The organism is Halomonas rhizosphaerae (assembly GCF_030010555.1).
GTDB lineage: Bacteria > Pseudomonadota > Gammaproteobacteria > Pseudomonadales > Halomonadaceae > Halomonas > Halomonas rhizosphaerae.
Window position 1 is genome coordinate 1 of record NZ_JASCQP010000027.1, and the last position, 53,796, is coordinate 53,796.

Annotated in this window: 59 protein-coding genes and 1 pseudogene (1 of these 60 only partly in view); 37 read left to right on the forward strand and 23 right to left on the reverse strand. The window is 67.3% G+C overall.

What is annotated here, in order from left to right; all coding sequences use genetic code 11:
• Positions 1-60 precede the first annotated feature (60 nt).
• Positions 61-1,223 (forward strand): IS3 family transposase gene (locus tag QLQ83_RS10750; RefSeq protein ID WP_282734270.1). Its coding sequence is split into 2 segments (ribosomal slippage): positions 61-319 and positions 319-1,223, totalling 1,164 coding nucleotides; the frame shifts between segments, so codons are not numbered across the junction.
• A 225-nt stretch (positions 1,224-1,448) separates the two neighbouring features.
• Here the strand turns inward: QLQ83_RS10750 and QLQ83_RS10755 are convergent.
• Positions 1,449-1,862 carry a S24 family peptidase gene (locus tag QLQ83_RS10755; protein ID WP_282735526.1) on the reverse strand — a complete coding sequence of 138 codons (414 nt, stop codon included), beginning with the start codon at positions 1,860-1,862 and terminating at the stop codon, positions 1,449-1,451.
• 114 nt (positions 1,863-1,976) lie between these two features.
• A pseudogene (locus QLQ83_RS19535) lies at positions 1,977-2,162 on the reverse strand (helix-turn-helix domain-containing protein); the annotation flags it as partial.
• A gap of 39 nt (positions 2,163-2,201) precedes the next feature.
• On the opposite strand from QLQ83_RS19535, the gene QLQ83_RS10760 reads away from it, so the two are divergent.
• The 14 genes from QLQ83_RS10760 to QLQ83_RS10825 are packed head-to-tail and all read left to right on the forward strand — an operon-like array spanning position 2,202 to position 8,904.
• Positions 2,202-2,417: a hypothetical protein gene (locus tag QLQ83_RS10760; protein WP_089851546.1), complete on the forward strand. Its 216-nt coding sequence runs from the start codon at positions 2,202-2,204 to the stop codon at positions 2,415-2,417.
• Positions 2,418-2,457: 40 nt separating this feature from the next.
• Positions 2,458-2,664 carry a hypothetical protein gene (locus tag QLQ83_RS10765; protein ID WP_089851545.1) on the forward strand — a complete coding sequence of 69 codons (207 nt, stop codon included), beginning with the start codon at positions 2,458-2,460 and terminating at the stop codon, positions 2,662-2,664.
• A 36-nt stretch (positions 2,665-2,700) separates the two neighbouring features.
• Entirely contained in the window at positions 2,701-2,889 is a 189-nt protein-coding gene (locus QLQ83_RS10770; protein WP_089851542.1) for a hypothetical protein, read from the forward strand.
• Positions 2,886-3,125 carry an ogr/Delta-like zinc finger family protein gene (locus QLQ83_RS10775; protein ID WP_282735527.1) on the forward strand — a complete coding sequence of 80 codons (240 nt, stop codon included), beginning with the start codon at positions 2,886-2,888 and terminating at the stop codon, positions 3,123-3,125. Before QLQ83_RS10770 ends, QLQ83_RS10775 begins: the two co-directional genes overlap by 4 nt.
• Positions 3,126-3,139: 14 nt before the next feature.
• On the forward strand, positions 3,140-3,523 hold the full coding sequence (locus QLQ83_RS10780) for a hypothetical protein (protein WP_282735528.1): 384 nt from the start codon (positions 3,140-3,142) through the stop codon (positions 3,521-3,523).
• A gap of 37 nt (positions 3,524-3,560) precedes the next feature.
• Positions 3,561-6,251 carry a toprim domain-containing protein gene (locus tag QLQ83_RS10785; protein WP_282735529.1) on the forward strand — a complete coding sequence of 897 codons (2,691 nt, stop codon included), beginning with the start codon at positions 3,561-3,563 and terminating at the stop codon, positions 6,249-6,251.
• Positions 6,252-6,266: 15 nt separating this feature from the next.
• Complete coding sequence (locus QLQ83_RS10790; RefSeq protein WP_282735530.1) at positions 6,267-6,596, forward strand: hypothetical protein; 330 nt, start codon at positions 6,267-6,269, stop codon at positions 6,594-6,596.
• Positions 6,593-6,988 (forward strand): hypothetical protein, encoded by a 396-nt coding sequence (locus QLQ83_RS10795; protein ID WP_282735531.1) that lies wholly within the window; start codon positions 6,593-6,595, stop codon positions 6,986-6,988. Before QLQ83_RS10790 ends, QLQ83_RS10795 begins: the two co-directional genes overlap by 4 nt.
• Positions 6,981-7,196 carry a TraR/DksA C4-type zinc finger protein gene (locus QLQ83_RS10800; RefSeq protein ID WP_282735532.1) on the forward strand — a complete coding sequence of 72 codons (216 nt, stop codon included), beginning with the start codon at positions 6,981-6,983 and terminating at the stop codon, positions 7,194-7,196. Before QLQ83_RS10795 ends, QLQ83_RS10800 begins: the two co-directional genes overlap by 8 nt.
• 22 nt (positions 7,197-7,218) lie before the next feature.
• Positions 7,219-7,455, forward strand: coding sequence for a hypothetical protein (locus QLQ83_RS10805; RefSeq protein ID WP_089851528.1), 237 nt, complete (start codon positions 7,219-7,221; stop codon positions 7,453-7,455).
• Positions 7,452-7,733, forward strand: coding sequence for a hypothetical protein (locus QLQ83_RS10810; protein WP_282735533.1), 282 nt, complete (start codon positions 7,452-7,454; stop codon positions 7,731-7,733). The genes QLQ83_RS10805 and QLQ83_RS10810 overlap by 4 nt, the downstream gene beginning before the upstream one ends.
• Entirely contained in the window at positions 7,730-8,023 is a 294-nt protein-coding gene (locus tag QLQ83_RS10815; RefSeq protein ID WP_282735534.1) for a hypothetical protein, read from the forward strand. Before QLQ83_RS10810 ends, QLQ83_RS10815 begins: the two co-directional genes overlap by 4 nt.
• Positions 8,020-8,277, forward strand: coding sequence for a pyocin activator PrtN family protein (locus QLQ83_RS10820; protein ID WP_282735535.1), 258 nt, complete (start codon positions 8,020-8,022; stop codon positions 8,275-8,277). The genes QLQ83_RS10815 and QLQ83_RS10820 overlap by 4 nt, the downstream gene beginning before the upstream one ends.
• Before the next feature lie 42 nt (positions 8,278-8,319).
• Entirely contained in the window at positions 8,320-8,904 is a 585-nt protein-coding gene (locus QLQ83_RS10825) for a hypothetical protein (protein ID WP_282735536.1), read from the forward strand.
• Positions 8,905-8,917: 13 nt separating this feature from the next.
• On the opposite strand, the gene QLQ83_RS10830 is transcribed toward QLQ83_RS10825, so the two are convergent.
• Entirely contained in the window at positions 8,918-9,853 is a 936-nt protein-coding gene (locus QLQ83_RS10830; RefSeq protein WP_282735537.1) for a tyrosine-type recombinase/integrase, read from the reverse strand.
• Positions 9,854-10,073: 220 nt separating this feature from the next.
• Between QLQ83_RS10830 and dusA the strand changes: the two genes are divergently transcribed.
• Positions 10,074-11,117 (forward strand): tRNA dihydrouridine(20/20a) synthase DusA, encoded by a 1,044-nt coding sequence (gene dusA / locus QLQ83_RS10835; protein ID WP_282735538.1) that lies wholly within the window; start codon positions 10,074-10,076, stop codon positions 11,115-11,117.
• Positions 11,118-11,182: 65 nt separating this feature from the next.
• On the opposite strand, the gene QLQ83_RS10840 is transcribed toward dusA, so the two are convergent.
• Positions 11,183-12,214 (reverse strand): succinylglutamate desuccinylase/aspartoacylase family protein, encoded by a 1,032-nt coding sequence (locus tag QLQ83_RS10840; protein ID WP_282735539.1) that lies wholly within the window; start codon positions 12,212-12,214, stop codon positions 11,183-11,185.
• A 179-nt stretch (positions 12,215-12,393) separates the two neighbouring features.
• On the opposite strand from QLQ83_RS10840, the gene QLQ83_RS10845 reads away from it, so the two are divergent.
• Positions 12,394-13,017, forward strand: coding sequence for a TetR family transcriptional regulator (locus QLQ83_RS10845; protein ID WP_282735540.1), 624 nt, complete (start codon positions 12,394-12,396; stop codon positions 13,015-13,017).
• Here the strand turns inward: QLQ83_RS10845 and QLQ83_RS10850 are convergent.
• From QLQ83_RS10850 to QLQ83_RS10865, 4 genes are all read right to left on the reverse strand, one after another.
• Positions 13,009-13,701: a hypothetical protein gene (locus QLQ83_RS10850; RefSeq protein ID WP_282735541.1), complete on the reverse strand. Its 693-nt coding sequence runs from the start codon at positions 13,699-13,701 to the stop codon at positions 13,009-13,011. The genes QLQ83_RS10845 and QLQ83_RS10850 overlap by 9 nt on opposite strands.
• Before the next feature lie 221 nt (positions 13,702-13,922).
• The gene (locus QLQ83_RS10855) at positions 13,923-17,108 is read right to left on the reverse strand and encodes an efflux RND transporter permease subunit (protein ID WP_282735542.1); all 3,186 of its coding nucleotides are present in this window, start codon (positions 17,106-17,108) and stop codon (positions 13,923-13,925) included.
• Positions 17,105-18,385, reverse strand: a complete 1,281-nt coding sequence (locus tag QLQ83_RS10860; RefSeq protein ID WP_282735543.1) for an efflux RND transporter periplasmic adaptor subunit — start codon at positions 18,383-18,385, stop codon at positions 17,105-17,107. The genes QLQ83_RS10855 and QLQ83_RS10860 overlap by 4 nt, the downstream gene beginning before the upstream one ends.
• A gap of 87 nt (positions 18,386-18,472) precedes the next feature.
• Entirely contained in the window at positions 18,473-19,909 is a 1,437-nt protein-coding gene (locus QLQ83_RS10865) for a TolC family outer membrane protein (protein ID WP_282735544.1), read from the reverse strand.
• Positions 19,910-20,068: 159 nt separating this feature from the next.
• Between QLQ83_RS10865 and QLQ83_RS10870 the strand changes: the two genes are divergently transcribed.
• The 5 genes from QLQ83_RS10870 to QLQ83_RS10890 all read left to right on the forward strand — a co-directional run bounded on the left by QLQ83_RS10870 (position 20,069) and on the right by QLQ83_RS10890 (position 24,567).
• Positions 20,069-20,992 (forward strand): alpha/beta fold hydrolase, encoded by a 924-nt coding sequence (locus tag QLQ83_RS10870; protein ID WP_282735545.1) that lies wholly within the window; start codon positions 20,069-20,071, stop codon positions 20,990-20,992.
• Positions 20,993-21,057: 65 nt separating this feature from the next.
• Positions 21,058-22,182 (forward strand): ABC transporter permease, encoded by a 1,125-nt coding sequence (locus tag QLQ83_RS10875; RefSeq protein WP_282735546.1) that lies wholly within the window; start codon positions 21,058-21,060, stop codon positions 22,180-22,182.
• Positions 22,179-22,985: an ABC transporter ATP-binding protein gene (locus QLQ83_RS10880; RefSeq protein WP_411971129.1), complete on the forward strand. Its 807-nt coding sequence runs from the start codon at positions 22,179-22,181 to the stop codon at positions 22,983-22,985. The genes QLQ83_RS10875 and QLQ83_RS10880 overlap by 4 nt, the downstream gene beginning before the upstream one ends.
• 2 nt (positions 22,986-22,987) lie before the next feature.
• Positions 22,988-23,926 (forward strand): MlaD family protein, encoded by a 939-nt coding sequence (locus QLQ83_RS10885; protein WP_282735547.1) that lies wholly within the window; start codon positions 22,988-22,990, stop codon positions 23,924-23,926.
• Positions 23,923-24,567, forward strand: a complete 645-nt coding sequence (locus QLQ83_RS10890) for an ABC-type transport auxiliary lipoprotein family protein (protein WP_282735548.1) — start codon at positions 23,923-23,925, stop codon at positions 24,565-24,567. The genes QLQ83_RS10885 and QLQ83_RS10890 overlap by 4 nt, the downstream gene beginning before the upstream one ends.
• A gap of 13 nt (positions 24,568-24,580) precedes the next feature.
• Here QLQ83_RS10890 and QLQ83_RS10895 read toward each other — a convergent pair whose 3' ends face one another.
• The gene (locus QLQ83_RS10895; protein ID WP_282735549.1) at positions 24,581-26,506 is read right to left on the reverse strand and encodes a sigma 54-interacting transcriptional regulator; all 1,926 of its coding nucleotides are present in this window, start codon (positions 26,504-26,506) and stop codon (positions 24,581-24,583) included.
• A gap of 286 nt (positions 26,507-26,792) precedes the next feature.
• On the opposite strand from QLQ83_RS10895, the gene QLQ83_RS10900 reads away from it, so the two are divergent.
• Genes QLQ83_RS10900 through cynS form a run of 4 tightly spaced genes read left to right on the forward strand, consistent with a single transcriptional unit; the run spans position 26,793 to position 30,494 of the window.
• Positions 26,793-28,232, forward strand: a complete 1,440-nt coding sequence (locus tag QLQ83_RS10900; RefSeq protein ID WP_282735550.1) for a CmpA/NrtA family ABC transporter substrate-binding protein — start codon at positions 26,793-26,795, stop codon at positions 28,230-28,232.
• 1 nt (position 28,233) lies between these two features.
• Entirely contained in the window at positions 28,234-29,094 is an 861-nt protein-coding gene (ntrB, locus tag QLQ83_RS10905; protein WP_282735551.1) for a nitrate ABC transporter permease, read from the forward strand.
• A 4-nt stretch (positions 29,095-29,098) separates the two neighbouring features.
• On the forward strand, positions 29,099-30,061 hold the full coding sequence (locus QLQ83_RS10910) for an ABC transporter ATP-binding protein (protein WP_282735552.1): 963 nt from the start codon (positions 29,099-29,101) through the stop codon (positions 30,059-30,061).
• Positions 30,054-30,494: a cyanase gene (gene cynS, locus QLQ83_RS10915; RefSeq protein ID WP_282735553.1), complete on the forward strand. Its 441-nt coding sequence runs from the start codon at positions 30,054-30,056 to the stop codon at positions 30,492-30,494. Before QLQ83_RS10910 ends, cynS begins: the two co-directional genes overlap by 8 nt.
• On the opposite strand, the gene QLQ83_RS10920 is transcribed toward cynS, so the two are convergent.
• Together QLQ83_RS10920 and QLQ83_RS10925 are read right to left on the reverse strand one after the other, a co-directional pair.
• Positions 30,479-31,327, reverse strand: coding sequence for a fructosamine kinase family protein (locus QLQ83_RS10920; protein WP_282735787.1), 849 nt, complete (start codon positions 31,325-31,327; stop codon positions 30,479-30,481). The genes cynS and QLQ83_RS10920 overlap by 16 nt on opposite strands.
• A 152-nt stretch (positions 31,328-31,479) precedes the next feature.
• Complete coding sequence (locus QLQ83_RS10925) at positions 31,480-31,986, reverse strand: fasciclin domain-containing protein (RefSeq protein WP_282735554.1); 507 nt, start codon at positions 31,984-31,986, stop codon at positions 31,480-31,482.
• A 258-nt stretch (positions 31,987-32,244) separates the two neighbouring features.
• On the opposite strand from QLQ83_RS10925, the gene QLQ83_RS10930 reads away from it, so the two are divergent.
• Positions 32,245-32,556: a YqfO family protein gene (locus tag QLQ83_RS10930; protein ID WP_282735555.1), complete on the forward strand. Its 312-nt coding sequence runs from the start codon at positions 32,245-32,247 to the stop codon at positions 32,554-32,556.
• 53 nt (positions 32,557-32,609) lie between these two features.
• Here the strand turns inward: QLQ83_RS10930 and QLQ83_RS10935 are convergent, their stop codons facing one another.
• From QLQ83_RS10935 to dctP, 3 genes are all read right to left on the reverse strand, one after another.
• Complete coding sequence (locus QLQ83_RS10935; RefSeq protein ID WP_282735556.1) at positions 32,610-33,905, reverse strand: TRAP transporter large permease; 1,296 nt, start codon at positions 33,903-33,905, stop codon at positions 32,610-32,612.
• Positions 33,905-34,432 (reverse strand): TRAP transporter small permease, encoded by a 528-nt coding sequence (locus QLQ83_RS10940; protein WP_282735557.1) that lies wholly within the window; start codon positions 34,430-34,432, stop codon positions 33,905-33,907. Before QLQ83_RS10940 ends, QLQ83_RS10935 begins: the two co-directional genes overlap by 1 nt.
• A gap of 67 nt (positions 34,433-34,499) precedes the next feature.
• Entirely contained in the window at positions 34,500-35,516 is a 1,017-nt protein-coding gene (dctP, locus tag QLQ83_RS10945) for a TRAP transporter substrate-binding protein DctP (RefSeq protein ID WP_282735558.1), read from the reverse strand.
• A gap of 474 nt (positions 35,517-35,990) precedes the next feature.
• On the opposite strand from dctP, the gene QLQ83_RS10950 reads away from it, so the two are divergent.
• Positions 35,991-36,746: an SDR family NAD(P)-dependent oxidoreductase gene (locus tag QLQ83_RS10950; RefSeq protein WP_282735559.1), complete on the forward strand. Its 756-nt coding sequence runs from the start codon at positions 35,991-35,993 to the stop codon at positions 36,744-36,746.
• A 21-nt stretch (positions 36,747-36,767) separates the two neighbouring features.
• Here QLQ83_RS10950 and QLQ83_RS10955 read toward each other — a convergent pair whose 3' ends face one another.
• Positions 36,768-37,325 (reverse strand): NUDIX hydrolase, encoded by a 558-nt coding sequence (locus QLQ83_RS10955; RefSeq protein ID WP_282735560.1) that lies wholly within the window; start codon positions 37,323-37,325, stop codon positions 36,768-36,770.
• Positions 37,326-37,428: 103 nt separating this feature from the next.
• Between QLQ83_RS10955 and QLQ83_RS10960 the strand changes: the two genes are divergently transcribed.
• From QLQ83_RS10960 to QLQ83_RS10980, 5 genes are all read left to right on the forward strand, one after another.
• A complete protein-coding gene (locus QLQ83_RS10960) occupies positions 37,429-38,049 on the forward strand; it encodes a CoA pyrophosphatase (protein ID WP_282735561.1) in 621 nt (206 codons plus the stop codon).
• Positions 38,046-38,714: a 2OG-Fe(II) oxygenase gene (locus QLQ83_RS10965; RefSeq protein WP_282735562.1), complete on the forward strand. Its 669-nt coding sequence runs from the start codon at positions 38,046-38,048 to the stop codon at positions 38,712-38,714. Before QLQ83_RS10960 ends, QLQ83_RS10965 begins: the two co-directional genes overlap by 4 nt.
• Positions 38,714-40,282: a PAS domain-containing sensor histidine kinase gene (locus QLQ83_RS10970; protein WP_282735563.1), complete on the forward strand. Its 1,569-nt coding sequence runs from the start codon at positions 38,714-38,716 to the stop codon at positions 40,280-40,282. Before QLQ83_RS10965 ends, QLQ83_RS10970 begins: the two co-directional genes overlap by 1 nt.
• Before the next feature lie 258 nt (positions 40,283-40,540).
• Positions 40,541-41,581 carry a fatty acid desaturase gene (locus QLQ83_RS10975; protein WP_282735564.1) on the forward strand — a complete coding sequence of 347 codons (1,041 nt, stop codon included), beginning with the start codon at positions 40,541-40,543 and terminating at the stop codon, positions 41,579-41,581.
• A gap of 189 nt (positions 41,582-41,770) precedes the next feature.
• Entirely contained in the window at positions 41,771-42,109 is a 339-nt protein-coding gene (locus QLQ83_RS10980) for a hypothetical protein (protein ID WP_282735565.1), read from the forward strand.
• A gap of 97 nt (positions 42,110-42,206) precedes the next feature.
• Here the strand turns inward: QLQ83_RS10980 and QLQ83_RS10985 are convergent, their stop codons facing one another.
• The 5 genes from QLQ83_RS10985 to QLQ83_RS11005 are packed head-to-tail and all read right to left on the reverse strand — an operon-like array spanning position 42,207 to position 48,265.
• Positions 42,207-42,599 carry a hypothetical protein gene (locus QLQ83_RS10985; protein ID WP_282735566.1) on the reverse strand — a complete coding sequence of 131 codons (393 nt, stop codon included), beginning with the start codon at positions 42,597-42,599 and terminating at the stop codon, positions 42,207-42,209.
• 26 nt (positions 42,600-42,625) lie between these two features.
• The gene (locus tag QLQ83_RS10990; RefSeq protein ID WP_282735567.1) at positions 42,626-44,179 is read right to left on the reverse strand and encodes a c-type cytochrome; all 1,554 of its coding nucleotides are present in this window, start codon (positions 44,177-44,179) and stop codon (positions 42,626-42,628) included.
• A gap of 7 nt (positions 44,180-44,186) precedes the next feature.
• Positions 44,187-45,542, reverse strand: coding sequence for an NADH:flavin oxidoreductase (locus QLQ83_RS10995; RefSeq protein WP_282735568.1), 1,356 nt, complete (start codon positions 45,540-45,542; stop codon positions 44,187-44,189).
• Positions 45,539-46,447: a PIN domain-containing protein gene (locus tag QLQ83_RS11000; protein WP_282735569.1), complete on the reverse strand. Its 909-nt coding sequence runs from the start codon at positions 46,445-46,447 to the stop codon at positions 45,539-45,541. The genes QLQ83_RS10995 and QLQ83_RS11000 overlap by 4 nt, the downstream gene beginning before the upstream one ends.
• Positions 46,448-46,456: 9 nt before the next feature.
• Positions 46,457-48,265 (reverse strand): peroxidase family protein, encoded by a 1,809-nt coding sequence (locus QLQ83_RS11005; protein WP_282735570.1) that lies wholly within the window; start codon positions 48,263-48,265, stop codon positions 46,457-46,459.
• 235 nt (positions 48,266-48,500) lie between these two features.
• Here QLQ83_RS11005 and QLQ83_RS11010 point away from each other — a divergent pair, with 235 nt between their 5' ends.
• From QLQ83_RS11010 to QLQ83_RS11025, 4 genes are all read left to right on the forward strand, one after another.
• A complete protein-coding gene (locus QLQ83_RS11010; protein WP_282735571.1) occupies positions 48,501-48,836 on the forward strand; it encodes a hypothetical protein in 336 nt (111 codons plus the stop codon).
• A gap of 34 nt (positions 48,837-48,870) precedes the next feature.
• Positions 48,871-50,334: a c-type cytochrome gene (locus QLQ83_RS11015; RefSeq protein ID WP_282735572.1), complete on the forward strand. Its 1,464-nt coding sequence runs from the start codon at positions 48,871-48,873 to the stop codon at positions 50,332-50,334.
• 131 nt (positions 50,335-50,465) lie between these two features.
• Positions 50,466-51,110, forward strand: a complete 645-nt coding sequence (locus QLQ83_RS11020) for a response regulator transcription factor (protein ID WP_282735573.1) — start codon at positions 50,466-50,468, stop codon at positions 51,108-51,110.
• Between the two features lie 112 nt (positions 51,111-51,222).
• A complete protein-coding gene (locus QLQ83_RS11025; protein WP_282735574.1) occupies positions 51,223-52,038 on the forward strand; it encodes a M15 family metallopeptidase in 816 nt (271 codons plus the stop codon).
• A gap of 12 nt (positions 52,039-52,050) precedes the next feature.
• Here the strand turns inward: QLQ83_RS11025 and QLQ83_RS11030 are convergent, their stop codons facing one another.
• The 3 genes from QLQ83_RS11030 to QLQ83_RS11040 form a co-directional block, all read right to left on the reverse strand.
• Positions 52,051-53,025, reverse strand: coding sequence for an alpha/beta hydrolase (locus QLQ83_RS11030; protein ID WP_282735575.1), 975 nt, complete (start codon positions 53,023-53,025; stop codon positions 52,051-52,053).
• A gap of 119 nt (positions 53,026-53,144) precedes the next feature.
• Positions 53,145-53,495: a DUF488 domain-containing protein gene (locus QLQ83_RS11035; protein ID WP_282735576.1), complete on the reverse strand. Its 351-nt coding sequence runs from the start codon at positions 53,493-53,495 to the stop codon at positions 53,145-53,147.
• Positions 53,496-53,544: 49 nt separating this feature from the next.
• Positions 53,545-53,796, reverse strand: the 3' portion of a protein-coding gene (locus QLQ83_RS11040; RefSeq protein WP_282735577.1) for a YtoQ family protein. Its footprint extends 189 nt past the window's final position; 252 of the gene's 441 nt are visible here — the last part of the coding sequence; its start codon lies off the right edge, out of view; its stop codon occupies positions 53,545-53,547.

Genomic DNA, 53,796 nt, shown 5'->3' on the forward strand with positions numbered 1-53,796 from the left:
TGATCTTGCCCAGCAACAGTGGACACCCCGTTAAGGCAGTACACTGAACGAGGTGACCCCATGGCAAGGCAAGCAGCGGCGATGAAGAAGACCCGTACCCGTTACTCCCAGGCCTACAAGGACGAGGCCCTGGCACTCGCTGATCGTGTTGGCACCAGTGCCGCCGCTCGCGAGCTGGGGCTTCAGTCCAGCCAGCTCTATCAATGGCGAGCCAAGGCCCAGCAGCAGCAAACCGTCTCGGCTCGCGAGCAGGCCTTGGCTGACGAGAATGCGCGGCTCAAGCGTCAGCTGGCTGAGAAGTCGGAAGAGCTTGAAATCGCAAAAAAAGCCGCGGTGTACTTCGCGAAGAGCCTGAAGTGAAGTACGCCTTCATCGAGCAGCACCGTCAGGCCTTCAGCGTTCATCGGATGTGCGCGTTTCTCGGTGTCGCCCGCAGCGGCTACTACGCCTGGCGACAGCGTGGTGGTGAACCGTCTTCCCGCCGCCGCCGACAAACGATCACGGATCAGCGCGTGGCTCAGGCCTTCGAACAGGGCAAGGGGCGCTCAGGCGCCCCCAGGCTGACCCGCGACCTGAACGATGCTGGCGTACCCATCTGCCGTAATACTGTGGCCGCCAGCCTCCGTCGGCAAAACCTGCGGGCGAAAGCCGCTCGCAAGTTCAAGGCCACCACGAATTCACGGCATGGCCTGCCAGTCGCACCGAACCTGATGGAGCAGGACTTCACCGCTACGGCACCGAATCAGAAATGGGTCGGCGACATCACCTACCTGGCAACGGGTGAAGGCTGGCTCTATCTGGCGGTGCTGATTGATCTGTACTCACGCAAGGTGATCGGCTGGGCGATGAGCGAACGCATGACGGCTGACCTGGTCAGCGATGCCCTGAAAATGGCCCTGTGGAGCCGGAAGATGCCCAAAGGCGTAATTGTCCATTCAGACCGCGGGAGCCAGTACTGCTCGACGCTGTACCAGTCGCTGCTGATGCGTCACGGTCTCAAGTGCAGCATGAGCGCCAAGGGCAACTGTTACGACAATGCCTGCGCTGAGAGCTTCTTTCACAGCCTCAAGGTCGAAGCCATCCACGGCGAGCGGTTCGTGACCCGTGAGGCGATGCGTCGGCAGGTATTCGAATACATTGAGTTGGACTACAACCGGCAACGCCGACACAGTGCAATCGGGATGATCAGTCCAGAGGCCTTTGAGGCCCAAATGATCGCTTAGACCGGTGTCCACCAATGCTGGGTAAGATCAAACCCTTTGAAAACCCTCTACAGGATCATCAAATCTATTCGACACAAAACAGCAGCGCGCAAGAATATCAGAGGGTATAGTGCAAGTATAAAACTTGTGATTCCCTTGGGTGACAGTACTAACAGAAAAACGATGCTCTTCCATATCATCCCCTTGCATATACTAAAATTCCGAAAATAATTACACTATAGTAAATCACGAAACCCGCCCAATCCGAATCTCACACCGCCCCAGGATCTCCACGTCCCGCATCTCCTCGGGCTTGATCATCTCGGGCTGATAATGCTCGTTGTCGCTGATCAGCAGCCAGGCGCCCCCTGCCACCCGCTGCACGCGCTTGATGCGCCGCTCGCCGTGTACCAACAGCAGAAACACCCCCTCCGGTTTCGGCTCGCGCCGGCTGCGGTCCACCAGCACCCAATCGCCATCGGCGAGAGTGCCGTCCATGGAATCGCCGCGCACCTTGATACCCACCACCTGGGCCGGGTCCAGCCCCTGGGCGGCCAGCTGCTCGGTGGGGAAGTAGAGCGTGGATTCGACCTCTTCCTGTTCCAGGGAGCGACCATCACCGGCAGCGGCCTCTATGTCGTACATCTTCACTTCGGACATATCGGCACCCGAAGCGCTGAGGGGTGTCAACGTTTGTGAACCATGGTCATGGCTTGAGCGTCGACCTGTGAGGACGTACTGCACATCAACTCCCGCCCCATCCAACGCAGATAGGTAAGAGGCATCAGGACTCCGAGCATCTTTTTCGTAGTTAATCTGAGTCGTTTTGCCGACCCCACCGACCTGGGCTAACGCCGTCTGGCTCAAGCCCAAACGCTCACGCTCCGCCTTGAGTCGCTCACCTGTGGTTCTCAAATTTGCACCATCCCGCTTGACAGGTCCACATACGTGAACCATCATCGAATCGCAGTCTTAGACAACATTAAGGAAGCCTAACCCATGGACACCGCCGAGACCATGCAAGCCGCCGTTGCGGCCCGCGCCCCGCGCGGCTGTAACCGCCCGGTGATGACCCAGGTCACCGATACCGAGCGCACCAAGCTCGAGGGCATCGCCCAGCTGGAGATGCGCTCGCTCTCCGCCACCACCCGAATGCTCATCCTGCTCGGCATCGAGCACTACGAAGCCGAAACCGAAAGAGCCGGCCGGGCTTGATCGGCCGTCTGTCCTGACCTGCTGCATAAGGAACCTCGCCATGTACCAGGACCCGAAACGCATCCGCTCCAATAAGGCCACCGTCTACCTCGATCAGTACGAGTCGGACGTGATCACCGCGCTGGCCAATTACCTGGGCGTGCCCAAGGCCGAAGTGATGCGCCAGATGCTGATGAAGGAAGCCCGCGACGTGCTCGGCATCGATCCCGCATCCCTTACCGACACTCTCGCGGCTCACACCGGCTGAGCACACCACCACATCCACCGTGCATTAGAGGTCCCTATGCCGGAACAACCCGTGGAACTCGACCAGCAAGCCCGGGCAGTGCTCGATGCCGTTCGCCATCAGCAGGGGCTGGAGTCCCGCGAGCAGGCCGCCGAATGGCTGTTGCGTCGCCGCATCCGGCGCGGCGCCCAGGGCCTCACCGGCCGCGGCCGCGCGCTCTACGAAGTGAAAGGAGATCCCCGGTGAGAATTCTTTGCCTGCATTGCGCGCAACGTGCCATCACCCGAACCAGCAAGCGCCCCTCGCCGGTGTTCTACGAGGTCTACGCCCAGTGCACCAGCCCGGCCTGCGGCTGGAGCGGCAAGCTGCTGGTCGAGTTCGCCACCACCACCTCACCCAGCCGAGCCCCCGCCACCGACGTGCGCATTCCCGTCGACCGGGCCTCGCGCCAGGTGCTGCTCGAGCAGCTCAACGAATGCTGAAGGAGACCGAGACCATGACCAACGTGACCCCGCTTCGCTCGCCGCACCTGGATGCCCACAACATCGCCAGCGCCCAGCTCTTCCGCACCCGCTGGGAGAACCGGGAGAACGCCCTGCGCGATTGTATCGAGCACCTGGCGCACCACCACGACATGACCGAAGAGGCCGCCGAGCTGGCCGCGCTCCAGGCCTATGCCGAGATCGAGAGCACCAACCAGCAGGCGCGCATCGATGTCGATGCCAGCACCTCACACATGGTGCTCCTGCGCACGGAAGACGGCCGGCCGGTGGTCTTCACGGTGAACGATCTGCTGAACGTGCTGCAGCAGGCGCGCCGAGAGCAACGCGCCATCGTCGTGGATCGCGACCGCCGCCGCCCGGTCGTCATCGAGCAGTAACCCCCTCCCCCTTCACCTCGGATAAAGGAGGCACAGCGTGAATCCATCGCTGCGCCAGGACATCCTCGCGCGTTTGCAACGCGACTACCGCGCCGAAGAGCGGGGCCCGTACCTGCAAAAGGTGCAGTGCCCCGACTGCGGCAAGCGCGAGGCGTACATCGCCACCGAGGCGCCGTGGATGCTGAAGTGCGGCCGCGAGAACAACTGCGGCAGTCAGATCCACATGAAGGAGTTGTTCCCGGAGTTCTTCGCCAGCTGGTCGGAGCGCTACGCCCCGCGCGCTGATCAAGCCCCGCACGAGAAGCCGACCAGCACCACCCCGGTGGCCGATGGCTACCTGCGCGACGGCCGAGGCTTCTCGCTCGAGCGCATCCAGGGCTGGTACACCCAGGAGAGCTACTGGCGGCAGAACGTGGGCGGCACAGCCACCGTGCGCTTCCCGCTGCCCGGCGGCGCCTACTGGGAGCGCCTGCTCGACAACCCCGAGCGCTTCGGCAAGCAGAAAGCCAATTTCGTGGGGCGCTACAAGGGTCAGTGGTGGTGTCCGCCGGTGTTCACCCCGGTAGATCTCGCCAACGAGGACGAAGTGTGGATCGTGGAGGGCATCTTCGATGCCATCGCGCTCTACCACCATGGCATCGCCGCGGCCTCGGCGATGAGCTGCAGCAACTACCCCGCCGAGGCGCTCCAGGCCCTGGCAGACGCCGCCCACCAGGCCGGTACCTGCCGCCCCACCCTGGTGTGGGCGCTGGACAGCAACACCGCCGGCCAGAAGGCCACCCGCAAGTGGGTGGAACGCGCCCGCGCCGAAGGCTGGGAGTGCCAGGCCGCGCAGATCCCTGGCGGTGGCAGGTTCGACTGGAACGATGCCCACCAGCGCGGCGAGCTCACGGATAACCACCTGGAGCGCTACCGCTACCACGGCGATCTACTGCTGGCCCCCAGCGCCATGGCCAAGGCGCTGATCATCTTCAAGCGCACCGAGCGCCGCGAGTTCTGGTTCGAGTACAAGCGCCAGGTGTGGTGGTGGAAGCTCGACATGGACGCCTTCGACCGCGCCGTGCGAGCCGAGGGCGAGGATGGCGGCGACCAGCAGAGCCTCAACCCGGCCATCCGCGATGCGGCCCTGGAGCAGGCCGGCAGCGTGAAGCGCATCTGCACCTGCTTCCCAACGGCGCTCTACTACCAGGCCAACCTGGTCACCGACGAGAGCTGGTATTACTACCGGGTCGAGTTCCCCGATGGCCGCGCGCCGGTAAAGAACACCTTCAGCGGCGGCCAGCTGGCCAGTGCCAGCGAGTACAAGAAGCGCTTGCTCGGCGTGGCCCCGGGCGCGGTGTGGACGGGCACCAGCCAGCAGCTGGATACCCTGCTGCAGGACCAGATCGGCAACATCAAGACGGTCGAGACCATCGACTTCATCGGCTACAGCAAGGAGCACGGCGCCTATGTGTTCGGCGAACTGGCCGTGGCCGGCGGCAAGCTGGTGCGCATCAATGCCGAGGACTACTTCGAGCTCGGCCCGCGCAAGCACCTCAAGACCCTGAGCCAGTCGGTCACCCTGCACCTCAATCCGGACCGCAAGGCCTATCAAACCGGATGGACGACCCAGCTGCTGGGCGCCTTCGGCACCAAGGGCCTAGTGGCCCTGGCGTTCTGGCTGGGCAGCCTGCTCGCCGAGCAGCTCCGCGCCGAGATGGGCAGCTTCCCCTTCCTGGAGATCGTCGGTGAGGCCGGTGCCGGCAAGTCCACGCTCATCGAGTTCCTGTGGAAGCTGGTGGGCCGCCGCGACTACGAGGGCTTCGACCCATCCAAGGCCACCATGCCGGCGCGCTCGCGCAACTTCGCCCAGGTGAGCAACCTGCCGGTGGTGTTGATCGAGTCCGACCGCGAGCAGGAAGGCGGCGCCAAGCAGAAGCAGTTCGACTGGGACGAGCTCAAGACCGCCTTCAACGGCCGCTCGATCCGCGCCCGGGGCGTGAAGAACAGCGGCAACGACACCTACGAGCCGCCCTTCCGCGGCAGCATCGTCATCAGCCAGAACGCGCCGGTGCAGGCCGGCGAGGCCATCCAGACCCGCATCTGCCACCTGCACTTCACCCGCGAGGGGCAAACCCACCAGACCAAGGAACTGGCCGAAGCGCTGGAGAAGACAGAGCTCGAGAACGTCAGCCAGTTTGCCCTGGAGGTCGCCCAACGCGAGGCACCGCTGCTCGAGCTGATCAAGGCGCGCGCCAAGCCCTACGCCAACCGCCTGGCGGAAGACCCAGACATCAAGGTGCTACGCATCGCCAAGTGCCACGGCCAGTTGATGGCCCTGGTGAATTGCCTGGGCCCCGAAGGGCTGGGCCTGTTCAACGCCCAGACCATCGATATGGCCTGCGGCCACGTGTGGCAGATGGCCAAGGACCGCCAGCAGGCGATCAACGCCGATCACACCCTCGTGCAGGAGTTCTGGGAGGCCTTCGAGTACCTGGAGGGCCTCCGCGACGAGCCGGTGCTCAATCACTACGGCTACGGCAGCAACGAGGTGGCCATCAACCTCAAGGACTTCGAGCGCGCCTGTGCCGAGCACAAGCTGCGCGTGCCCGAGATCCGCGAGCTCAAGCGCTACCTCAAGGCCAGCAAGTCCCGGAAGTTCCTCGAAGCCAACCGCACCGTGCGCTCTCGCATCCGCCTGAACGGCGCGAGCGTGAAGTGCTGGGTGTTCCAGCAGTCGAGCCAGTAGAGACAGGAGGCCGCCATGCATCACCCCACCTACACCCTCGACCAAGCCGCGCCGCTGCTCAACCTGGGCCGCAACACCCTGGCGCGCCGCCTACGCGACGCCGGCGTGCTCGGGCCGGACAACCTGCCCGCCGGCCCATACCGCGGCCGGGTGAGCCTGATGATCGTGGCCACCGGCACCTACTGGCACCCCATCTGCGGCTGGACCCACTACGGCCGCACCGAATTCACCGACGCCGGACTCGACCACATCGCCCGAAAGCTCGGCATCGACCTCGCCCGCCTGCCGCACCCCAGCAGCCGGCGTGTCCAGCAAGCACCGCAACCCGCAAGGAGCCTGTCATGACCATCCAGAACCAGGAACTCTACGACGCTCTGCAGAACGTCAGCAGCAAACTCTCGATGCTCGAGATCCATCGCGAATCGCTGGAGCGTGCCGAACGAGAGCTCGCCGTAGCGAAGACCGCGGCGCGCCATGTCCTCGAGGCGCTCCCCCGCGAACAGGTCGAGGAGCTGATGGCCTTACCGATCCAGCACGGCGACGTCCTCATGCGCATTCGGTTCGATAACGACGATGGATTGCTCGACATCGACGCCCGCCAGGTGCCCGAAAGTCTCAGTCTGCATGACCTGTTGGGCGACGAGGAGCGCGAGGCGGTACGCCAGCGCGTCCATGCCGCCAACCGCGTGCGCTTGGAAAAACAACAGGCCAACCAGGAGGGCGCCACCCATGGCTGACAACGCCGATATCGCCACCGAGCTGATGGAGCGGCGCCTCGAGGGCGCCCTCGCCAGCCGCCTGCAGGCCACCGCACCGGTGCACGCCACCGAGTGCGAGGAGTGTGGCGACGAGATCCCCGCAGCCCGGCGCGATGCCGCGCCCTGGGCCACTACCTGCATCGAGTGCCAGGGCATGCGCGAACAGCACGCCCGGCATCGCCGCTGACCACCACCAGAAGGAGCGAGCCATGCACCCCGTCACCCGCCACCGGATCACCAGCCTGATCCACACCAGCGCCGACGATGCCCGCATCAGCATGGAGCTGATGCACACCGAGCACGGCGCCGACTACACACTCGAGGTGGCCAGCGGCGCGATCCTGCGCCTGGAAGTGCTGCAGGCCGAGAAGCTCAGCCACCGCAAGGTGTTCGCCACCGCCGCCCGCAAGGCGCTCAAGGTACTGGAGAAGGGGCCACTGAAATGACCGCTGCCAACGCCATCGACCCACGCGACTACGCCATCATCAGGGCCCTCGGGGCCCTGTGCCTGGCAACACCCAACGTGGAGCTGGCCCGGGCCTTCCTTCGTGACGCCGGTGCAGGCGAGCGCATCCACCATGCGGCCCAGGTGCAGCGCTGCCAGCAGGCGCTCGCTCAGGGCAAGGCCCGCCGCGTCAGCGATCAGACCATCGAGATCGCCTTCCCCAGCTGCCGGCTGGCCAGTGTGTTCGAAGAGCTGCTGCAGGAGGATGCCCACCGATGACTCAGCCACCACCGAAAGGCGGCCGGCTGGCCCGGCAGGCCGCCATGCTCTGTCAGGATCCGGCCTTCCGGCTCTACCTGGACCGCCGGCGGCGCCACAAGCAGGGCCTCACCGAGGCCCAACTGCCGGACGGCACGCACAACGCGCAGGACGCCCGCGACTGGCTCTGCGCTGCCTGTCAGATCCAGAGCCGCGCGGAGCTCGACCACAACCCCACCGCCGCGGCCATGCTTCGCACCATCAAGCAGCGCTTCACCCACTGGAAGACCCGACAAGGAGTCCCGGCATGAACACCTACTTCGGACTGCTCGCTGAGTTCGACGGCCGCGCCGAGCTGCCGCTCGAGGAAGTCGCCCCGCGCTACTTCGGCATCAGCCCGCGCACCGCCAGCGTGCGCGCCGGCGCCCAGGCCCTGCCGGTACCGGCCTACCGCGCCGGCGACTCGCAGAAAGCGCCCTGGCTGGTCAGCGCCGTGGACCTCGCCAAGTACCTGGACGAGCGGCGGGCCGAGGCACATGAGATGTGGACCCTGGTTAATCAGTGAAAAATTATGTACCCTCGCGAATTTTCCTCGCGAGGGTACATAATGTTCGATGCTTGGTTCAGTGATGTTAAGGAAGAAAATAAAAAGGCTCTCATGAGTGTTGGAGGAGGCCTTGCTTTTGGAGCTTCTGTTGCCACTATAGGAATGATTATAAACAGGACACCAAAGAACGTCATTCCATGCTCATCTATAGAAGCGCTATTCTCCCCTGATTTAATATTGTTTACCACCACCGGCGCATGCATAATTCAACTGCTTTTTATATTCACTTCTGGCAACAACAAAGCGGCACGTTTTTTTCACTTAAAGGCGTCCGAATTAACCTCCTCATTCCTAGGGGGGATAATAGCACTTTCATTTTTCTTATACATGGACGAGTTTGGGCTCACATATCATCCTCTTTTAAAAACTGCACCTCTAATCATCTCGACATTGATTATTCTATTCGGCATCCTAACCTACTTCCCCATGCTCTCCAGCCTTTTCTTCGATATAAACAAAAGAAATTACAAGGACGGCATTAATTTTTACATAGTGACTTGGTTGGCAGTATTCTCTCTAGTCGGCCTATCGGCTATCATCTTTTCAAATGAGCCAATTGCAACGCTGGAAATATGTGCCAAATAAGGTAACCAGACATTCACTTCAGCCTCAAATTTTCTGGCCTCAGATGTGTATAGCGTTTCAGCACATCCCAACTCTCATGAAGCGTGAACTGCTGCACCTCCACGATCTCGTATCCCGCCTCGAAGAGGCGGGATGTCGCTTCATGTCGCAGGTCGTGGAAGCGTAGATCTTCGATCCCGCAGGCGGCACAAGCGGCCCGCCAGCGGGTACCAATCGACTTGCCATGGTAGGGAAAGATCCGCTCTTCACCCTGGGCACGCGGCTGCCGGCGGATGATGGCCATGGCTTCGTGGCTGAGCTTGAATCGCTTGTGGTTGCCCCACTTCTGCCGGGGGTGCTTTGCGTCACGCACCCAGCAGGTCATCGCCTTCTCGTCCAGGTCCGACCACAGCAGCCGGGTGATCTCCTCCTGGCGCCTCGAGGAGGCGATGGCGAAGTCCATGATGTCTTCCATGGGAATGATCGCGCTCGGCCGGATCCGCTGCGAACGCTGGAAATACGCACGGATCTGCTCGATCTCGTGATCGGAGGGTCGCCGGCTTCGTGATCCCGGCCTCGAGAGCAGCCCCTTGCTGCGCATCAGCAGCTTGGCCGATTCGAACTCGCCCAGGTCCACCGGCATCTTCCAGGCGGCCACCGCGGTCTTGAGGATGATACCGAGCCAAGTGATGTCCTGGTTGATGGTCGAGGGCTTGATCCCGCTGTTCCGGCGCATTACCGCGTGTTCGATGACCTGCTCGCTGGTCAGCTCTGTGACCTTCACCCTGGCGATCGGGAAGCGCTGCAGCTGCTCGATCGTCGCCCGCTTGGAACGGCCTGCATCCTGGGCGAACTCATGTAGGTAGCGCTCGATGGCATCGTCCAAGGTCACGTCGCGCCACTTCGCCGAGAGAATGCCCCCGGGGCTGCTGAGCTCGAGCTCGCGGCGCTTGGCCCACTCCTCTGCCATCGCCTTCCTGGGGAACGTCCGCGACTCTGAGTGGTCTGGTTGCCCACGGCGGGCGATGCGGATCTGGGCCAGGTATGAGAAACTGCCGTCCTTTCGCCGACGCTTCCTGATCGTCGCCACGTGAACCTCCCGATGTACCAAATTGCCACGGCCCCGTGTGCCAAAAATGTACCAACGCATGGCGAAAAACAGGGCTCAACCACTGTAAATATGTACAGTTATGACAGATAAGGCAACAGCCACAACCCGCATGGATACTGGCACCGCGCGACCCGCGCTGGACAGGACTTTCTCCGTCGCGCCTATGATGGACTGGACGACCCGCGACTACCGCGCGTTCGCCCGGACCCTGACCCGCCGCGCCCTGCTCTATACCGAGATGGTGACCACCGGCGCCATTCTGCACGGCAGCCCGCGCAGCCGATTCCTGGGCCATGACGACGTCGAACATCCACTCGCCCTGCAGCTGGGCGGCAGCGACGCCGGTGAACTCGCCGAGTGCGCGGCCATCGCCGAGGCATGGGGCTATGACGAGGTCAACCTCAACGTCGGCTGCCCGAGCGACCGGGTGCAGAACAACCTGATCGGCGCCTGCCTGATGGGCCACCCCGAGAAGGTGGCCGGCGCCGTGCGCGCCATGCGCGAGGCGGTCTCGATCCCGGTCACGGTCAAGTGTCGCATCGGCATCGACGACCAGGACGAGGATGCCGACCTCGAGCGCTTCATCGCCACCGTGGCCGAGGCCGGCTGCGACACCTTCATCGTGCATGCGCGCAAGGCGTGGCTCGAGGGGCTCTCCCCCAAGGAAAACCGCGATATCCCGCCGCTCAACTACGGTCGCGTCCATCGGCTCAAGGCGAGCCATCCCGAGCTGCATATCGGCATCAACGGCGGCCTGAAGAGTCTCGACGCCTGCCGGGAACAGCTCGAGCGCCTGGACAGCGTGATGGTCGGCCGCGAGGCCTACCAGAACCCCTGGCTGCTGGCCGGCGTCGACGAGGCGCTATACGGCGTGTCGGGCCCGGCAGAGAGCCGCCATGCGGCCGCGCGCGCGCTGCGCCCCTATATCGCCCGCCGCCTGGCGGAGGGCGCAAAGCTCAACCACGTCACCCGCCACCTGCTGGGGCTCTTCCAGGGCCAGCCGGGCGGGCGCAAGTTCCGCCGGCACCTCTCCGAGCACGCCCACCGCGAGGGCGCGGGCCTGCAGGTCCTCGACGACGCCCTGGGCCTGGTCCCCGAGCGCGAGGCCGCCGCCGTGGCCTGAGGCCGGCGCCTCCCGAAGCGCGGACGGCGTCGAGACATCGGCGCCGTCCGCGTCTGGGGCGCGGCTCAGTAGAGCGCGTCGGGCGGCGGCTCCAGGCTGGAGTGGAAGTCCTCGATGGCGCTCTCGGCCTCCTCGATGGCGTCGAAGCGGGCGATATGGAACAGCGCCTCGCCCTCGTTGGCCAGCGGCAGTCGGCTCATGCCGATCACGATGCCGTCGGCCACCGAGCGCACCTCGCCCTCGGCGTTGCCGAAGGGATCCGCCACCCGCCCCAGCAGTTCGCCCTTCGCCACCCGGGCCCCGAGCCGCACCTGGGGGCGCAGGATGCCATCGATGGGCGCCCGCGCCCAGCTCGAGCCGTTGGCCACCTCCGCGGCCGGCACCGGGCGACGGCGATGCTCGCCGGTCAACATCCCCAGCCGACGCATCACCCGCAGCACGCCCCGCACCCCCGGGGTGATCGCCCACTGGTCGAAGCGCAGCGCCTCGCCGGCCTCGTAGGTGAGCACCGGGATGCCGCGGTTCTGGGCGTAGTGGCGCAGGCTGCCCTCGCGCAGCTCGGCGTTGAGGATCACCGGCGCCCCGAAGGCATTGGCCATGCGCTCGGTCTCGCCCCCGGACGTCAGCTGGGCGCGGATCTGCGGCAGGTTGGTGCGGTGGATGGCGCCGGTATGCAGATCGATGATGTGGGTGGCGTGGTCGACGATCTGCTCGCGGAACAGCGCCGCCACTCGCCCACCCAGCGAGCCCGACTCGCTGCCCGGGAAGCAGCGGTTGAGGTCGCGGCGGTCCGGCAGGTAGCGGCTGTGCTGCACGAAGCCGAAGACGTTGACGATCGGCACGGCAATCAGGGTGCCGCGCAGGCTCTGGAGCTGCTTCGAGCGCAGCAGGCGGCGCACGATCTCCACGCCATTGATCTCGTCGCCGTGGATCCCGCCGCAGACCAGCAGCACCGGCCCGGACTGACGGCCGTGCACCACCTCGACGGGAATGTAGAGCGGGGCATGGGTGTAGAGGCGCGCCACCGGCACGTCGATCTGGGTCCTCGAGCCTGCCACCACGCGGGTACCGGCGAGTTCGAAGGGGGCACGAGCCATGGGCGCTCCTTGCGTCACAGAACGGTGTTTTTCGTGGCTTCCTTATACGCCACTGACGCATCGAAGACGAGCCCGGGTGGCGTGACCGGCGGGTCATTATCCATACAATGGTGTATGTAAATGGCGAGGCGACTCGGGTAGAATACGACCATCACCAGAACGCTGGAGAGCCCGCTTCCATGGCAAGACGCACCAAGGCCGAGGCCGCCGCTACCCGGGAGGCCCTGCTGGACGCCGCCGAGGAGGTCTTTCTCGAGAAGGGCGTGGCCCGCACCTCCCTGGAACAGATCGCCCGTCACGCCGACATGACGCGCGGCGCCATCTACTGGCACTTCCGCAACAAGGCCGACCTCTTCCAGGCCATGCTGCAGCGCGTGCGCATGCCCTTCCAGGAACTGGTGGAAGAGATCGGCGACCCGAGCCTCGCCGAGCGTCCCCTCGAGGCGATCCGCCTGGCCTGCCTGAAGGGCTTCGAGCGCCTCGAGCAGCCACGCTACCGGCGCGTGCATGCCATTCTCATCCATCACTGCGAGGTCTTCGGTGACATCGACCCGCTGGCCATGCAGAACGAGATGGCCGAGGAGGCGTGCGGGGCGCTGATCGACTATTGCGGCTGTGCGGCTCACCTGGGCCACTTGCGCCCGGGGCTCGACCCCGGGGTGGCCGGCGAACTGCTGCAGGCGATGCTCGGCGGGCTCTTCCACGACTGGCTGCGCAACCACGAACGCTTCTCGATCCTCGAACGCGGCACGGTGCTGCTGGACGCCCAACTGGAACTGATGCGCGCCCCGGCTTCAGGATGAGGCCGCGGCGCCGCTCCCCCCCTGGCCGCCGCGTCCCTGGCGCAGGCGCAACCGACTGAGATGGGCTCGCGCCTCGCGGTACTCGGCCACCGGCACGCTCCGATAGGCGTCCTCCCCGGCCACGTACTTGACCAGCACGCGGCGTTCACCGAGATGCGGCAGGTTGCCGGGCTTGCCGTGCAGGCGCACCTGCCATTCCGGATCGTCGACCAGCGCCGCCGTGGCCCAGCCATCGGCATCGGCTTCTGCCTTCACCTCGACCTTCTCGCCGAGCAGGCAGCGCCGCTGCTGCGGGGCATGGCGATGGAACCAACGATGCAGGGCATGGCATAGCCCCCCCGCCAGCGGCGAGGCGAGCGCGAAGGCCCCCCACAGCACCGCCACCCCGACCGGGATGCGGAACAGCCCCAGCGGCAGCCAGCGCAGCACGGCGAGTTCCACCCCCAGGGTGATGGCCCCCGCCAGCACCAGCAGCACCGTCAGCGCGAAGGAAGCCGGCACCCCGGCGAAGCCCAGCGCCACCAGGGTACTGGCCAGGTGGTCGCCCTTGAGGCTGTCGTGCTCGAAGCACTCCACCGGCGCCAGGCGCAGCGCCACCAGCAGCCAGTAGAGGGCGACGAGGGCAAGCAGCACGCTGAACACCACCACCGGGAAGCTCAGGGCAATCTGGCGTACGGTTTCCATGGGGCACCTCCCGGCAATACTTAGCCAACGAATGAGTCTCTTGCCTCAGCGTAGACCATCCGGGCAACGGAGAGGGCAGCCTATCCCTGATGTGGGTCATGGACGGGCCCGCAAGCATCCCCGGCCGGCCCTTGACAGGAAAAGGGGCGCCCCCGATCGGAGCGCCCCTTTTCCTGCGTAGGGGTGATCGGGTGCCAGCGCCTGGCGCTGGCACCCGGGCCTCAGGGCTGGTCGGTGCCGGCCGCACGGCGATGCTCGGTGCCACCACCGAGTACCCTGCGCCGCAGCCAGTCGGAGACCGCCGCGATCATGGCGTAGAAGCTCGGCACGAAGAAGCTGCCCAGCACCGCCACCGTGGCCATGCCCACCGCCACCGTGGTGCCGATGTGGTGGCTGCTGGTATCGCTCGCCCCGGTGGCCAGCGCCAGAGGCAGGGTACCGAAGATGAACGCCAGCGAGGTCATCACGATGGGCCGGAAACGCAGCCGTGCCGCGGTGATGGCCGCTTCGCGGATCGACTGGCCCTGCTCCTTGCGCTGCAGCTCGGCGAACTCGACGATCAGGATGGCGTTCTTGGCCGCCAGCCCCACCACCACCAGCATGCCGATCTCCACGTAGACGCTGGTGTCGAGCCCGCGCAGCACGATGCCGCCGATGCCGCCGAGGAAGGCGAACGGGGTCGCGGTGAGCACCGCCAGCGGCAGCGACCAGCTCTCGTACTGAGCCGCCAGGATCAGGAACACCATCAGCAGGCCGAAGACGATGGCCAGGGTGGCGGTGCTGCCCATCTGGGTCTCCTGGTAGGCGGTGCCGGTCCAGCCCATGCCCCAGTCGTCGCCCAGGGTCTCCTGGACGATCTCCTCCATGGCGGCGACCGCCTCGCCGGAGCTGTAGCCCGGTGCCGGGCCGCCCTGGAACTGGGCACCCAGGTAGACCCCGAAGCGCGACACCACCGCCGGCTTGGCCTGGCGCTCAAGGGTCACGAACTCCGAGAGCGGGATCCGCTCGCCGTTGCCGCCGCGCACGTAGACGTTGTTGATGTCGTCCGGGGTCCTGCGGAACTCGTCCTCGTTCTGCAGGTAGACCTGGAAGTTGCGGTTCTGGTAGCTGAAGTAGTTGACGAAGCCGTTGCCGAAGGTGTTCGACAGGGTGGCATTGAGGTCCTGAAGCGCCACGCCGTAGCTGAGCGCCTTCTGCTGGTCGATCTCGGCCCGGTAGCCCGGCACGTTGACGTTGAAGGTGGTGAACACCCGCTGCAGTGCCGGGTGTTCCCCCGCCGCCTGCATCACCTGTACCGAGGCCTGGAAGAGCTCCTGGGGGTTCGCGCCCTCGAAGGACTGCAGGTAGCCGGTGAAGCCGCCGGTGGTGGAGAGCCCCATGATCGGCGGCATGTTGAAGGCCATGGCCGAGCCGCCCGGCACCTGGGCCCCCAGCTGCATCACCTGCCCCACCAGCCCCTCGGCGGTGAGCTCGCGCTCCGCCCAGGGTTCCATGTTGATGAACATCACGCCCCGCGCGGTGTTCACGGCACTGGAGAGGATGTCGTAGCCGGCGACCGCCGCCACGTAGCTGACCCCGGAAATCTCCTCGATGCGCGAGCTCAGCTCGCCCATGTAGTCCTGGGTGCGCGCCAGGGAGGCGGAGTCCGGCAGCTGCACGCTGGCCAGCACGATCCCCTGGTCGGTCTCCGGTACCAGGGTCGAGGGGGTGTTCTGGTAGAGCCACCAGGAACCGCCGATCACCAGCGCGGTGAGCAGCAGCGCCAGGCCCCAGAAGCGCACCAGCACCTTGACCACCCACATGTAGACGGCGGTGATGGCGGCGAAGAGGCGATCGAAGAGGCGCAGGGGCGTATTGATGGCTCGCCGAAACGTCGTTTCGTTGCCGTTTACCGGCTTGTGCTTGATGAAGATCGCCGACAGCGCCGGAGTGAAGGTCAGCGCCATCAGCGCCGAGAAGGCCACCGAGATCGCCACGGTCAGCGCGAACTGCTGGTAGATCTGGCCGGTGAAGCCACCCAGGAAGGCCACCGGCACGAACACCGCGGCCATGATCAGCGAGGTGGCGATGACCGGGCCGCCCACCTCCTTCATGGCGCGGATAGTCGCCTGGGTGACGGTGATCTCCTCGTCCTCGCTGAGCACCCGTTCGACGTTTTCCACCACCAGGATGGCGTCGTCGACCACGATGCCGATGGAGAGCACCAGGGCGAACAGCGTCAGCAGGTTGATGGAGAAGCCGAAGGCGAAGAAGCCGGCGAAGGTCGCCAGCACCGAGACCGGCACCACCGACATGGCGATCACCGTGAAGCGCCAGTTCTGCAGGAAGATGAACAGGATCACGCCGACGATCAGGAAGGCCTCGATGAACACCTTGGTCACGGTGCTGACGGAGGCATCGATGAACAGGGTGGTGTCATAGGGCACTACCTGTTCGAGCCCGGGCGGGAAACGCCCCTCCAGCTCGGCCATGGTCGCCTTGACCGCCTCGGCCGTCTCCAGGGCGTTGGCCCCGGGCTGCTGGTTGATGATGATCGGCGACATGGCGGCGCCGTTCAGGCGGGCATCCACGCCGTAGAAGGAGGCACCGAGCTCGATGCGCGCCACGTCCTGCAGGCGCAGCGACGAGCCATCCGGATTGGTGCGCAGGAAGATCTCGCGGAAGTCATCGACGTCGCTGAGCCGTCCGCCCGCGGTGATGGTGTAGCTGAAGGCCCGCGGCTCGCTCTGGGGCGTGGCCGCCAGGCTGCCCGCCGGCACCTCGGTGTTCTGCGCACGGATGGCGGCGGCCACCTCGGTGGGGGTCAGGTCGTACTGGGCCAGCTTGTCCGGGTCCATCCAGATGCGCATGGCGAACTCGCCACCACCCAGCACCTCGGCATTGCCGACACCGGGCACCTGGCGCAGCTCGTCGAGGATGTTGAGGGTGGCATAGTTCTGCATGAAGGTGCGATCGTAGTCGCCCTCCGGCGAGATCAGCGCCACCAGCATCAGGATCGAGCTGGAACGCAGCTCCACCTGCACGCCCTGGGCCTGGACCGCCTCGGGCAGCTGCGACAGCGCCCCCTGCACGCGGTTGTTGACGTTGATGGTGTTGATGTCGCCCTCGGTGCCGATATTGAAGGCAACGTTGAGGCTCATGGTGCCGTTGTCGGCACTCGTCGAGGTCATGTAGAGCATGTCCTCGACCCCATTGATCGCCTCGGCCAGCGGGGCAGCCACCGTCTGGGCCACCGTCTCGGCATCGGCGCCCGGGAACTGGGCCTGCACCGAGACGGTGGGCGGCACCACGCTGGGGTACTGCTCGACCGGCAGCACCCGCATGCTCATCACCCCGATCAGCGTCAGGATGATCGCCAGCACCGTGGCGAAGATCGGCCGCTTGATGAAGAAGTTGGAGAAGCTCATGAGGCGTCGTCCTCGTCCGCCTCGCCTTCCTGCTCACCGGCAGGCGGTGAGCCGGCACCTTGCTGCATCTCCTCGGCGGCTTCCTGCTCGGCCTCGGCCTCGGCCTGCTCGACCTCCTCGACGATCTCGCCGGCCTCGCCATCGAAGGGCTGGGGGTCGATGGCCGTGCCCGGTTCGATGCCGGAGGGGTCGCCGACCACCACCCGCTCGCCGACCTCCAGGCCGCCGCGGATGATCTGCCAGGGACCGGCCACCTCGCCCAGCTCCACGGTGCGGGCCCGGGCCACATCGTCCTCGTCGAGCACGAACACCTGGGGCCCCATCAGCCCCTGGCCGATGGCGATCTCGGGCACCGCCAGCACGTCATAGCGCTTCAGCCCCTCCAGGCTGACCCGCACGAACTGGCCGGGCAGCACGCGACCTTCCGGATTGGCGAAGGTGGCGCTGGCCTGGACGGTGCTGGTGGCCTCCTCCACCCGGGAGCCCAGGAAGTCGAGGTGGCCTTCGAGGGTCGAGCCCTCGGCACCGTCTGCCCCGGGAATGCGCAGCATCGCGGTGATCGCCTCGACGGACTGATCGCCCATCTGGCGGCGCAGCTCGAAGGCATCGCGCTGGGGCAGCTGCAGGCGGACCTCCAGGGGATCGAGCGGCGTGATGGTGGCGAGTTCGGTGCCGCTGCTCACCAGGTTACCGACGTTGACCCGGCTGAGGCTGATCATCCCCGACACGGGCGCGGTGACCTCGGCATACCCCAGGTCGATCCGCGCACTGGCGAGTGCCGCCTCCGCCTGGGCGACGCCGGCCTGGGCGACGCCCAGCTCGGCCCGCGCCTGGTCATACTGCTGCCGGCTCACCGAGTTCTGGCTCAGCAGCCGCTCGAAGCGGTCGGCATCGCGCTGGGCCCGGGCGAGCTCGGCGCGGGCACTCTGCAGGTCGGCCTCGCGCTGGTTGACCGCCGCCTGGTAGAGGTCCGGCTCGATGCTGTAAAGCGTCTGCCCCTGCTCCACCAACTGACCGGGCTCGAAGTGGCGCTGTTCGAGGAAACCGGTGACACGGGCCACCAGGGTGACCTCGTTATCGCTGCGCAGCAGCGAGGGGTAAGACTTGTCCAGGGGGATGTCCTGACGGGCGATCTCCGTCACTTCTACCGGATGTGGCGGCCGCTCCTGGTCGCCGCCGGCCTGCGGGGGGGCCTCGTCCTGGCCACAGGCGGCCAGCAACAGGCCCGCGGCCAGGACGAGCAGGGTCGTCCGGCCGTGTCGGAAGAGCTTTTTCATGGTGTCGGTCGTTCCCGTTGGCGTCGTCAGAGATGAACGAATCTTACATCCATGCGTGTATGGATGTAAATATTAGGACGCTAAGCATCATTCCCGGGGACGGGGCGGCTCACCGATCTCCATGGCCCCATCGGTCGGATCGCGCTCTTCCGGCAGGGTGAAGGAGACGCTGCCGCCGTCCAGCCAGGCGTTGACCTCCTCCACGGCCGGCACGTCCAGGGTCCCCGACTGCTGGCGCAGGCTGAGCAGGTTGATCACGTAGTCGTAGCGGGCGCTGGCATGGTCGGCGACGGCATTGAAGAAATTCTGTTCGGCGTTGAGCACATCGACGATGTTGCGGGTGCCCACCTCGTACCCGGCGCGGGTGGCGTCCAGGGCGCTCTGGTTGGAGACGATCGCCTGGGCCCGGGCCTCCACCGTGGAGACGTCGTTGCTGACCTGGGTGAAGCGTGACCGGACCTGCTGGACGGTATCGCGGCGCTGGGCCTCGAAGTCGTACTGGCTGGCCTCCAGCCGATAGGTGTTCTGGCGGATGCTCGCCTGGGTACGGCCGCCGGTAAAGAGCGGCAGGCTGGCGCGCAGGCCGACCTGGCTGGCGGAGTTGTGTCCCTCCACGCCGTCCCGGTCGTCGTCGGCATAGTTGTAGTTGGCGAAGGCGTCGACCGTCGGCAGGCGCTGGGCGCGGGCGATCTCGACGCTACTGCGCGAGACCTCGACGCCGGCCTCGCTGGCCAGGACCAGGGGGTTGTTCTCCATGGCCAGCTCGACCCATTGGCCGCGGTCGTCCGGGGTGGGCGACTGGATGGGCATTTCCTCCCCCAGCGCGTCGATGCTGGAATAGCGCTGGCCGGTCAGTCGCTCCAGGACCTCGAAGCGCACCTGCAGGTCGCTCTCGGCAGCGATGCGGACCGCCCGCGCCTGGTCGAAGGCCGCCTTGGCCTCCTCCACCTCGGTGATGGCGATCAGCCCCACCTCGAACTGCTCGCGGGCCTGCTCCAGCTGGCGGCCGATGGCCCGCTCCTGGGCGCGCCGCGCCTCCAGCACCTCGTAGGCCCGCAGGATCTCGAAGTAGGCCGAGGAGACGTCGATCAGCACCTGCTGCTCGGTGGCGGCCAGCTGGTAGGTCTGCTGGTCGATCTGGCGCTCGGCCTGCTCGACCTCGCGGGCGTTGCGGGCATCGAAGAGCGCCTGGGTGGCCTCCAGCGTCAGGCCGGCACTGTTGTAGTTGTCGTCACCGCCTCCCGTGCCTCCTGCCGGAAAACCGCCTGTCTGTGTCTGAGATTCATACTGACGGTTATGAGATACGTCCGCCGAGGTATTGACCTGCGGAAGTAAGTCAGCCCGTTCCACGGCCCGCCCCGCCTCGACGCTGCCGGTCTGTGACCGGGCCGAGGCCAGCTCGGCATTGTTCTCCAGGGCGTCCCGGGTGATGGTCAACAGGTCGGCCGCCTGCAGGGGCGCGGCGAAGGCCGACGCGATCAGTGCCGGCAGCAGGGCACGACGAAGGGTGCGGTGACGAGTCATCGGGTCATCCTCGATTTGTACGGACAGTTTTACATACATTGTCGCATGTTTCGGTGGTGAATCCACTGCCGAGCCGTCGGGAAATGTGCATCCTTGCCGAAAGTCCCGGAAAATTCCGCTATGCTGCCATGCAGCATAGCCCACTGAGGGAGAACGCCCATGGACGCTCTGGAACTCGTCAGGGTGCGGGAGTTGGAGGTCGCCGTGCGCATCTGGCACCCCGCGGCACCGCGTACCGTCATCGCCTGGCACGGCCTGGCCCGCCACGGCGGGGACTTCGAGGACTTCGCCCGGGTGCTGGGCCCCGGCTGGCGGGTCCTGGCCCCGGACACCCCCGGGCGCGGCCTGTCGAGCTGGTCGCTCTACCCCGCCCACGACTATCTCTACGCCCACTACATGAAGGTAGCAGTGGCGGTGCTCGACCACTTCGACCTCGCACAGGTCCCCTGGGTGGGCACCTCCATGGGCGGGCTGATCGGCATGCTGATGGCCGCCGAGCCCGAGACGGCATCGCGCATCGAGCGGCTGGTGCTCAACGACGTGGGCCCGGAGCTCGACCCCGAGGGCCTGGCGAGCCTGGCAAAGTACTTCGGCGTGCCCCACCGCTTCTGTCGCTTCGGCGAGCTCGAGGCCGAGCTCCGGCGCCACTACACGGGCTTCGGTATCGAGGGCGACGACGCCTGGCGGCGCCTCGCCCTGGGCAGCGCGCGGCGGCTGCCGGACGGCAGCTGGACCTACCACTACGATCCGCGCATCGGCGAGCAATTCGTCCATGACACTCCCCGTGACACCTGGTCCGACTGGGCGGCGATCCGCTGCCCGCTGATGGTCGTCCGCGGCGAGTCCTCGCCCCTGCTCAAGGCCGAGAGCGTGACCCGCATGGCCAAGGCGCAGCCCGGCCTGGTCAGCCTCGAGGTACCCGGTTGCGGACACGCCCCGATGCTCGACCGGACGAGCCAGGTCCGCCCCATCGCCGACTTCCTCGACCGGCCGCGCCGCCGCGTCCTGCCTGGCGCCGCCGGCGGCGCCCTGGCCTGGTGGCAGCGCGGCCTGCGCTGGCTGAAGGGGGCCGGCGCAGGTTGAACTAATGTAAAGGCACGCGGGCTGATACCATCGGCCACCATGACTCGCCTGAGATGCCTTCGCCCATGACCGAGCCGGGCCACATCGACCAGCAGGACGGCCGCCTGGCCATTGCCGGCGACTGGACCCTGGTGCACTACGCGACCCTTAAGAACCAGGTCGAGCGCCTGGCGCAGGCCCGCGAGCCGTCCCCCGAGGGGGTCGACCTCGAGCGGCTCGCCGCCCTGGATACCGCCGGTGCCGTCCTGCTGATGGAGCTGGTCGGCGCCGGGCCGCTCGCCGCGATCGACGACTGGGCCCCCGACCTGCCGGCGACGCGCCGCGCCCTGCTGCGCACCCTGGGCGAGGCCATGGCGGACAATCGGCCGCCCCCGGCGCGCCCCGCCCGACCGCTGAGGGACACCCTGGCGCGGACCGGCCAGATCGTCGAGGGGCTCTGGCAGCAGCAGCGCCAGCTGCTCGGCTTCATCGGCCAGGTGCTCGCCACCCTCGCCGCCACCGCCTGGCGGCCGAGCCGCTGGCGCCTCACCTCGATGGTGGCCCAGCTGCACCAGACGGGCCTCAATGCCCTGCCCATCGTCGCCCTGCTGACCTTCCTGGTGGGCGCCGTGGTGGCCTTCCTCGGCGCCACGGTGCTGCGCGATTTCGGCGCCACCATCTACACGGTCAACCTGGTCGCCTTCGCCTTTCTTCGCGAGTTCGGCGTGCTGCTCGCCGCCATCCTGCTCGCCGGTCGCACCGCCAGCGCCTTCACGGCCCAGCTCGGCGCCATGAAGGCCAACGAGGAGCTCGATGCCGTGCGCACCCTCGGCCTCGACCCCATCGAGCTGCTGGTGCTGCCGCGGGTACTGGCGATGATGCTGACCCTGCCGATCCTCACCTTCGTGGGCATGCTCAGCGGCATCCTCGGCGGGGCCCTGGTCTGCCTGCTGGCCCTGGACATCTCGCTCGTCCAGTTCCTGGCCATCCTGCAGCGCGACATCCCGCTCAACCACTTCCTGGTGGGCCTTGCCAAGGCGCCGCTGTTCGCCTTCCTGGTCGCGGTGATCGGCTGCCTGGAGGGCTTCAAGGTCAGCGGCAGCGCCCAGTCCGTGGGCGAGCACACCACCTCGAGCGTCGTGCAGTCGATCTTCGTGGTGATCCTGCTGGATGCGGTGGCGGCGCTGTTCTTCATGGAGATGGGCTGGTGAGCGCGGCACGGGCCTCGAGGAACGACGCGCCGCTGATCCGGGTCCGCGGGCTGGCCAACCGCTTCGGTGCGCACAGCGTCCACGAGGACCTCGATATCGACCTCTACCCGGGCGAGATCCTCGGCGTGGTCGGCGGCTCGGGCACCGGCAAGTCGGTCCTGCTGCGCAGCATCGTCGGCCTGCTGCGGCCCAGCGCCGGGCACATCGAGGTGTTCGGCGAGGACCTGCTGGGCCTCTCCGCCCGGGACCGCTCCCGGGTGGAGCGCCGCTTCGGAGTGCTCTTCCAGCGCGGTGCGCTGTTCACCTCGCTGTCCCTGCAGGAGAACGTCGCCCTGCCGCTGATCGAGCACATCGGGCTCTCCCGCGCCGACGCCGAGGCCCTGGCCCGGGTCAAGCTGGCACTCGCCGGCCTGCCCGGGGACGCCGCGATCAAGTATCCCGCCGAGCTCTCCGGTGGCATGATCAAGCGGGCCGCCCTGGCGCGCGCCCTGGCGCTCGACCCGGAGGTGCTGTTCCTGGACGAGCCGACGGCGGGCCTGGACCCGATCGGCGCGGCGGCCTTCGACCGCCTGATCTTGACCCTGCGCGACGCCCTGGGCCTGAGCGTCTTCCTGGTGACCCACGACCTGGACACCCTCTATACCGCCTGCGACCGGGTGGCCGTGCTGTCGCAGGGCCAGGTGCTGGTCGCCGATCGCCTCGACGTCGTCGCGGCCACCGACGATGACTGGATTCACGACTATTTCCATGGCCCCCGAGGCCGCGCCGCCCATGGGGCGGCCCACCCGGTGGAGGAGCCCTGACGATGGAACCCCGCGCCCACCATGTGCTGATCGGGCTGTTCACGGTGATCACCCTGGGCAGCGCACTGCTGTTCGCCCTCTGGCTCGGCAAGTCCAGCGTCGACCGCGACTATGCCTGGTACGAGATCGGCTTCAACCGGGCCGTCAGCGGCCTGTCCGAGGGCAATGCGGTCCAGTACAGCGGCATCGAGGTCGGGGATGTGGTCAGGCTGCGCCTCGACCCCCGGGACCCGCGCCAGGTCCGGGCGCTGATCCGCGTCTACAGCGACGTCCCGATCAAGCAGGACACCCGCGCCAGCCTGGCGCTGGCCAACATCACCGGGACCATGAACATCCAGCTCTCCGGCGGTACCCCGCAGAGCCCCCGCCTGCAGGGCGACCACGACGATCCCCCGCTGATCCAGGCCGAGCCCTCGCCGCTGAGCTCGCTGCTCTCCAACAGCGAGGAGCTCTTCGCCCAGGTGGACCGGCTGCTGACCAACGCCAACCGGCTGCTCTCCGAGGAGAATGCCGAGAGCCTGACGCGCACCCTGGACAACCTGGAGGTCGTCTCGCGGGCGCTGGTCGACCAGCGCCATGCCCTCGGCGAGGCCATGGCGCGCTTCGGTGAGGCCGGCGAACGGATCGAGGCCTCCCTGCAGGGCTTCGGCCGCCTGGGCGAGACGGCCGACGAGCTGCTCGACGAGGAGGGGCGCGCGACCCTGCAGAGTGCCCAGCGCGCCATGCAGTCGCTGGAGTCCACCACCGCACGGCTGGACGGCCTGACGGCACGCCACGAGGGCTCCCTGGCCAGGGGCTTGCAGGGCGTGGGCGAGCTCGACCCGGCCATGCGCGAACTGCACGCCGCGCTGCGTGCCCTGAACCGGCTGGTGCGACGCCTCGAGGAAAACCCGGCCGATGCCCTGCTGGGTCGCGACGAGATCCAGGAGTTCACCCCATGAACCTGCCCGCCCTGTCTCGACGTCCCCTGTCTCGACACCCCATGGCACTGCCGGCCCTGCTGATGGCGGTGCTGATCGCGGGTTGCAGCCTGCTCCCCGAGCAGGAGCCGGTGCGCCTCTTCACGCTGCCCGAACCGTCGCTGTCGGCGTCTGATGAGGCCACCCGCGACCTCACCCTGCGCCTCGACACCCCCAGCGCCGGGGCGCCCCTGGATGGCCGACGCCTGCTGGTCATGCCCTCCCCCGGGGAGTTCCAGGCCTATTCGGGGGCACGCTGGAGCGACGATGCCCCGCGGCTGCTGCGCGACCACCTGATCGCGGCCTTCCGCCGCGACGGCCGCCTGGCCGCCGTGGTGGACGACGCCAGCCGGGCGCGCAGCGACGCCACCCTGGCGAGCCATCTGGGGGCCTTCCACAGCCGCTACCGCGAGGGCGCCCCCGAGGTGGTGCTACGCCTCGAGGTGCAGCTGCTCGACGAGGCCAGCCGCGAGGTGCTGGCCAGCCGCCGGTTCGAGGCGGTGGTCGCAAGCAACGATGACGGCCTCGAGGCCGTGGTCGAGGCCTTCGGCCACGCCGCCGACCGGCTCGCCTTCGAACTGGTCGACTGGACCCTGGCAAGGATGGCCAGCGGCTCGCCCTGAGAAGCCATGGGCCTTAGGATGCCCGGTAGTCGCGGGGGTCGATCCGCCACGCCTCGAGGCGCGAACGCAGGGTCGTCGGCTTGAGGCCCAGCAGCTCGGCGGCCCCGCCCTGACCCGACACCTTGCCCGCGCAGGCGCGCAGGGCCGCCACCGCACTCGCGCGCTGACGGCGGAGGAGCTCAGGCTCGGTAAGCAGCGGTGCCTCGTTCTCCTCCGCCAGGGGTCCCGACACGCTGGCCCCCTCCCCCTCAGGCGCGAACGGCACCGCCGTGTCCGCCGCCAGCAGGTCGTCGAAGGCCAGCCGCTGCCCCTGGGCAACGATGACCTGGCGCTCGATCACGTTCTCCAGCTCGCGAATGTTGCCCGGCCAGGGATAGCGCTTGAGCACCTCCAACTGGGCGGGCGGAAGACGCACCCCCGGTTTGTTGAACTTCTGGCAGGCGCGCACCAGGAAGTGCCGCGCCAGCAGGGGCACGTCCTCGGCGCGTTCGCGCAACGGCACCGAGACGATGGGAAAGACATTGAGTCGGAAGTAGAGGTCCTCGCGAAACGCGCCCGCCTCGACCATCTCGCGCAGCTCGCGGTTGGTGGCGGCGATCACCCGCACATCGACCTCGCGGGTGCGATTCTCGCCCACGCGTTCGAACTGCTGGTCCTGCAGTACTCGCAGCAGCTTGCTCTGCAGTTCCAGCGGGATCTCGCCCACCTCGTCGAGAAACAGCGTGCCGCCATCGGCCAGTTCGAAGCGCCCGGGGCGGTCGCTCACCGCGCCGGTGAAGGCCCCCTTCACATGTCCGAAGAACTCGCTCTCGAACAGGTCGCGGGGAATCGCCGCACAGTTGACGCGAATCAGCGGACGATCGCTGCGCGTGCCGCCGGCATGGATGGCGCGGGCGATCAGCTCCTTGCCGGTGCCCGATTCGCCGCTGATCAGCACATTGGCATCGGTGGGCGCCACCAGCGCGATCTGCCGGACCAGGTGCGCCACGGCGGCACTCTCGCCGACGATCTCCCGGTGGTTCAGCTCCGCCTTGATCTCCTCCTGCAGGTACTGGTTCTCGAGCTCGAGCCGCCGCTTGAGCGACCCCACCTCGGCCAGCGCATCGCGCAGCTGCTGTTCGGCCCGCTTGCGTTCGCGGATATCGCGAAACAGCACCACCGCGCCCACCAGGCGCCCCATCTCGAAGATCGGCGTGCTGGTGTACTCCACCGGGATCGCCTCGCCGTTCTTGTGCCAGAACACCTCGTCGTCGACGCGATGCACCTGGCCATCGCTGAACGAGGCATGAATCGGGCACTGCTGTACCGGAAAGTGGCTGCCGTCGGCCTGGGTGTGATGAAACAGCTGGTGGGCACCGTGGCCAACCATGTCCTCGCTGCTCCAGCCTAGGATGCGCTCGGCCGCGGGATTGACGAAGGTGGTGCGGCCCTCGGCGTCCAGGCCGTAGATGCCCTCGCCCGCCGCACCGAGGATCAGCTGGTTCTGGCGCTCGATACGCTCGAAGACCTGCTCGACACGCTCCCACCCCACCTGGCCGCGGCGATGCTGGCGGCGCAGGTCGGCCCGGGCGCGTCGCTGCTCCGCCTTCTGGCGGTCGACCAGGGTCAGCAGCAGCCGCCCCTCGTCGAGGACCTGGGCCTGCACCTCCACATGGCGAGGCTGACGCTTGAGGTCGAGGAGCACCAGGTCATCCGACCAGGCCGACGAGCGGCTCAGCGCCTCGTCGGTGAAGCAGACCCATAGCGGCAGGGTCGCCCCCAGGAAATGACTGAAGGGGCGCTCGACCAGCGCGGGCGCCGCGTCCCCCAGCAGGCGGCAGGCGGCCTCGTTGGCCGAGATCAGCCGGTCGGCCACGGGGTCGACCACCACCAGCGCCTGGGGCGCGCGGGCAAAGACCTGCTGGGACAACGGCAGTGCGGCGATGGCGGTGGCAGGCATGCAGAGCTCCTCGGCAAGCGATATCCCTGCCCATACAAGCGCCGGGCCAATGACGAAAAATCGTCATTCTTTCAACGAGATCTCGTGATTGACGAGATCTCGTCACGGGCGGGCCGGACGAGCTCGACTCGCAGCGCAACAAACAACCTTCTGACTCTTATCGTTTTTTTCCATCACGCCTCGTGATGGCACGTGCTTCGCAGCGTACTGGGAGAACACCCCCAGCCGCGCCAGGCATGCACCACCCTGGCGCATGCGCCTCCTTCCACAGCACGAGCGACGTGACATGACCATGAACAACGATCACAACAGTCTGGGTAACCCCTTCGACCACCGCCAATCGCTGATCCATGGACGGCACTGCGACTGCCAGGCGTGCTCCGATGACGCACGGACACCCTCCTCCCCGCACCATCACGACGATTCGCCGCAGGTGACAGCCCCCGAGGCCCGAGCCACGCCACAGGGCCAGGAGGCGATGCTGGACCGCGTGGTGGAGAGCGCGCTGGTGCGGGGGATGTTCGGCCACAGCGACATGCATCGCCGCCAGTTCATGAAGCTGGTGGGCGGCGGCACCGTGGCCGCGGCCCTGGCGACGCTGCTGCCGATGGACGCCATCAAGGCCGCCGTGAAGGAGGGCCTCGGCCCGCTGGAGAAGACCCGCCTCGATGTCGGCTTCGTGCCGATCACCTGCGCCACACCGATCATCATGGCCCACCCCATGGGCTTCTACGAGCGCTACGGCCTGGATGTCTCGGTGATCAAGACCGCCGGCTGGGCCGTGGCCCGCGACAAGTCGCTCAACCGCGAATACGACGCCGCCCACATGCTGACCCCGATGCCGCTGGCGATGACCCTGGGCGCCGGCTCCACCCCGGAACCCTTCATCATGCCGGCGATGGAGAACATCAACGGCCAGGCGATCGTGCTGCACAATGACCACCAGGACAAGCGCGACCCGCAGCAGTGGAAAGGCTTCACCTTCGGCGTGCCCTTCGAGTACTCGATGCACAACTTCCTGCTGCGCTACTACGTCGCCGAGCATGGCCTCGACCCCGACCAGGACATCCAGATTCGCGTGATCCCGCCGCCCGAGATGGTCGCCAACCTGCGCGCCGGCAACATCGACGGCTTCCTGTCGCCGGACCCCTTCAACCAGCGCGCGGTGTTCGAGCGCATCGGCTTCATCCACCTGCTCACCAAGGAGATCTGGGACGGCCACCCCTGCTGCGCCTTCGCCACCAGCCAGCGCTTCGCCACCGAGAACCCCAACACCTACGGCGCGCTGCTGCGGGCGATCATCGATGCCACCCAGTACTCCTCCAACCCCGAGAACCGCTCGGAGATCGCCGAGGCCATCGCCCCCACCAACTACCTGAACCAGCCAGTGACGGTGATCGAGCAGGTCCTCACCGGACGCTACGCCGATGGCCTGGGTGGCGTGCAGAACGTCCCTGACCGCATCGACTTCGATCCCTTCCCCTGGCACTCCATGGCGGTGTGGATCCTCACCCAGATGAAGCGCTGGGGCTATATCGAGGGCGATGTGGACTACCAGCAGGTGGCGCGCGACGTCTACCTGGCCACCGATGCCGAGAAGGTCATGCGCGAACTGGGCTACGAGACGCCCGGGGAAACCTCGCGCAACTACCAGATCATGGGCAAGACCTTCGACTACACCCAGCCCGAAGCCTATGTCGAGAGTTTCGCGATCCGGAGGAGCTGACATGGACCGCACGACCACCGAGTGGAAGTTCAGCCTCAACCTGCGCGCCGGCATCCTCGCCGTGGTCATGCTGGCCGTGCTGCTGGGGCTCTGGGAGGGGCTCAACCATGTGCCTGCGCTGGGCGGCGGCGGGGCCGAACTCAGCGAATACGAGAAGCTGATGGGCGGGGCCGACGAGACCGCCAAGGTACCGCCGCCCTCCGAGATCCTCACGCGGGCCTGGGAGGAGCTCTCCAACCCCTTCTACGATGCCGGCCCCAACGACAAGGGCATCGGCATTCAGCTGGGCTACTCGCTCTACCGGGTGCTGACCGGCTACCTGCTGGCCGCGGTGATCGCCATCCCGATCGGCTTTCTGATCGGCATGTCGCCGCTGATGTACAAGGCGCTCAACCCCTACATCCAGGTACTGCGCCCGATCTCGCCCCTGGCCTGGATGCCGCTGGCGCTGTTCATCATCCGCGATTCGGAGGCCTCGGCGATCTTCGTGATCTTCATCTGCTCGATCTGGCCGATGCTGCTCAATACCGCCTTCGGGGTAGCCGGGGTCAGGCAGGACTGGGTCAATGTGGCCCGCACCCACGAGCTATCGCCACTGAAGACCGCCTTCAAGGTGATCCTGCCCGCCGCGGCCCCGACCATCCTCACCGGCATGCGCATCTCCATCGGCATCGCCTGGCTGGTGATCGTGGCCGCCGAGATGCTCGTGGGCGGCACCGGCATCGGCTACTACGTGTGGAACGAGTGGAACAACCTCGACCTGACCAGCGTGATCTTCTCGATCCTGATGATCGGCGTGGTGGGCATGCTGCTCGACCTGGCGCTGTCGTCCATCGCCCGACTGGTCACCTATCAGGAGTAATCCCATGACCCATGCCTTCGTGGAAGTCCAGCAAGCCGCCAAGCGCTTCCCCGGTGCCAAGGGGGAAGAGGCGCTCACGGTATTCGATAACGTCAGCTTCCAGCTCGACAAGGGGGAGTTCGTCTGCATCATCGGCCACTCCGGCTGCGGCAAGTCGACCATCATGAATGCCCTGGCCGGGCTCGACAGCCTCAGCGACGGCGCGATGATCATGGATGGCCGCGAGATCAATGGTCCGAGCCTGGAGCGTGGCGTGGTGTTCCAGAACTACAGCCTGCTGCCGTGGCTCACCGCGCTGGAGAACGTGAGGTTCGGGGTGCGCGCCCGCTGGAGGGCGTGGGACGAGTCCCGGGTCACCGAGCACAGTCTCGCCTACCTGGAGATGGTCGGGCTGGCGGACGTCGTCGACCGCAAGCCCGCCCAGCTCTCGGGCGGCATGCGCCAGCGCGTGAGCATCGCCCGGGCGTTTGCCACCAAGCCGGAACTGCTGCTGCTCGACGAGCCCTTCGGGGCACTGGATGCCCTCACCCGCGGCGTCATCCAGGACGAACTGATCAAGATCTGGGGCCAGGACCGCCAGACGGTGTTCATGATCACCCATGACGTGGACGAGGCGATCCTGCTGGCCGACCGCATCCTGCTGATGACCAACGGCCCCCAGGCGCGCATCGCCGAGGCCGTGGAGATCGACCTGCCCCGCCCGCGCTCGCGTGCCGAGATCGTCAAGCACCCGCACTACTACAGAATCCGCAACTACCTGGTCGATTTCCTGGTGAATCGCTCGGGTGAGCTGCGCACCGCCGACCTCGACCGGCGCGGCCTGCATTATCCGCGAGTGGTCAACCCGGTCGACGAACGGGACGGGGAGCCCGACGCCTCCGCTACCACCAACGCGGATGCCCCGTCATCCCGCACTCCCGCCAGCAAGCTGGCCACCATCACCCTCAAGGAGACTCATCATGGATAAGCTCGAGATGCGCCACACCCTGCTCGCCGCCAAGGCTCGCAAGAAGATGAGCTGGGACGACATCGCCTCCGCCGTCGGCATGTCACCGGTGTGGGTGGCGTCCGCCTGCTACGGCATGAACAGTGCCAGCCACGCGGTCGCCCACAAGCTGTGCGACGTGCTGGGTGTCGATGCCGAGGCCGCCGAGGCGCTGACGACTTTCCCGACCAAGGCCTGGGACGAGGCAATTCCCCAGGACCCCTTCATCTACCGCCTCTACGAGGTGGTGGGCGTCTATGGCGAGACCCTCAAGGACGTGGTCCAGGAGAGGTTCGGCGACGGCATCATGAGCGCCATCGACTTCACCATGGAGGTCGACAAGGTCGAGGACCCCAAGGGCGACCGCGTGCTGCTGACCCTGAGCGGGAAGTTCCTGCCCTACAAGGCCTGGTAGGCTTCCAGCCGCGATACTGCCCGGTCGACCGCGCCACGATAGCCTCCGCCGAACAGCAGCAGGTGGTTGAGCAGGGGGTAGAGCTGGAAGAGTGTCTCGCGCCCCGGCCAGTCGNCGGCCGGGGCGCCACCGTTCCAGTAGGCCTCGAAGAAGGCCTCCCCGGGTGAGCCGAACAGCGTCAGCATGGCGAGATCCACCTCCGGGTAGTGGCGATAGACCGCGGGGTCGATGAGCGCCGGCCCCTGCGGGGTGTAGAGCACGTTGCCCGACCACAGGTCGCCATGCACCAGGCTCGCCGGGGCATCCGGCAGCCAGGCCTCCAGGCCATGGGCGATGGCCTCGATACGAGCGCGCAGCCGACTCTCCATCAGCCCTCGCGCCTGGCAGGCATCAACCAGGGGCAGCAGGCGGCGATCGCGCTGGAAGGCGCGGCCGTCGGGCAGCGGGGCATTGGGTTGGGGCGTACGCCCGCAGGCATTGTCCCGCGGCCAGCCGTGGGCGTCGCCGGTCTCCGCATGGAGCCGGCGCAGCCCCTCGCCGAGACTCGCCTCGTCACCGGGGGAGCGCCCCGGCGTCAATGCCTCCATGACCAGATAGCCCCCCGCCTCGCCCAGCACCTCGGGCACGATCAGCCCGCTGCGAGCCTCGCGCAGCGCCCGCAGGCCCTCGGCCTCGCCGGCCAGCCGCTCGGGGTCGTCGCGCTTGACCACCACCTCGCCCTGGTCGGTCGCCAGGCGGAAGACCTCGGCAATATCGCCGCCTCCCAATGGCTGCGTCTCGCCCCTTGGCGTCAGTCCGGCATCCGACAGCAGGGAGGCGAGGGTCTCGTCGATCGACATGAGGCAAGGCTCCCTTGATTCAATGCCATGAGGGTCGCCAGTCCATAGAAGACTGTCAAAACCGGGACGAAAAAAGACCGCCCGGAGGCGGCCAGAAGGGGCATTCAAGCAAGGAACAGGGTGTCGACCCGATCGGGATGCCGGGATCACTCGGGCATCAGCACGCCGTCGATCACGTGGATGACGCCATTGCTGGCCTCGATGTCGGCCTGGACCACGGTGGCATCATTGATCATCACACTACCGTCCATGGTGGTGATGGTGATGTCCTGGCCCTGCACGGTGGTGGCGCTGTCGGCCGCCATGGCGTCCTCCGCCATGATCTTGCCGGGCACCACGTGGTAGGTGAGGATCGCCTGCAGCTGCTCCTGGTTCTCCGGCTCGAGCAGGGACTCCACGGTGCCATCCGGCAGGGCGGCGAAGGCCTCGTCGGTCGGGGCGAAGACGGTGAAGGGTCCCTCGCCCTTGAGGGTCTCGACCAGGCCAGCCGCCTCGACTGCGGCCACCAGGGTCTCGAACTGGCCCGCACCCGCCGCGGTGTCGACGATGTCCTTCTTCATGCCGTGGTTGTCGGCCTGCACGCCGCCGGCGAGCATCAGGCCCAGCACGCCGGCGCCGATGAACTGGGAAACAGGAGTGGTGAAGGTCTTCATGGGGCACTCTTCCTCTTTGGCTGACCCCGGACGCGTTGCGACCGGTGGGTTTCGTGGCTTCAGGTCGGTGGCCATCCTCGGCTTCAACCTATACACAACTTAGTCACTGTATAGCTATTGGACAAGTATTATTTTTCCCATCGCCCCAGGGCAACCGACCTCCTGCTCGTGAGCAGGAAGAGGCGCGGCACGGCTGACGCCAGCGCCGTGATATGGCACAAAGGAAGGACATTCATCCAGGCCAGAGGAGTAGAGACCATGTACAAGTTGGCGTTCTTCGTGCCCGTCGCGGACGCCGAGGCCGTCAAGGAAGCCCTCTTCGCCACGGGGGCCGGGCGCATCGGCGACTACGAGGCCTGCTGCTTCCAGACGCAGGGCATGGGACAGTTCCGGCCGCTGGAGGGCGCCGACCCGCACATCGGGCGGGTCGGCGACCTGGAGCAGGTGGAGGAGCTGAAGGTGGAACTGGTCTGCGAGGATGCGCTGATCGATGAGGCGGTGGCCGCCCTAACGGCAGCCCATCCCTACGAGGAGCCGGCCTTCGACGTCTGGCGGCTGGCGGACTTGTGAACAACGACGCCACGGGCCGCAAAGCGCGTGGCGTCTGCCACAAGTCTACGAACCTAGATGAAGCCCAGCAGGCGCGGCAGGAAGAGCGACAGTTCGGGAATGAAGGTGGTGATCAGCATGACCGGTATGCCCACGAAGGCGATCAGTTGCAACGCCGGCGCAAAGGTCTTGTGGATCGACACCCGGCCGATGCGACAGGCCATGTAGAGGATCGGGGCGACGGGCGGACTGTTGGCACCGATCACCACCGAACAGGCCACGATGGCACCAAAGTGCACCGGATGAATGCCGGTGTCCACCATCAGCGGCAGGAACAGCGGCGCCACCACCACCGTCACCGAGACGTCGTCGAGGATGGCGCCGGCCAGGATCAGGAAGACGTTCACTGCGATCAGGATCAGCAAGGGATTCTGGATCAGGGTGGTAATCAGCTCGGTGAGGTCCTGGGGCACCCGCTCGAAGGCCAGGATGCGACCGATCATGAAGGAGAAGAGCAGGATCAGGATGATCGACCCGGTGGTCTCCGCGGCGGCGATGACACTGCGCGAGAAGTGCATGAGTGACTGATCGCGGTAGACCAGAAAGCCGATGACGATGGCCGCGAAGGCTGCCACGGCCGCCGCCTCCGTGGGCGTGAATACCCCGCCGTAGATGCCGCCCAGGATGATGAACGGTAGGCTGAGCGCCGGCAGCGCCCGCCAGGTGGCCACCCCCTTGGAGAGGAGCTTGCCGGTGGCCATGGTCTCGCCGGCCACCTCCTGGAAGAGTCGCCCGCAGGCCAGGCGGTTGGCAAGGATGAGCCCCACGATCAGCAGCAGCGCCGGCCCCACCGTGGCCGCGAACAGCGCCGCCACGGACTGCCGCGTCACGACCGCGAAGAGGATCATGGTGATCGAGGGCGGGATCAGGATGCCCAGCAGCGAGGAGATGCCGAGCAGCGCGGAAGCGTAGCCGCGCGGATAGCCGCGCTGCTCGAGCGGGCCGATCATGATGGTGCCGATGGAGGCCACCGCCGCCGTGGCGGTGCCGGCGATGGCGCCGAACACGCCGGAGGCCAGCACCATGGAGGCGCCCATGCCCCCGCGGCGCCTGCCGACCAGCGTCTCGATGAAGGTCACCAGGCGACTGGCGATGCCGCCGCTCTGCATCAGGTAGCCGGTCAGCACGAACAGTGGTAAGGCGATCAGGATCACCGAGTCCACAGAGCGGAAGCCCTGCATCATCAGGGTATCGAGGTTGGCATCGTAGGCCACCGCCAGGTAGGTCAGCACCCCGGCGAAGGACCAGGCAACGGGCACACCCAGCCCCATCAGCACCAGCAGCAGCAGAATCGCGAACAGGCCTTCCATCAGGACTCCTCCCTGGCCGGCGAATAGCCGGAACGGGCAGCGCGCAGTTCCGCGCCTCCCTGCCAGACATCGCGCAGCGCGTAACAGAAGCAGCCGATGCTGGCGACCATGATGGCCGCCTGGGAGACCCACAGCGGGATAGAGAGCTCCGGGGTGTGCTGGGGACGCTGCACGCCCCAGGCCAGCATGCGCATGGCCCAATAGACGAAGCAGGCACTGATGACCGCCACGATCACCGCCACCAGGGTCTTGTGCAGCGCCTTGAGGCGGGCATCGCGCAGCTGCAGTTCGAGGAAGTCCACCACCAGGTGTTCATGGCGACGGCTCGCGATCAGCGCCCCGGTCATGTAGAGCCACATGCCGGCGAGCATCACCAGTTCCAGGATGCCGACCAGCGACCAGCCGAAGACGTAGCGCGCCAGGATCAGGAAGAGCATAAGCCCCATGACGAGAAGGCTCGTCACGAAGGCGACGGCGTTGAGCAGCCAGCCGACCTTCTCGTCCAGGGCCTTGAAGAAGGGTTGCATGAGGAGGCCCTCGCAACGGGGGCGCCGGCCCGAAAACGGGCCGGCGCCAGGATTCAGGAGGAAAACGTCACAGCGGCGTGGCGTTGGCGCGGATGGTGTCCATGATCTCGGCGCCCAGCTCTTCCTCCATGAGCGGCCAGACCTCGTCCCGGGCGCGGCGAGCGAAGGTGTCGAGGGTTTCCTCGGGCAGGGCAAAGTACTCCATGCCGTCTTCCTGCGCCTTGGCGATATAGTGCTCGTCCCGCGCCCTGGCCTCGACGAACTGCTGTTCCATGATCTCGTGGGCCGCCTCGCTGACCACCTGCTGGTGCTCCTCGCTCAGGCGCTCGTAACTGTCCATGTTCATGGTCAGGATGCCGGTCATGAAGAAGTGCTTGGTGTGGACGTAGTAGTCCAGGGTGTCGCGGAAGTATTCATAGGGCCAGTAGATGACGTTGCCCGCCTCGCCATCCACTACGCCGGTCTGCAGCGCGGTATAGACCTCGCCCCAGTCGATGGCGGCGGTCTGGTAGCCCAGGGCCTGCATGGTCTGGGGCGCCGGGAACACCGGCATGGTACGCACGGTCAGCCCATCGGCGCCCTCGATGTCGAGCGCGTACTGGTCGCGCGATGCCACGCCATTGAACCCCTCCGGCCAGGGGCCGAAGAACTTCAGGCCGATGTCGGCGAAGATGCCGCCAAGCAGCTCGTTGACCCAGCCACCCGGACTGTAGGCCTGGACGGCCTCGTCCCAGGACAGCGTCATGTAGGGGGTATAGATGACCCCGATACGCTTGTCGTAGGAGGTCATCGGCCAGCTGAGCATCATGTCGACACCGCCCGCCACCAGCAGGTCGAAGACCTCCTGCTGCCCGCCCAGCTCGTTCTGGTAGTAGACCTCGACCTCGAGGTCGCCGCCCGACTTCTCCTCGATCAGCCGACGCCACTCGTCGAGGGTATCGCCCGCCGGGGAGCCCTGGGTTCCCGAGTCGGTGGCCAGGCGCAGGGTAGCGGCCTCGGCGGCGAGGGAGGCTCCGGCAAGCAGGAGGGCGGCGGAAAGAGCGGTCAGGGTGGGAAGGAGGCTCCCCTTCTGCTGAAGCGTCATGACGGTATCTCGCGGGCTGTTGTGATTGGCAGGAACTGTTTACCGCTCGCCTGACACCCGGTCAATCGACGCCACGAGGAAGACAATTCAGTCGATAAAACCAGGCAGGAAGCTCAAACTTGATTAACATTTCAAATGGCGTGATTAGTTCCACAAATTCATCCACCCTTCCTGGCGTATGCCGGATGCCTCCTCTCACGGCCGCATCCCGGGCATGTCGCCGCAGCGCGCCTGGAGGTCGCAACGAGGCACGAGATATCGCGACAGCCACGGCGGTGCGAAAATCCTGACGCAGGTCATGGAAATTCTCGACATCCCGCTTTTCAGGCTGGAGCCCGCGACGAGCAGCGCTCAGCGTTGAGGACATCGAGCCGGGCCGCCGTGGGGAAATCATCTCAAGCGGCCACTGGAGACGCCTCGCCGCCCGGCCTATGATGCAGGGTTCGAGACACCATTCTTCGAGGAGGAGTCCCCATGCCCATCGCCATGATCACCGGTGCCACGTCCGGCTTCGGCCGCGCCGCCGCCTACCGCTTCGCCGCCGCTGGCTGGTCGCTGATCCTCACCGGCCGCCGCAGCGAACGCCTGGAGGCGCTCGAGCAGGAACTCGGCGACAAGGTCCGGGTGCTGACCCTCACCCTGGACGTGCGGGATGCCGAGGCGGTGGCCCGCGCGGTCGAGGAGCTGCCTGCAGAGTTTCGCGAGGTCACCTGCCTGGTGAACAATGCGGGCCTCGCACTGGCGCCCAAGCCGGCCCAGGAGGTGGACCTCGCCGACTGGCACACCATGATCGACACCAACGTTACCGGGCTGGTCAACGTCACCCATGCCATGCTGCCGCGCCTGATCGCCACCGGCGCCGGGGCGAGCATCATCAACATCGGCTCGGTGGCCGGCAGCTGGCCCTACCCCGGCGGCCACGTCTACGGCGCCACCAAGGCCTTCGTCGAGCAGTTCGGCTACAACCTGCGCTGCGATCTGAAGGGTACCGGGGTCAGGGTCACCGACATCGCGCCGGGGATGGCCGAGACCGAGTTCACCCTGGTGCGCACCAAGGGAGACCACGCCGCCTCGGATGCCCTCTACCGCGGCACCACGCCGCTGCAGGCCGAGGACATCGCCGAGCAGATCTTCCACGTGGCGACGCTGCCGGACCACATCAACATCAACCGGCTGGAGGTGATGCCGACGCGCCAGACCTGGTCGCCCTTCACCATCGACCGGGACTGAGGCGCTCAGGCGCTGCCCCCGTCAGGCACTGCCAAAGTAGCGCTCGCGATCCTCGGCGGTGATGTCGCTGACATGCAGCGGGAAGGCGGCCTCCCGCCGATCGGCGTAGAAGTGGCGCAAGGTGCGCTCGATGGTCGGGAAGGCGAGCTCATCCCAGGGGATCTCGTGCTCCTCGAACAGCGCCACCTCGAGGCTCTCGGGCCCCGCCTCGAAGCCGCCGGCGAGATCGGCACGGAAGATCATGTAGACCTGGTCGATGTGTGGCAGGTTGATCAGGGTATAGAGCCCATGGATCTCGACCTCGGCACAGGCCTCCTCGCGGGTCTCGCGGGCGGCCGCCTCGACGGTGGTCTCGGCGTTCTCCATGAAGCCCGCCGGCAGGGTCCAGTAGCCCTTGCGCGGGGGAATGGCGCGGCGGCACAGCAGCACCCGGCTGCCGCTCACTGGCAGGGTGCCGGCAACGATGCGCGGGTTCTGGTAGTGAATGGTGCCGCATTCGTCGCAGAAGTAGCGCGGCCGGTCGTCCCCGTCGGGAATCGCGAAGCGCACGGTATGGCCACAGTGACTGCAGAAGTTCATGGCGCTCCCTGGCAGGCTGGCGGGCGGCATGACGGCCACCCGGTCAGGGCTTGACGCCGCTCATGGCGGCCGAGTAGAAGGAATCAAACCCGATGGAAACCCCATGTTAGAGAACCTTCGCGAACGCCTGCAAGCACACCGGCCACGCCGGGTCGGCCTGCGCCTGCCCGAGGCCGCGGTGCTGCTGCCCATCGTCGACCGCCCCGAGCCGACCCTGCTGTTCACCCGCCGCGCCGACCATCTCAATACCCATAGCGGCCAGGTAGCCTTCCCCGGGGGCAAGCGCGAACCACAGGACAGCGACCTGCTGGCCACCGCGCTGCGTGAGTCCTGGGAGGAGATCGCCCTGCCCCCGGAGCGCGTGGAGCTGCTCGGCCGGCTGTCGGACGTGGTCTCGCTGCATGGCCTGCGCGTCACCCCCTGGGTGGGGCTGATCGCGCCCGACCTGCCGCTCGTCCCTGACCCGGGCGAGCTCGACGCCATCTTCGAGGTGCCGCTATCGCACTTTCTCGAGGACCAGCGCACCCACACCGACGTGATCCGGGTGGATGGCCGCGACTACTACGTGCCCAGCTACCGCACCGATGGCCACGTGATCTGGGGGCTCTCCGCGATGATGCTGGTGGAACTGCTCGCCGAGGGCTTCGCCATGCCGATCAACCTCTTCGAGCGCCCGCCGGGCGAGCTGCTCTTCCGCCCCGAGCGCCGGGTCTCAAGCCCATGACGACGACCGCCATCCCCGCCGGCACCGCTCTGCCCCGCGAACGGCTGGCCGAGCTGGTCGACGCCCTGGTGGCGCAAGGCTGGTACGTCGGCGAGGCATTCATCCCCGCGGAGCTGTGCGCCGAGCTCTACCAGGAAGTGGCCGCCATGGCTGACCACGAGGCCCTCGAGGAGGCCGGCGTCGGTCGCGGCCAGGCACACGCCCTGCGCCGGGAAATTCGCGGCGATGCCATCCGCTGGCTGGACCGCGAGAGCCGTGCCCGTCGCCGCTACCTGGAGGCCATGGGCGCGCTGCAGCAGGAACTCAATCGGACGCTGTTCCTGGGGCTCTTCGAGTACGAGGCCCACTTCGCCCACTATCCGTCCGGCGCCTTCTACCGGCGACATCTCGACAGCTTCCGTGGCCGAGCCAACCGGGTGGTCTCCACGGTGGGCTACCTCAACCCCGACTGGCCCGCCGACGGCGGTGGCGAGATGGTGATCTTCGCCGCCGAGGACCCGGAGCGCGAGCTGGTCCGGGTCCGCCCCGAGGCCGGCACCTTCGCCTGTTTCCTCTCCGAGAGCGTGCCCCACGAGGTGCTGCCGACCCGCCTGCCGCGGGCCAGCATCGCCGGCTGGTTCCGGCGCAACGCCTCCCTGGGCGGCCTCGTGGACCCCGCGCGCTGATGACGGATGGGTCCGCGATGGGCGAGGCACAACGACTGCGGGCACGCCTCGCCGAGCTTGAGGCGCACAACGTGGCCCTCGAGGCCGAGAAGGCGCACTACCGCTGGCTCGCCGACAGCACCACCGACCTGATCTCCCGCCACGCCCGGGACGGCACCTTCCTCTACGCCTCCCAGGCGGCCCGGGACCTGCTCGGCTATGAGCCCGAGGTACTGATCGGGGTCTGCGCCTACGACCTCTTCCACCCCGCGGACCTCAGCGACCTGCTCAACAAGTCACCGCGGGTCTACTACCACGACGGCTTCTACCAGCAGACCTACCGCTTCCGCGCCCGGGATGGCCACTACGTCTGGTTCGAGACCACCAGCCGCACGCGCCGCGACCCGGCCACCGGCGAGCTGATCGATATCCTCTGTGTCTCACGGGACGTGAGTCGGCGCATCTGCATCGAGGCCCACCGCGAGCGCCTGGCCCGGGTCGTGGAGTCGACCACCGACTATGTGCTGTTCGTCGACGGCCACGAGCGCATCTTCTATTCCAACGAGGCCGCTCGCCGGCTGCTCTCCCGTCCGTCACGACGCTTCCGGGAAGACAGTGAGGCGCCCCTCGATCAGGCCTACACCCCTGACGCCCTGGCGATATTGCGCGAGATCGTGCTGCCCGCCGTGGCACGCTACGGATCATGGAGCGGCGAGCTCGAGATGCGCGGCCCACACGGGCCCGTGCCGGTGCTCAGCGTAGTGATGGCCCACTCGGCGCTCGGCGCCGAGCCCGACCACCTCTCGCTGCTCAACCGCGATATCGGCCTGCGCAAGGCCGCCGAGGCCCAGGAGCGCCGCCATCAGGAGCAGATCGCCCATGCCAACCGTCTGGCCACCACCGGCGAGCTCGCCTCCAACATCGCCCACGAGCTGAACCAGCCGCTGGGCGCCATCGCCAACTACGCCAGCGGGGCCCTGATGCATCTCGCCGCCGACCCGCCCCGTTCCGTCGATGAGCTACGCCTGCCCCTCACGCGCATCAACGCGCAGGTCCAGCGCCTGGCCGAGCGGCTGCGCCATATCCGGACCTTCGTGCGCAAGGGGCAGACGCGCCCCCGGCCGGTGATGCTGCAAGAGGTCATCGACGCCGCCTGCCGGCTCTGCGAGTGGCAGTACCAGCAGGCCGGCGTGGCGCTGGAGCACGACCTCCAGGACGGCCTGCCCCGGGTGCTGGCCGACCCGGTGGCCCTGGAGCAGGTGCTGGTCAACCTGCTGCTCAACGCCCTGGAGGCGAGCCGCGGCCGGCCCGACGCCGACCGGGTGGTGATCCGCGCCCGGCGCACGGGCCCTCGGGAGGTCGTCCTCACGGTCAGTGACCGCGGCCCCGGTGTACCGGCGTCTGTGCGAGAGCATATCTTCGCCCCCTTCCACACCAGCCGGCCCGAAGGACTGGGGATGGGCCTCGCCATCAGCCACTCGCTGATGGAGGCCATGGGCGGTGACCTGCAGTTGCTGCTCGACGACGGCGCCGACGGTGCCACCTTTGCCGGAACATTGCTCTGCGAACCCGGGACTTCGATACGCTGATGCTTGACGGGGCCATGGCCATGTCCGCGCTGAAGGCCGGTGGGCAAGAGGCGATCATGCGGGGCCATACCGACGAACGTCCCGATATGCGTGCGGTACCGTACAGAAAGCGTGCGTGATGGACGCCAACCTACAGCCTCAGGGCATGCAGATCCGTTGGCCAAGCGGGAGCGGGTCGCAGCGCCCTTCCCCAAGCCCCGGACACGCGCCCCGCAGTGAGCCCAGAATGGCGTGTCGGGTCCGGTCAGGAGCCTGCACATGGATTCCCAAGCGCCGACTATCGACATCACCGCCGAGCCACGGGCATTGAAGCGCGCCCTGGGCGAGTACCGCACGCCACGCCTGGCGCGCAGCGTCCTGGAACTCACGGTCACGGTGATCCCCTTAGCCGCCCTCTGGCTACTGATGTGGGGCACCCTGAGCGCCGGCGTCTGGCTTGGCCTGTTGTTTGCCGTGCCCGCCGCGGGGTTCCTCGTGCGCCTGTTCATGATCCAGCACGACTGCAGCCACGGGTCATTCTTTCGTTCCAGAACTGCCAATGACTGGGTCGGACGAGCCATCGGCGTCTTGACCCTGACGCCCTACGATCTCTGGCGACACAGCCATGCCCACCATCATGCCAACTCCGGCAATCTCGATCGGCCGCGTGTCGGCGGCATCGACACCCTGACCGTGAGCGAGTTCCGAGGCTTGCCGCGAATCCAGCGGCTCCTCTATCGCTTGTACCGGCACCCGCTGGTGCTGTTCGGTGTCGGCCCGACGTACCTGTTCGTCCTGGACCATCGACTGCCAGTGGGTTTCATGCGCGCGGGCTGGATGCCCTGGCTGAGCACCATGAGCACCAATGCGGCGATCGCCCTGCTCGTCACCACCATGATCTGGCTGGTCGGCATGATCCCCTTCCTGCTCGTGCAACTGCCCATCACGCTGCTCGCCTCATCGATCGGCGTCTGGCTGTTCTATGTCCAGCACCAGTTCGAGGACACCCTGTGGGAGCACGACGACGACTGGACGTTCCACGAGGCGGCACTGCACGGCAGTTCCCACTATGACCTGCCGGCCCCCCTGCGCTGGTTCACGGCCAATATCGGGATCCACCATGTTCATCATCTCTGCAGCCGCATCCCCTCCTACCGGCTGTCCGAAGTGCTGCGCGACCATCCCGCACTCCGCCATATCGGCCGTGTCAGCCTGCGAGAAAGCCTGGCGTCGGTGCGGCTCGTGCTGTGGGACGAGGAGCAGCGTCGCCTGGTCTCCTTCGCCGAGACGCACAGGGCGGCCACCGACCGTTCCCGTTAGACCGTGACCTCGTCGAGGAAGCCGTAGTCACTGTCGACGGGCGGCTCTCGGGATCACGATCGCGGGGTGGAACGGATTTGAGGATGGCGTGTATTCTTCCATTGAGCTTGCCGTCCTGCCTGAGGCAGGATGGAGAACAGGGAAACAGGCCAGTAGGGATGAGCCACGGCATACCTCTGGAGGAGCCACATGCAACCGCTGAGCTACTACTACTACGACGTTCTGGAAGGCCTCGAGAAGCCGAGCGATGTCCCGAGGAGCCACCTGCAGGAGGGTTACGACATCCTGTATCGGCATGGCGGGCGCATCGAGATCGACCTGATGCGCAAGGCCGAGGACGGTAATGCTCAGGGCGAGCCCTTCCACTGGTACGAAGATCTCGATGACGAGCAGCGGGCAAAACTCCACAAGGCCCTGGATGGCAGTGACCCGGCGAAGATCCTCAAGATCATGCAGCGCAACGGCTATGCCGGCGTGCTCTACCACCATGCCTGGGAACACTTCCGGAATGGGGCCGGTGCCGAATAGCGACGCATCGCTCTGCGCCATTCTCCACACCGCCGCATATTGTCCAGGGGCCCGCGAGCCATCGCGGGCCCCGTCTTCCTGTCTGACCGGCAGACGCCTAAGGCTTGGCCATCAGGTCCGCTCGCCAGGCCCGCCAGAAGGTCACGCCCTGCAACACGGCCAGTAGCGCCTCGTAGAACGCCAGCAACCACAACGGCCCAGCCGCGAACAGGAAGAACAGTGCGAAGAGGCCCCGGAACAGGGTCGACAGCAGCGCCACCAGGCGGTTGTGCAGTGGCGCCAGGGCGGCCGGCAGGTAGAGCAGCCCCACCGCCAGCATGGCCAGGCCGGCGTAGCGTGGCCAGGTCAGGGGCGCCGTCAGGTCGGCCCCGATGATCTCGAGGAAACCGGCGGGCCACCACCATAGCCACAGGCCGAGCAGCACGTTAAGCGCAATGCCGGCGCGCATCACCCGTCGAAAGGTCCGGAATGCGTCCTGTGAGGTCTGCATAGCGAGGCTCCCTGGCCGGTCGGCCGCTAGAAGGTGAGCAGATAGTCGAGCAGGGCTGCCCGCTCCTCCGCCGCCAGCCCGGTGCCATAGCCATGGCCCTGATTGCCGTTGCCGGGCAGGCGGGTGTCGAAGCAGAAGCCCTCGTCCAGGGGGGCACCCGGGGTACAGTCGGGGGCCACGAAGCCGCCCTTGTCGCCGTCCAGCACGTCCAGGCCACGGACGAAGCCCGTGGGGCGCTCCTCCGGGGGCAGCAGCAGATCGTGCAGGGTCGGCACCGAACCGTTGTGCAGGTAGGGGGCGCGCAGCCAGAGCCCGTCGAGGGGCTGGCTGGCGTAACCGTCGGTCTTGCGGAAGTGGCGGAAGCGATAGCGCTCGTCATCGGCGAACAGGGTGAGCTGGTCGCGACGCAACCTCTCGGTGTAGCTGTCCAGGCGCGCCGGGTCGACATCGAGCGTGGCGTTGGGCACCACCTCGCCAAGCCGCCCACCCTCGAAGACGAAGCGCTCGCCCTCCTGGTAGCCATGGCAATCGGCACACTGGCGCATGTAGAGCGCCTTGCCGGCCGACACACTCTCGGCATCCGGGGCGTGGGGGCTCGGCGGCGGCTCGAGGTCGAGCAGCCAATCGGCCACCCGCTCGATGGCGGCATGGTCGACGCTCTCCTCGGTGACCCCGGCGCCCAGGGCGGCGCTAAGGTTGCGCTCCTGCAGCGAGGCGTTGTTGCCATCCCAGTGCAGGTCCATGCCCTGGCGGGGACGCTGCAGGAAGATCGACGGGAAGTCCGCGGTGCCGATCCGCTCGCCCGCCGTCAGGTCGTCGAGGGTCCGGTCGAACTGGATCAGCTTGTAGGGATTGAAGGTGTCGACCCGCCCCGGCCCCCAGGCCGGCTGCGCCGCCAGCAGCGGAGCGAGCCGCGCCCGGGTCGCGAGCAGCCCCTCGCGCACCCGGGGCAGCACCGCATGACGCCACACCAGCCGCTCGACCCACCCCAGATCCTGGCCCTGCTCTTCCATGGCGGCGAGCACGCTATCCGGCGCCAGCCGCGGGTCATCGGCGACCTCCAGCAGGAAGTCGATGAAGCCGTAGAGGTCCAGATTGTTGGCGGGCATGCCCGAGACCAGCCGCGGCTGCGCCTCGCGGGACTGGCGCACCGTGCCGGTGTGGCACACCGCACAGTTGAGCCAGCCCAGTTCCACGCCGCGCACCTCGCGGGTGCCCACGCCGATGGGGAGGTCGCCCGCCTCCAGGCTGTCGCCCGGGGCGTAGAGAAAGCCGAAGGCCGCATAGCCCTCCTCGCCCAGCGTCTCGGGGAAGAGCTCGGGCAACACTCGCCACAGGCGCACCGGCAGGCCGCTTTCCGGCTCGCTGCCGATGGAGCCGTGGCGGAAGTGCGCCTCCGGGTCGGCGTAGTGGCGCACCGACTCGCCGCTATAGCGCCACAGGGTGGGGACGCCGATCGCCAGGACCAGCACGCCGGCCACCACCACGGCCAGCACCAGCAGGGTCAGCGGCAGGCGCCGACGGCGACGACGGCGGGTTTCGTCCTGCACGGCGGTGACGGGGGGCTCCTGGCGTCTCATGGCGGCCTCACGGGGTGTGGGACGTCGGCACCGGCGGCAACTGCAGCTCGGGGCGAGTCTCGTAGATGGCCATCAGGGACTCGAGCATGCGCTCGTGGTCGCCGCCGAAGCGCTCGAGTTCATAGCAGCCCAGGGGATTCTTGGGCGCATTGAGCAGGCACTTGTTGCAGAAGGTACAGGGGTTCTCTGGCGTGTCGTGGCCGGCCTGCCACTGGCGCGGAAGGTCGGGGTTGGCGATCAGCGCCCGGGCGCTGGAGACCGCGTCGCACGCCCCGGAGGCAATGGCCTCGCGCACCAGCGAGGCGCGCTGATAGCCGCCGGTGCTGATCACCGGGATGGTCACCGCCGCACGGATGGCGCGCGCCTCGTCCAGGCCGATACCCTCCACCTCGCGGCCGCGCCGGTGGCGGAACCATAGCCAGCGGAAGATCCAGCGCAGCGCCGGGTAGCGGAACAGCAGGTAGTTGCGGAAGGTGTCGACTCCGGAGGAGAGCATGGCATCGTAGGTGCTGGCGATGGTCTCGAAGGAGAAATCCCCGGGCGGGTTGAGAGGGTGGGGAAAGAGACTGCCCAGCGAGACGTGCAGGGCATCGGCGCCGGCGGTCTCGGCCCACCGGCACACCTGCACGGTCTCCGCCAGGCTGTTGCCCTTGCCCTCCCAGGGCAGCACGTCGTTGTGGTCGACGGCACTGATCTTCACCTGCAGGTGGAAGTCCGGCCCCACCCGGTCGCGGATCGCCTCGATGACTTCCAGCAGGAAACGCGCCCGGTTAATCAGCGAGCCGCCGTAGCGGTCGCGGCGGTCGTTGATCGCCGAGCTCAGGAACTGGGTAAAGAGATAGCCGTTGGCGGCGTGGAGCTCCACGCCGTCGAGCCCCGCCTCTCGGGCGCGCCAGGCGCCGCGGGCGAAGGCATCGACGGTGCGTTCGACCTCGTGGCCGGTCATCGCGCGACACAGGAAGCCGTGCAGCGACTCCTTGTGGTCGGTGGCGCTGGGGGCCCGCCGATGCTGGTTGTGCACTCCCGGCAGGTCCATCTGCCGGCCGGAGTGGCTGAGTTGCAGGATGTACTTGCAGTCAAAGCGGTGCACCGCCTCGCCGAGGCGCTGCCAGAGGGGGATGAAGTCGTCGCGGTGGATGGTGGCGTAGCCGGCGACGATGCGTCCCTCCATCTGCACCGGCACGAAGGAGGAGAGGATGGCCCCCACCCCGCCGCGGGCGAAGCGGCACTCCCAGTTGATGCGGGTCTGGGTCAGGCTGCCGTCCTCGTTGTCGAAGCGCCCGGCGACGTTCGAACGCAGCAGGCGGTTCTTGATCTCGATGTTGCGCCACGTCAGCGATGTGAAGATGACGTCCTCGCTCATGCGCCTCGCCCTCCTTGCCGCACCGCCATGGCCTGCTCCCAGACCGCCGCCAGCAGCGCCAGGATGAAGCCCTGGGCCGGGCAGCGCGCCCAGCTCTGACCCATGAAGGCCAGTTCACGATCACCGCTCCCCCGGGCGGCCTGTGCCAGGCGCAGCACCACCAGGTCGCCGGGTTCCAGCCGGCGCGGCGCACAGGGCGTCGACAGCGGCGCCTGTACCCGGCGCAGCAACGTCTCCGGCGCCGCCAGGGTGCGGCCTAGCACCGCCGCCAGGGAGAGCCCGTGAGCCTGGGGAGTCGCCGCCAGCTCGCGCATCGCCGTAAGCGACGCCACCAGGTTGTGCACGGCGATGCCGGTGGCGTGCAGGGCCAGCGGCTCGCCCCGCGCGCGCTCGGCCAGCAGCCGCCGGGCGCGGCGAAGGCGCCCGGTGAGCCGTTGGCCCAGGGCGCGCAGGACGTTGCCGCGGGGATAGGCATCGAGCAGCCGGGCCGCCGCATAGCTCGCCTCGTCGGCACGGTAATCGTCGCGGAACAACCGCCCCAGCAGCCCTTGGGCGGCGGGTCCCAGCGCCTCGGCCTCGGCCTGGCCGGCCACCGCCTCCACCAGGGTCTTGAAGGCTGGGTCCTGGCGCCAGGACGATGCCTCGGTGCGCTCCTCAAGGCGACGGCCCAGCTCGGCGTGGCGAGATGCGCGCCCCTCCGCCTCGCGGGCCAGCAGGGCGGGCAGCGGCTCGCCGTCGAACACGAAGGCCTGGCGCAGGCGGGCCAGGCGCAGGCGATTGACCAGCCCGCCGGCGGGTGCCAGGTGGCGGTCGAGGTGCGGCTCGGCATCCAGCCGGCGAATCTCCCGGGCGTCGCTCACCTCCAGCAGGTTGACGAGACCGGGAATGCTCAGGCGCCTGGCCATGACTCCTCCCTATTGGCGAGACCACGGGAAGAAGACGTTGCGCACCCCTTCCATCCGCGGCAGCAGCTCGGGAAAGTGGCGACCGATCACCGTGCGCAGACCGTTGTCGTCGATCCACTGCATGCCCGCCCGGGTGTAGACCTCGGGGGTGTAGTCGTCGGTGAAGAAACGATCGCTCTTGAGGCGCCGGGAGGCCATCAGGATGAAGATGCGAAAGGCGGTGTCGCTGAAGGCGAAGCCGGGCGGCGGGGTCTCGGCGAGGCAGCCGGTGAGCAGGTCGACCTGCTCCACGTCACCATAGACCGCCTCCAGTTCGCGCTGCCACTCGGGATTGTCGGTGAGCTCGGCGAAGCTCGCCGGCGCCGGCATGTCGATCAGCCTACGGAAGCGGCAGTAGCGCGGCACCCCGCGCTCGCGGTCGCGCAACACGTCGATGGAAGCCAGGTCGATGGTGCGCTCGTGGGGCGCCTGCTTGGCGTGCTGCTGCAGGTGGCGCGGGAAGTTGTGCAGCACCAGCGCCCCGGGATGGCTGGTGCCCAGCGAATAGAGCGCGTCAACCAGCGGCACCTCGTCGTAGAGCGACCGAGTACGCGAGCCGGCCACTTCGGTAAGGCCGCACGCCTTGAGCGGGCCGTCGTCGGCCAGTCGACGGAAATCGAAGTCGTCGGGGACCAGCGGATGCATGCGGTAGACGGCGCTGAACTCCTCGGTAATGGCGTAGGGCGCGGCGTGGTGATCCACCGGGGAACCGACGATGCCGCTGAACAGCTCACTGTCGCTGACCCGGCCCCGGCTGCGGTAGAAGTGCTCGTCGAGGATGCCCCACCAGTTGGCACGCATCCCCAGGCGCAGCTCCGGGGTATCGAGCAGGGCCGGCGTCCACTCCACGGTGTGGATCTTGGCGATCAGGGCGGTGTTGATCAGGCGCGCCTTCTGGAACAGCCATTCGCCGTCGCGGTCCGGGTGGTCGATGCGCAGCCGGTCGACGATGGCGTTGTGCTCGCGGGCGAAGAGGGTATGCATCAGCGACAGCCCCACCCACCAGTTGCCGTTGACCCCCGCCAGCTCGATGCCGTGCTCGTCTTGGGGCAGGTGTCCATCGGGGCGCAGGTAGAGCTTGCCGTCGGGCAGCAACTCGCCACTCTCCGGGTCGCTGCGCACCAGACGCTGGCGCTTGAGGCTGCTGCCGTAGATCTGCGAGCCGTCCCACCACTGGGTCTCGGTGTTGAGGAAGGTCTCCGGGTAGCCCTCGTCGGCGGGGCCCCGCGTCGAGTCTCGGCGGGAGCGCAGCACCGTCATGCGCTCCCAGGGCCAGTCGTCGCCCTCGTCGAGAGGGATCTCGTGGGGTGTCGCCTCGGTGTCGTTGCTGCCGTGACTGAACCAGTCGTGGACCATGAACTGCAGCCAGGCGGGCACCAGAACGTTCAGCGTCGTGGCCGGGGTGAAGGTCTCGCGGGTCATCAGCCGGCGGCTTACCACCCGTGGGCTGGGCGTCATCAGCGCCTCGCCGGTCTCGCCGAAGGTCTCGGCGATGGGGACGTTGCGCCCGAAGCGGGTGTAGGCCTTGCCCATGCAGGGGGCCGCCAGATCGTTGTAGCTGCCGTCGGCGGTGCGGCAGTCGCGCACGTCGACGTCGCCCTTGTCGGGGGCCGGCGGTCGCTCGCGCTCGGTATCATGGAGGTTATGCCAGCGCAGGTTGCCACGGAGGGCGACGAGGTTGAGGACGGCAATCGGAAAGGGGAACCGGTACCACTGTCGGCGCCGGTTGATGCGCCGGAAGAGGCGACCGAGCAGACCGCTACCGCGTTGTCCGAACATGGGAATCCTCCCTGGTAGACGCCGTCGCTAAGATCAGGGCACGGTCATCACCCCTTGCCGGCCTTTACCTCGTCGAGGCATGAGATACCTCACCCCCACAGGTTGAACGTGACCCTACTGCAAGTGACAACTAACCTTTAGCACAGGGTTTCACCCCCCTCAATGTCGCGCCCCGCCTCACGGGGCCCAAGGAGGACGCTTGGCTACGGGTGGCTACGCGACGGGATTCCGTCTCATGGTATCGCTGGGTGTGGTGGCCAACCTGGTCCTGGCGGTACCCGCGGTCTTCGCCCCCAATGCGGTGATCGCCCTGGTGGGCGGGGCGCCGGTGGCCGAGACGGTGTGGCCCGCCTTTGCCGGCTGGCTACTGATCCTGCTCAGCCTGTTCTATCTGCCGGCGGCCGTCGACCCCATCCGCTACAGGATCATCGCCGAGCTGACGGTGCTGGCGCGCTTCGCCGGGGTCGCCTTCTTCACCCTGCTCTATCCACAATTTCTGCTGCTCGCCCTGTTCGACCTGTTCTTCGGCGTCACTCAGGGCGCACTGCTGCTGGCGCTCGGCCGACGCTGAGCGGTGTCTTTGGCTCATTCGGGAGGAAGCGATCATGGCCCCCAGGGATCACGCCCACCCCAAGTCCCGCCGCTGGCTCGCCTGGCTGGCCCTGCTGCTGGCCCTGGGCGCCGCGGTGGCGGCGACCGGCTGGTACAAGCTTTTCCGCGAGGAGCCCCAGCACTTCGACAGCGTCGAGGCCTACTACCGCTACGGCTCCATCGGCACCGAGCCGGAGGAGGGCCTGCCCTACTGGGTCTGGCGTGTGCTGCCGGAACTGTTTCCGCAGCACTTGCCGGGCGATGGAGAAGAGACGGGCTACGCCGCACTGGGCGTGGTCTGGGAGGAAGGCGAACCCACGCCGGTGGGGTTCTCGCTGAAGACCATCGGCTTCCCGCGCATCGGCATCAACTGCGCCGCCTGCCATACCGCCACCTACCGCATGGCGCCGGACGGCGAACGCCGCATCGTGCCCGCCGGTCCCCACCAGACCTTCGACCCCCAGGCCTACCTGCGCTTTCTAGGCGACGCCGCCGCGGACCCGGACTTCACCGCCGACAACCTGCTGGCGGCCATCCGGGAAGAGACGGAGCTCTCCTGGCTCGACCGCCTGCTCTACCGCTTCCTGATCATCCCGCGCACTCGCGACGGGCTGCTGGAGCAGGCCGAACGCTTCAGCTGGACCGAGGACCGGCCACGCTGGGGACCGGGGCGCATCGACCCCTTCAACCCGGTGAAGTTCCACCCCGACCTGCTGGCCCTGGACCCCGCCGAGGACGACACCATCGGCAACTCCGACATCATGCCACTGTGGGCCATGGACGAGCAGGAGGGCTACGCCCTGCACTGGGACGGGCTCAACGACTCCCTGACCGAGGTAGTGCTCAGCGGCGCCATCGGCGACGGCGCCCGGCCCGACTCCCTGCCGGTGGAAAGGCTGGGCGAACTGGAAGCCTACCTGCGCGACCTGGCGCCGCCAGCCTACCCCTTCGACGCCCGGGACGACCAGATGGCCTCGCGGGGCGAGGTGCTGTTCGAGGAGACCTGCGCGAACTGCCACGGTCCCGAGGGGGCACGCACCGGCACGGTGATCCCGCAGACGGAGGTGGGCACCGACCGCCACCGCCTGGCAATGTGGACCGCCGAGTCCGTGGAGCGCTACAACGCCTATGCCGAGGACTACCCCTGGGACTTCGACGCCTTCGTTAAGACCGACGGCTACGTGGCCAAGCCGCTCACCGGCATCTGGTTGCGCGCGCCCTACCTGCACAATGGCTCGGTGCCCACCATAGAAGACCTGCTGCGCCCCGCGGAAGAGCGCCCCGAGGTCTTTTATCGCGGCTACGACGTCTATCACCCCGAACGACTGGGTTTCATTCACGAGGGCGAGGACGCCGAGCGGCACGGCTTTCGCTACGATACCCGTGACCCCGGAAACGGCAACACCGGCCACGAGTACGGCACCGAGCTGCCGGCAGAGGACCGCGATGCGCTGGTCGAATACCTCAAGACCCTCTAGCCAGGTTCGGCCAGGCCGGGCCGCGTCATCGAACCGGAAGCCGGTGACGGTTCCGACCGCACCACCTTTGCCGCTACACTGCGGGCAGAATCCACTTGGCCACCCCACTTCGGCCATACCCCGAGGCGCCCGTGACCGAGCCCCCCACCTCCTGCATCGCCATCGTCGACGACGACCAGGCCCTGCGCGATTCCCTGACCTGGCTGCTCGATTCCGTGGGCCTGACCACCCGCGCCTATGCCGACGGCGAGACCTTCCTCGCCGCCGACGCGGCGAGTCATGACGCGATCCTGCTCGACGTGCGCATGCCGGGGCTCTCGGGGCTACAGGTGCAGCAGCGCCTGATCGCGCGGGACGACGACACCCCGGTGATCTTCATGACCGGCCATGGTGACGTGCCCATGGCGGTCTCGGCGCTGAAGGCAGGCGCCTTCGACTTCATCGAGAAGCCCTTCAACCCCCAGCAGCTGATCGACACCATCCAGCAGGCCCTCGCCGAGCACCAGCGCCGCCGGGAGGCCAGGCAGCGCCTGGCCGGGTTGCAGGCACGCTACGCAGCCCTGCGCCCCAAGGAGCGGCGGATCCTGGTCCACGTGGCGGAAGGGATGACCAGTCGACAGATCGCCGAACAGCTGGGCATCAGCGCCAAGACGGTGGAGGTCTACCGGCTGCGTGCCATGAAGGCCCTGGGGGCCGCCAACCTCGCCGAGCTGGTGCGGCTGTGCGTGGCGCTGGACCTGGTGGAGACGCTGCCCGATGGGCCCTCCCCCACCTGATCGTTGCCCGCCACCGGGCGCCTGGCAGTGACCTCCTGACCCTCTAGACTGCAGATGAGGGATGCGGCCGCGACGGCCGCCGGCCAGCAACCTGTCCAGGGGAGATCACGACATGAACAAGACCGCCGTCCGGACCCTCCAGCAGTTCCTTGCGGACAATGACAGCTACCGTGCCAGGGTCGACGGTGTTCGCGGTCCGAAGACCCTCGCCGCCGTGAATGCCACCCTCCAGACCCATGCCGGCCGGCTGCCGGATGGCGCCGACCGCTGGAGCGACCGACGACGCGCCGTCGCCTGCCTGCAGATCGCCTGCCAGCAGCACAAGATCGAGGTCGGCCCCATCGACGGCCTGTGGGGCCCCCAGACCGAGCATGCGGCGGACATCCTGGCCACGCTCCAGGAAACCGGCAGCAAGCCTGCCCCCTGGCGCGATCAGCAGCCGCTGGACGCGAACCCCAACGGCTGGTATCGGGAGGCAGAACTCGAACAGGCGCTGGGCTCACCGACCCGCAAGCCGCCGATGGTGGTAGTCCCCTGCCCCTGGAAGCTGGCGCTGGCCTGGGACCTCAACACCTGCCCCAGCGGCATCGGCTGCCATGAGCAGGTCGCCGACAGCCTGGCCCGCGTCCTGGACCGGGTGCATGGCCACTACGGGCCACAACGCCTCAGGGAACTGGGCCTTCACCGGTTCGGTGGCTGCTACAACAAGCGGCGCAAGCGTGGCGGCACCCGCTGGTCGACCCATGCATGGGGCCTGGCCGTCGATTGGGATCCGGCCCACAACAAGCTCAAGTGGGGGCGCGACCGGGCACGGCTGGCCCGGCCGGAATACGACACCTGGTGGCGTCTCTGGGAGGAGGAAGGATGGGTCAGCCTGGGGCGCACGCGAAACTTCGACTGGATGCACGTGCAGGCAGCCAAGCTCTGACGCCAGGCCGTTTCAGTCACGCAGGATGGTCATGCGGCGCGTCTCGTCCTCGGGGAAGACGCGCCCGCTGCGCAGGGCGGCGAACAGGTGAAGGAACACCACGCCGGGCTCGCCGAAGATGTCGCCGGAGCGAAAATACGAATGTCCCTTCGGGTAGTCATAGCGGGTGTTGACGTCGTCGCAGTCCACGGCGAAGACGTTGCGCGCCACTCGGCTCATGTCCTCCGGACCGGAGTGACCGAGACGCCTGGAGGCGATGCGGTTCTTCAGGTTAGAGGCCTTGCTGGCGCGCAACGCCAGGTCATCCGAGGCGAAGTAGACCGTGACGTTGCGTGAGGCATGGACGATCAGCTCGCCGCTGTGCCCCTCCTCAAGCGACTCGTTGACGATGTCGGCGGCAATCAGGAAGGTATTGCGGAACAGCATCGGCACCCCGCCCGGCAGAGAGTACTTGCGCCACACGCGCAGCGTCTCGCGCAGGACCCGGTTGCCCATGGAGTGGGCCAGCACATTGATGCGCTTGAGGCAGGGGATGGGGTCCTGCTCGAACTGATCCTTCTCTCGCCACTCCAGGAAGCGCTGCAGCACACGGGCGAAGGAGAAGGCACTGAGATCCGCCGACTCCTGGTCATCCCAGTAGTCCTTGACGATGCCCATGTCGTTGTCACAGGGCCAGACCAGGGGCACCACCAGCACCTCGCCGGGCTGGCCGGCATCGCAGAGCTCCTGGAACTCCCGCGCCGCCGAGAAGACGTCCGTCGGCAGGTTGGAGAAGCCATGGATGTAGATCACCACCTGGTGAACATCGGACTCCTTCAGGCGCCGCAGGAAGGCCGCGCTGCCGAGTTCCTGGTACTGCCCCGCCGCCACCTCCTCGCAGTAGAAGACCGAGTTGCTGGCGGCGTTGTTCTTGAGGTCGAAATCGAAGGGCCGGTTCGCCCGGGTGCGGATGCTCTGGGTGGGGAACCGGTTGGTGATGAACAGCATGATGGGCCACCTCGAGGAGCGGACGGCAGGACACTGCCATTCCTCCTGAAGCTAGCACAGCCTCTACGGGCAGCCAGCACACGGCCGCACAGGCACCAGTGTGCAGGTCACCAGGCTCATTACCGCAGCATCTCCAGGTACTGCCGGAGTACCACGGCATTGTTATGGCGTGGGTCCCTGGAGGCGAAGACCAGGGTGACAGTGTCGCTGCTGGCGCGCTCGGCCAGCGGGCGCAGCGTCTCGCGATGCGTCTTCAGCTCGGCCAGGTAACGGCGGCGAAACTCGCCCCAGCCGAGTTCTCCGTCATGGAACGCCTTGCGCAGGGCGTCGCTGGGGGCGACCTCCTTCGGCCACTCGTCGATGCGCGCATCGGCCTTCGCCACCCCGCGTGGCCAGAGGCGATCGACCAGCACGCGGTGGCCATCCCCGCGCTTCGGCGCCTCGAAGGCACGCTTCAGCTCGATGCTCATGGCAGACCTCCTGGCGGCGGATACGCCCCCAGTGTAGCCAAGCGCCGGCTCAGGCCTCGAGCACGTGGCGCAGGATCTCCACGACCTGATCGGTAGTCGTGCACCAGGCCTGGGCCTCGGCGTCGACCTCCTTGAGCGGGTGGACGATCTCCTCGCTGTGCAGGGTCACGTAGGGCGTGCCCAGGGCGGCACAGTAGCCAGCGTCGAAGGCGGCGTTCCACTGCTTGTACTTGTCGCCGAAGCGCACCACCACCAGATCGCTCTGCTCGATCAGGGTGCGGGTGCGGATGGCATTGATCTT

Coding starts and splice junctions, on each gene's coding strand:
- QLQ83_RS10755 (WP_282735526.1), bottom strand. CDS start 1,862: ATGTCCGAAGTGAAGATGTACGACATAGAGGCCGCTGCCGGTGATGGT.
- QLQ83_RS10760 (WP_089851546.1), top strand. CDS start 2,202: ATGGACACCGCCGAGACCATGCAAGCCGCCGTTGCGGCCCGCGCCCCG.
- QLQ83_RS10765 (WP_089851545.1), top strand. CDS start 2,458: ATGTACCAGGACCCGAAACGCATCCGCTCCAATAAGGCCACCGTCTAC.
- QLQ83_RS10770 (WP_089851542.1), top strand. CDS start 2,701: ATGCCGGAACAACCCGTGGAACTCGACCAGCAAGCCCGGGCAGTGCTC.
- QLQ83_RS10780 (WP_282735528.1), top strand. CDS start 3,140: ATGACCAACGTGACCCCGCTTCGCTCGCCGCACCTGGATGCCCACAAC.
- QLQ83_RS10790 (WP_282735530.1), top strand. CDS start 6,267: ATGCATCACCCCACCTACACCCTCGACCAAGCCGCGCCGCTGCTCAAC.
- QLQ83_RS10795 (WP_282735531.1), top strand. CDS start 6,593: ATGACCATCCAGAACCAGGAACTCTACGACGCTCTGCAGAACGTCAGC.
- QLQ83_RS10800 (WP_282735532.1), top strand. CDS start 6,981: ATGGCTGACAACGCCGATATCGCCACCGAGCTGATGGAGCGGCGCCTC.
- QLQ83_RS10805 (WP_089851528.1), top strand. CDS start 7,219: ATGCACCCCGTCACCCGCCACCGGATCACCAGCCTGATCCACACCAGC.
- QLQ83_RS10810 (WP_282735533.1), top strand. CDS start 7,452: ATGACCGCTGCCAACGCCATCGACCCACGCGACTACGCCATCATCAGG.
- QLQ83_RS10815 (WP_282735534.1), top strand. CDS start 7,730: ATGACTCAGCCACCACCGAAAGGCGGCCGGCTGGCCCGGCAGGCCGCC.
- QLQ83_RS10820 (WP_282735535.1), top strand. CDS start 8,020: ATGAACACCTACTTCGGACTGCTCGCTGAGTTCGACGGCCGCGCCGAG.
- QLQ83_RS10825 (WP_282735536.1), top strand. CDS start 8,320: ATGTTCGATGCTTGGTTCAGTGATGTTAAGGAAGAAAATAAAAAGGCT.
- QLQ83_RS10830 (WP_282735537.1), bottom strand. CDS start 9,853: ATGGCAGAGGAGTGGGCCAAGCGCCGCGAGCTCGAGCTCAGCAGCCCC.
- dusA (WP_282735538.1), top strand. CDS start 10,074: ATGACAGATAAGGCAACAGCCACAACCCGCATGGATACTGGCACCGCG.
- QLQ83_RS10840 (WP_282735539.1), bottom strand. CDS start 12,214: ATGGCTCGTGCCCCCTTCGAACTCGCCGGTACCCGCGTGGTGGCAGGC.
- QLQ83_RS10845 (WP_282735540.1), top strand. CDS start 12,394: ATGGCAAGACGCACCAAGGCCGAGGCCGCCGCTACCCGGGAGGCCCTG.
- QLQ83_RS10850 (WP_282735541.1), bottom strand. CDS start 13,701: ATGGAAACCGTACGCCAGATTGCCCTGAGCTTCCCGGTGGTGGTGTTC.
- QLQ83_RS10855 (WP_282735542.1), bottom strand. CDS start 17,108: ATGAGCTTCTCCAACTTCTTCATCAAGCGGCCGATCTTCGCCACGGTG.
- QLQ83_RS10860 (WP_282735543.1), bottom strand. CDS start 18,385: ATGAAAAAGCTCTTCCGACACGGCCGGACGACCCTGCTCGTCCTGGCC.
- QLQ83_RS10865 (WP_282735544.1), bottom strand. CDS start 19,909: ATGACTCGTCACCGCACCCTTCGTCGTGCCCTGCTGCCGGCACTGATC.
- QLQ83_RS10870 (WP_282735545.1), top strand. CDS start 20,069: ATGGACGCTCTGGAACTCGTCAGGGTGCGGGAGTTGGAGGTCGCCGTG.
- QLQ83_RS10875 (WP_282735546.1), top strand. CDS start 21,058: ATGACCGAGCCGGGCCACATCGACCAGCAGGACGGCCGCCTGGCCATT.
- QLQ83_RS10885 (WP_282735547.1), top strand. CDS start 22,988: ATGGAACCCCGCGCCCACCATGTGCTGATCGGGCTGTTCACGGTGATC.
- QLQ83_RS10890 (WP_282735548.1), top strand. CDS start 23,923: ATGAACCTGCCCGCCCTGTCTCGACGTCCCCTGTCTCGACACCCCATG.
- QLQ83_RS10895 (WP_282735549.1), bottom strand. CDS start 26,506: ATGCCTGCCACCGCCATCGCCGCACTGCCGTTGTCCCAGCAGGTCTTT.
- QLQ83_RS10900 (WP_282735550.1), top strand. CDS start 26,793: ATGACCATGAACAACGATCACAACAGTCTGGGTAACCCCTTCGACCAC.
- ntrB (WP_282735551.1), top strand. CDS start 28,234: ATGGACCGCACGACCACCGAGTGGAAGTTCAGCCTCAACCTGCGCGCC.
- QLQ83_RS10910 (WP_282735552.1), top strand. CDS start 29,099: ATGACCCATGCCTTCGTGGAAGTCCAGCAAGCCGCCAAGCGCTTCCCC.
- cynS (WP_282735553.1), top strand. CDS start 30,054: ATGGATAAGCTCGAGATGCGCCACACCCTGCTCGCCGCCAAGGCTCGC.
- QLQ83_RS10925 (WP_282735554.1), bottom strand. CDS start 31,986: ATGAAGACCTTCACCACTCCTGTTTCCCAGTTCATCGGCGCCGGCGTG.
- QLQ83_RS10930 (WP_282735555.1), top strand. CDS start 32,245: ATGTACAAGTTGGCGTTCTTCGTGCCCGTCGCGGACGCCGAGGCCGTC.
- QLQ83_RS10935 (WP_282735556.1), bottom strand. CDS start 33,905: ATGGAAGGCCTGTTCGCGATTCTGCTGCTGCTGGTGCTGATGGGGCTG.
- QLQ83_RS10940 (WP_282735557.1), bottom strand. CDS start 34,432: ATGCAACCCTTCTTCAAGGCCCTGGACGAGAAGGTCGGCTGGCTGCTC.
- dctP (WP_282735558.1), bottom strand. CDS start 35,516: ATGACGCTTCAGCAGAAGGGGAGCCTCCTTCCCACCCTGACCGCTCTT.
- QLQ83_RS10950 (WP_282735559.1), top strand. CDS start 35,991: ATGCCCATCGCCATGATCACCGGTGCCACGTCCGGCTTCGGCCGCGCC.
- QLQ83_RS10955 (WP_282735560.1), bottom strand. CDS start 37,325: ATGAACTTCTGCAGTCACTGTGGCCATACCGTGCGCTTCGCGATTCCC.
- QLQ83_RS10960 (WP_282735561.1), top strand. CDS start 37,429: ATGTTAGAGAACCTTCGCGAACGCCTGCAAGCACACCGGCCACGCCGG.
- QLQ83_RS10965 (WP_282735562.1), top strand. CDS start 38,046: ATGACGACGACCGCCATCCCCGCCGGCACCGCTCTGCCCCGCGAACGG.
- QLQ83_RS10970 (WP_282735563.1), top strand. CDS start 38,714: ATGACGGATGGGTCCGCGATGGGCGAGGCACAACGACTGCGGGCACGC.
- QLQ83_RS10975 (WP_282735564.1), top strand. CDS start 40,541: ATGGATTCCCAAGCGCCGACTATCGACATCACCGCCGAGCCACGGGCA.
- QLQ83_RS10980 (WP_282735565.1), top strand. CDS start 41,771: ATGCAACCGCTGAGCTACTACTACTACGACGTTCTGGAAGGCCTCGAG.
- QLQ83_RS10985 (WP_282735566.1), bottom strand. CDS start 42,599: ATGCAGACCTCACAGGACGCATTCCGGACCTTTCGACGGGTGATGCGC.
- QLQ83_RS10990 (WP_282735567.1), bottom strand. CDS start 44,179: ATGAGACGCCAGGAGCCCCCCGTCACCGCCGTGCAGGACGAAACCCGC.
- QLQ83_RS10995 (WP_282735568.1), bottom strand. CDS start 45,542: ATGAGCGAGGACGTCATCTTCACATCGCTGACGTGGCGCAACATCGAG.
- QLQ83_RS11000 (WP_282735569.1), bottom strand. CDS start 46,447: ATGGCCAGGCGCCTGAGCATTCCCGGTCTCGTCAACCTGCTGGAGGTG.
- QLQ83_RS11005 (WP_282735570.1), bottom strand. CDS start 48,265: ATGTTCGGACAACGCGGTAGCGGTCTGCTCGGTCGCCTCTTCCGGCGC.
- QLQ83_RS11010 (WP_282735571.1), top strand. CDS start 48,501: ATGGTATCGCTGGGTGTGGTGGCCAACCTGGTCCTGGCGGTACCCGCG.
- QLQ83_RS11015 (WP_282735572.1), top strand. CDS start 48,871: ATGGCCCCCAGGGATCACGCCCACCCCAAGTCCCGCCGCTGGCTCGCC.
- QLQ83_RS11025 (WP_282735574.1), top strand. CDS start 51,223: ATGAACAAGACCGCCGTCCGGACCCTCCAGCAGTTCCTTGCGGACAAT.
- QLQ83_RS11030 (WP_282735575.1), bottom strand. CDS start 53,025: ATGCTGTTCATCACCAACCGGTTCCCCACCCAGAGCATCCGCACCCGG.
- QLQ83_RS11035 (WP_282735576.1), bottom strand. CDS start 53,495: ATGAGCATCGAGCTGAAGCGTGCCTTCGAGGCGCCGAAGCGCGGGGAT.